This window comes from Xanthomarina sp. F2636L, assembly GCF_026410195.1.
Lineage (GTDB): Bacteria > Bacteroidota > Bacteroidia > Flavobacteriales > Flavobacteriaceae > Xanthomarina.
On sequence record NZ_JAPMLM010000058.1, the window covers coordinates 1 to 57,671 of the forward strand.

A 57,671-nucleotide genomic window follows, 5' to 3' on the forward strand; every position below is an offset into this window, starting at 1 on the left:
AACTACTTTCGTTAGAACAGATATTTGGTGCTGTTCCAGTTTCATTATAAATATAAATAGTTTGTGTGGTTGAAATAACATCTCCAGCGTTTAGCTGTGTTCCGGTTCCGTTAGTTCCAGTAAAATAGGTTCCAACTGTTAATGCTGGAAGTGTATAATCTGTACAAACCGTTTGATTGGCTATCGTGTCCACATCAGGGTTAGTAACAAATAAATGAGTAGCGTCACTTACTAAATCGCAAGTTGCTGAAGTCATTTCGCAATAATATTGGTTATTATCGAAACTAATAGGCACATTGTTTAGGGTCAAGGTGTTGGTGTTGGCGCCAGAATAAATGGCATTGTTCACAACATTTTCCCATACTCCAGAGCTATTAAGTACTTTCCATTGATATGTGTAAGTGCCTGTAGCTATTGATATTGTATAGGAAGCATTACCATTTTCGCAAATATATTGCCAATTAGGTTGTGTAATAATTGGAATAGTAATTGAAATTGGATTAGCAGTATGAGAACCCAAATCTGTACAAGATTCATTGGAGTTAATGAGCCATTCAGAAGTGTTAAATATATTGCTAGGAGCCACTGCATCTGCATTACGTATTACAGTATATCCTCTGTTATTAGGTGCATTTACGACATCTATAAGTGTGCCGTTTTTTAAAAGTTTAATTTCGTCATTATCGTTAATTCCTGCTCCCATATCTGCATCTTCAGTTAAACCACATGCGTTAGGGCTTCCAATTTTAACAAGATAAGTTTGAAGTGGCCCAATAGAATTCGGTAATATAAGCGTTGCAGTTGGTGTAGGATCTCCAATGTCTCGATAACGTTGTAATTCATAAATACCGCCAAACACAATGGTTGAATTTGTTGGATTATATAGTTCTATGAAACCTGGACTTCCTGTTTCAGCATCATAAAGTTCAGAGATATAAATATCTTGATCATTTGTACACGTTGATAAGATAGAAGTAAATTCACTTGAAGAGTTCCCAGTACAACCACCTGAACTCGTAATAGTAATTGTCGAAGTATTGTCCAATCCATGAATTGAATAAGCTGTTATTTCATTGTCGTTAACAATTGTAAAAGAGGTTGAAACTCCATCAAAAGAAACAGTTACAGCATCGTTAAAATTACTTCCGAAAATAGTAACTAACGTATTTACTGGTCCATTTGTAGGAGTAAAGGAGTTTATTATTGGAGAAGGACATTCTGTGTTAACCTTGATTTCGGAAATAAGTTCTTTACTATTATTTGCAAGAATATGGTTGAAGCATAATAAGGTGCATAAAAGAGTAGAAAAAATTAATAGTTGTTTCATTGAAAAATAATTAGCAAGCTAAAATAAGAAATAAAAAAAGAATGGTAAGTTAAGTGATTGTTACCAAAATCAACGCTTTAAAGAAAAGTGGCCTCGATATACTTTTCCATCACTAAAAGAAACTACAAACCAATAATCATCACTTGGTAGCAAGTTTCCATTAAAAGTACCATTCCAACCAGTACCAAAGGCATTTAGCTCTTTCATTAGTTTGCCATAGCGATTAAAAATCTTTGTTTCAACAGAGGTTTCAAAATAATCTATACCTATGGGTTTCCAGAAATCGTTATAACCGTCTCCATTTGGTGTAAAGAATTTAGGAAAGCCTAATACAGAAACGTCTACCGATATGATACCACAACTATTTTTGTCTTGAATATATCCAATATGATAACCTGCAGCTACATTGGTAAATGTATTGCTGTCTTGAAAATATCCATTATCTAAAGCATATTCATAATCACCTTCTCCTGAAACATTAATTGTAATAGAATTATTACTGGAAGCTTCGGTGACTACTATGTCTTCTAGGGTTGCCACATTGGATGGAAGAACCGTAATGATTCTGGAGGTTGTACAATTATCACTATTAGTGACGTTTACAGTGTAAACCCCTGTTTCATTAATTAAAATTTCTTCAGAATTTTGCATTAAATCAACTCCATCTAATAGCCATTGATAATTAAAGTCTGAAGGGACTCCAGAAAGTATACCAGCTTCTAAGGTTATGGTTTGAGGATAAAGATTCAAACAGTAAGTAAACTCTTCATCTGGAGCCAATATAGGAGATGGGTAGACTATTAAATAAATAGAATTGTAAGCATAACAAACGCCATTATCTGTAATTTGAACATATAAGGTGTCAAAATATGAACTATCTGTATTTTCGTATGTTCCAGAAAGCGGGTTCATTTGATTTTCTAAATCGACTTGCGAAGCATAAAATGTTATAACAGACGAATTTGGCACACTACTTTGAGCCAGTACAAAGGTTTCCATGTCTGTCAAGTTAAATGTTGTTATACCATCGTCTGTCTCGTCGTCACAAGCAGGATATAACGGGAGAATCACTGGGTTGTCTGCAAATGTTAAAGTTACTTCCGCTACAGAAATACAGCCATTAGCATTTGAAACTCTTGCATAGACAATTTGATTTAATATGGTGTTTTCAAAACTAGTAGGTGTAGGGATAGGATCTGTATTTGATAATGCATCTGCTTCCGATAAATAGAAGTTTTCTAAAGAGAATCTACTATCATTGTTTGTAACGTCAGCTTCAGCGTCATATAAATTATAAGTTGTATAGCCATCTAAATTATAATCGCAACTAATCAAGTTTGTATTAAAAACTATTGGGTTAGGAGATACTTCTATAGTAACTTTTCCATAAGACAAACAAGTGCCATCAATAATCACTTCCACATTATAAGTACCTGCTTCAGTTACTAAGTAAGTTGGGTCTGTTTCTAGAAGAAGTTCAATACCATTTCTAAACCATTTATAAGTATTTGTTCCAGGTTGACTAGCATCCAGTAATATGGTTTCATCAGTACATAAAGCTGTATTATTCGCAATTAATAAATCTGGACCTAAATTGGTGTTCAATTGGAAACTTCCTGCTTCAAGAAACACAGCCGAATCATATCTGTAATTTATATGGTCTGCTATAACTAGTTTTACATGATAAACTTCATTTGGAATCACGTTTGCGATGGCGGTTAATACCTCTGTTTGCCCGTTGAAATTTATGGGAGCGCTAGAGTCATTCCAGCCTCCAAAATAAGCTTCATTAATAGGATCGCATGCACCTGGAATTCCAGAATGTACGGTTGTTACTTTAACGGGTGTCATTGTGCCAGGAATTACAGCAATGTTTTCATATCTAGTTTCATCTTCTTTTCTAATAAGAAACCCGAATAAATCTGAATATCGACAAGTATTACTATCGCCTTGCTGGTATTCTTCGGAAGCAAAAAGATATCTAAAGCTAATTTGGTCTGCAATAGCTCTAAAATTGAATTCCAAAATGGTAGCATTTGTTGTATTCGATTCGTTTAAGTCATATTCTAAATCGGCGTCTCCAAACCAGTCATCAGCATTATCGTCACTTAAAGTGGTATTTGGGCCTTGAACATTTTCTAATCTTCCAGTACTTAAAACCACCCCATTTTGAAAAGGAAAAGTTGATCCATTACCATCAAAATAACCATAACTTGAATCAGCTCCATTAAAATTACCACTAACTGCATTGGTAACAACCACATCTGTAATGCAATTGCTGTCTATTAAAATGTCTTCAATAAGTTCTTGAGCTGTATATGTTCTACTATCTGTAGTCAGGTTTTGAGAAAACATAACACAGGAAACTAATAAGAATGTGATTAATAAAAAGGGCTTCATTAAGAGTTATTAGTTTGCAAATATAACTAATAATGATTTTTTAAAGGAATAAAGTTTTATCAGTTTTAAGAATAATGAATTGATTAAGTGTTTTGTCTGAATTTATAAATACATTACTTTAAGTTATGAAACACCTTTTGTTATTTTTATTCATTTTCATTAGCTACACCCAATTTTACGGTCAAAACATGAAATGTAAAGTGCTTTTATCATTTTGGAGAACTTTTCTTCGGCTTAGCATTAAATAGCAATTAGTTTTATACGTTTTTTGCTACAGTTATTTTTAATCCAACATGATTCATTAAATATTCAGAGAACCATTTTAAATCGTTAAGAACATATTTTTCATTTTCATCGTCAAATCCAAGAATTTGATGTTTTCTTTCTTCTGTGTCAATTAAATAAAGATTTCCTTCATAGGTTTCTTCAGCGATTTGTTCAGCAAAGTATTCAAAATCTTTTATGTTTCTTGAGTCAAAAATATATTCTCCAAAATCGTTTTTTATTTTAATTACTTTATGCTCAAGTTTTTTTAAGTTATCATTTGATTGTTTTTTTGACCTTATTCTTGAGTAGGAGAAAAATCCCGTTCCAAACAAAAATATAATCCCAGCAATTATTTTTCCACGAAATTCGGCATTATTTATAAGCATAAACAAACAAATTCCGAGAGCAGCTACTATTGGAAGAATGACAAGTCCGATTAAAGTTCCGTAATCAGTTTTTGATTTTCCAATAATTATTTTTCCATTTTCATTTGAATAAGAAATTTTATGCCTTTTTAATTTGGATTCTAAAATTGAAGTATTCATTGCTTTCTGTTTTAATTTTAGCCAACTAAAAGATATCAATTATTATCTATCCAAATTAAATTATAGTAGGATATAAAAATGACACTCTCTATTATCTTTTTAATGCAAAATGTCGTTTTACTTCAAAGGAAATGTCATCTTTTTTAACAAGTGCTACAAACCAATAATCATTAGAAGGCATGTTTTTACCTCTATAGGTTCCATCCCATCCGGGAGAGCTATGGTTTAGTGTTTTAATCAATTTCCCATATCTGTCGTAAATATAAATAATGGTTCCTTCTAGTTGGTTGACTCCGGTAATATGCCAAGTGTCATTATAACCATCGTTATTTGGAGTGAAAAATAAGGGTGCATCAATTATTACAATGTCTTTAATGGCAGAAGCACAACCATTTAAATCGATTATTTCTATAGTATGTGGGCCTAAAGTAACATTATAAAACACATTAGATTCTTGTGGGACGCCATGATCTAAAGTATAGAGATAATTACCAATACCACTAATGGTGACTGTAATATTATTAGGATTGGAGAAATCGACAGTTTCTGTGAATTCTATAGTTGCTTGTTCAGATTCAATCACGTTGAATGTTGATGTGGTTTGACAACCGTTTACAGACGTTACCGTTACAGAATAGGTTCCGATGTTTGTAATTTCAATTTCGGGCGAAGAGGTGCTTGTTGACCATAAATAAGTGTCGTCTGCAAAGCCTGTTTCAGCAGAAACCACTAAAGGTAAATTGTCTAAACACACTGTTTGGTCTGGAATATTAACCTCTGGTTTCCTGTTTACAATGGTATTAAAAGATGTTGTGCTAAAACAACCTGTTGTATTGTTTTCAATTCTTACATAAAGAGTTTGTTGATCGTAAGCGTTGTAATTTAAATCTATTATATGGTTTGTGTTATCCATTGCTTCTTCAGCTAGTTCAAAATAGCTAACCGTAAATTGAGTTGGATCTTGAGTTCCAAGAACAATAGATGTTTGTTGTGCTAAATCGAAAAACAACATGCTATCAAAATCGTCATCACAGGCAATCAAATTTGGAGGTTGATTAGCAATAGGACTTGGATTTACCAATAAATTAAAAGAGGCAACTGCAGCACAGTTTGTGTCTGTATTTAAAGCATTTACAAAAATAGTGTCGTTATTAGTTAGATAGGTGTAATCTGTGTCTAAAGGATTTTGAGTGTTTTGAGCATCTATTAAACTAGCATAAAAAGTCAAGTTTATTGGAGTTTGAGTCCCAATTAAATCTTCTACAGTGTCTAATAAACTGAATGAATTGTCATCGTTATCACAGGTTTCAATAGTTGTAGAATTAATAGTAGGAGGTAAGTTTACAATTAAGTCTAACGGAATGGTTACATAGCAATTTGAAACTGTATTTGTAACTCGAATATAAACTGTTTGAGGGTTTGATGTATTGCTATATGCATTTGGGTTTGGAATGGTTATATTATTATTTTCAACATCTTCAATAGTTTCATGATAGGTAACTAAAATATCATTTTGTCTAATATCTAATACTTCCGATTCTGAAACAGTTAAATCAAAGCTAGCTGAGCCGTCTTGATCAGTATCGCATTGAGTTAAGGCAGAAGCTGAATTTACCAAAGGTACTTGTATCACATTTAAACCAAATTCTGCAATAGCATGACAATAAGTGCCATTTTCCACACGCGCATAAATTTGTTGTGGATTGGTTTGGTTGGTATAATCTAAAGGTAATTGGTTTTCTTCGTTTTCAGCGTCTACTAAATTTTCGTAAAAGGTAATAATTAAAGCTTCAGGACTGTTTTCAGACATTTCAGCAATAATAGCATTTAAGTTGAAAGATTCCTCGCCGTTATTGGACATGTCATCACATAAATAGGTGTCTAAAGGTGCATCGAAAAGAGGAATAGACCCTACTTCAATAATAAAAGAAGAAACTCCATAACAACTTTGATCGCTAAAATTTTCTACACGAACATGAATAGTTTGTGGATTAGATTGATTGGTATAAGCTACCGTTTTATCAATAACATTAGTTCTGTTTATAGCATCTTCAGCAGTTTCAAAATATAAAGCACGTTTTCCAGTTTGACCATTTAAAATTTCTGAATCTTTATCTACAAAGAAAAATTCGGCAGTTTGATTACCATCCGTTTCACAATTTCTAAAGTTACTAATATCTGGAAAAACAGGTTCCGTATTTACTATAACTTCAAAAGAAACAATGGCGTAGCAGGTTGTAATTTCACTTTCAATTCTTACATATACAGTTTGTGTATTGGTGTTGTATGCCGATGTATTTCCTATAGCATTGCTGTCTGCATTAGCATCATTCTCAGAAGTGTGAAATGTGATGTTTAAATTAGCAGTACTTGCAACTATTTCAGAAATTTTAGCATCTAAATCTATAACTGAAAAGGCATCCTGATTGTCGTCGCAAATTACAACATCTGTTGGTTGTGTTACAGTTGGTGCAGGTATAACATTTATAACTAGTGGAGAAATGTCATGACATCCAGTTGAGGAATTAGAAACACGAATATATACAGTTTGTGGATTACTAATATTTGTGTAGAAAGGAGGTAAGCTATTTTCATTATTATCAGCATCTGTTTCATTTAAGAAATATCTAACCAGGGGGTTAGGAATTCCTGTGCTTATATATGTGTCGAAAGAAGCTAATTCTATAGCCGTAAATCCATCGTCGTCTGTGTCGCAATAATCAACAGAGTCTAATGGCTGTATAAGAACAGCGGGATTGATAATTAAATTTATATCTGTAAAATATGTACAATCGAGACTTTCAATTGTAACAAATAATTGGTGAGGACTTGCAGTAACCTCGTAAGGAATACTTTGGTCAATGGGGTTGATTTCGTTAGTTTGATCCTCTTCAGTTTCATAAAATGTTACAGTAACATTTTCTAAATTATTTATAATGGTATTACCAGCGTTTTCTAAATTGAAATTTGCAATTCCATCGTTTGTGGCATCATCACAGATAAAGAAGTTTCTAATATTGGTTCCAGATTCAAGTATATTGGTATGTAAATCTACAGATGAAATAGAAACACAACCTGTAACATCATCCACAACTCTTATATAAACAGTTTGAACGTTTGGGGTTGTATTTTGGAAATTTTCAATGTCTGTAATTGGATTATCACCTGTTTGAGCATCTACATAAGATGTATGAAATGTAGTTGAAACTCCTGTTAAACCATCCAGAATAGTATCGATAACAATTGACAAATCAAAACTATCAAAACCATCTCCATCTTGTTCACAAGCATTTATTGTTTGAGGTTCCATATTAATTACAGGACTATCTAAAACTGTAATTACTATAGAGGTAGTATTTAAACATCCTGTTACAGCATCTGTTACTCTAATAAAAAGTTGTTCGGTTTGGTTGGTGTTTACATAAGGAGATGCAATGGGGTTTGAGCCTGTATCTGCATCAGCTTGAGAATAGTGATAGCTAACAATTAAATTAGGATTGCTGTTAGTAATTTCGTCGTTGGCTTGTGTTAAATCTATTTGTGTAAAACCATCTGCTGTTCCATCATCACAAACTTCCAAAGGTTGCGGATCTGTAATTACTGGCATTGGATTCACCACCAAATTAAAACTAGCATAAGCCATACAGCCATTATTAATATCTAGAATCCTTACAAAAATAATTTGTGGAGTTGTGGAATTCTGAATTGATCCTGTAATAGGATTTAAATTATTTTGAGCATCATTTGAAGAATAATGATAACTGATATTGTAATTTGAAGCAGGAACAGAGGCAAGAACTTCGGCGTCTTTACTGCTTAAATTGAAAGTTTCAATGCCATCGTTGCTGGCATCGTCACAAATTTCATAATCTGAGATAGGTCCAGCAGGTTGTTCAGAATTTAAGGTAACTTCAATGCTGTCTTCAATCACACATGTGGTGTTACTTATAGGGATATTTACAACAATGGTATAGGTTCCTGAAGTTACAGCTGTTAATGTTTCCGAATTTTCGCCAGTCAAAGATTGTCCATCTAAAAACCACTCGTAAGTAGCTAATGGATTTTGAGTATCTGCATTTAAAAGCACATTATCTGCACAAGTGATTACGTCTGGACCTAAATCTACAGATGCATTAAAACTATTTCCTTCTATAAAAACTGCTGAATCGAAATTCTCGTCAGATTGATCTGCAATAACTAATTTAATATGATATTGAACATTTGGTTGAATAGTAGCAGTAGCAGAAAGAACAGTAGTTCTTCCATTAAAATTTGTATCTCCAAGATTGTGACCGTCAAAATATTCTTCGTTTTCTGCCGGACAAAACCCAACTATTTCTTCGTGGACTGTGTTTGTGTTTACAGGAATATTTGTGCCTGGAACTAAAGCTACATTTTGATATGGATCGGTAGAGCCTGTTTGTTTTATTAAAAAAGCAAAACCATCAGAATAATCGCATGGGTAATTAGCATAATATTCTTCGGAAGCTAAAATGTAGTTAAATTGTACTTGGTTTGAAACTGAAATAAAATCAAACTCTATAGAAGTGGCGTTTAAAGTATTGCTAATTCCTAGAGCTGTTTCTAAATCAGAATCTGTTCCCCAAGAGGTTTCACCTTCGTTTAATGGGTTTGCGTTAACCGTATTTCCTGCAGAGGTTGCTGCTCCAGTAGAAAGCATGATCCCATTTTCGAAAGGGAAATTTGAACTTGCTTTTTCGAAATACCCATAACTAGCTAATGAATTGACTGAGCCATTACTATTGGATTGAATATTAGACACCTCTACACAACCTTGAATTAAATATGTTTCTATAAGATTGTTTAAAGGAATACTGTCGTCTATGGAGATTTGTTGGGCGTAGGAACCTTGAGAAAAAGTAATAAAACAAGTAACTAATAAATAGCTAAAAATCTTAAACTTAATAAAGGCATAGTTATTAATTACTTTCAAAGTCGAATAATTTGGGATTAATCAGTCCGCAAAGTAATTAAATAATTAGACAAAATGCAAAATTAATCGATGAAATACATCAATAGTTGTTTATTTATTTAAATAGACCCATCCCGTTAGAACTTTGTAGTTGTGTTCATTGAGATTTAAAACATAAAAATAGGTTCCTGTCGGTACTATTTTATTTGTATTATTAAAGCCTCTGTTTGCTTTTCCCGTCCAAGGATTATTATTATCTCCCTCAAAAATAAGAGTTCCATATCTGTTATAAATAAGGAGTTTATGCTCTTCGAAAATATTGTAAAGCCCTTGAATATTAAACCAATCGTTATAACCATCGTTGTTTGGTGTAAATACTTGTGGTACATGTGGTGGACAGTTTTCTACAACTAAATTGAAATAATATATGTCGTAACAAGGCTCATTTTCAACTTTTAAATAAACAGTTTGTGGAACACTTGTATTTTGGTAATGGCTTGGGTTGATTATTTCGTTGAAATCTGAATCTAAATCGTCTAAAGTTTCAAAAAATGAGAAAGGTTGACCGTTTGAGTCAATTTGATCTAATGATTTAATTAAATCGAAAAAGGCAGTATTATACCCTTCATCACAACTTTTTATAGATTCTAGAGGAAGCGTAGGAATTGTAAGCAGTTGAATGTCTTGCGAAGCGTCATTATTTAATTCATTGAGTTCGGTGACAACACCAAAACCATTACCGGTGTCATCCACAGCAATTGATATGCTTACATAATCTGGTAAGCTTTCAGGAATACTTACGGTTATTTGTCCATTTTCTGATGCTCCAATAGCAAGTTCTGTAAGCGTTAATGTGTTTCCAATAAGTTCGTTATCTGCGTAGATTGCAATTGGGACGTTTGCAGGAAGTACATCTGTACTATTTATGTTAAAGATGGTATAGTCGATAGTAATTTGTCTGTTAGCACATTCGAGATAGATGTTATTAATCTCAGCTGTGGCATCAGGAAGCTGACTATTTAAAACGGTAATTATATTATTAATAATGATTAAATCAGCTTGAAAATTACCATTCGCATCATAGTCGCCTGTTGTTAGTTTTATTTCTACTGAAGTATCGCCAATATCAATATTATCTTGAATGTTGTACACATCTACATCTCCATTATAAAACATGTTGCTGTTTGTAAAGGTGTTTGTTCCATTAAAAGCATTGTTTGCAGGATTTAATGGCGGACTTGAAATAATATTGTTGTTGATTAATAAAGATTCGCCATAATTTAAATTAGCATCCCCTTCCCACGCAAGAAACCCTATTTTAGCACCTTCATTATCTAACACATTGACATTATCTAATAGAATAATTTTTTCAGTTACATTTCTATTGATGATTTCCAAACCTTGAAATAAATTTACTTGATTTAAAGGGAGTAAATCGTCCTCATATATAACGTAGACGCACCACCCTGCAAAATTGGTTCTATTGGCACAATAACCAGGGTTATCTATAAGAGTTTCAGAAATATCTAAATTAGATAAGTTATAAGTGCCATCTCCTGTCGAAGTAATTAAATCTGTAATATTTGCATAGCATGAAAAATAGGAGAGTGTTCCAAAACCAGAATCATTAAAATCTACTGTATAGGTGTTGTCCGCAAGAATAGATGTGTCGTTTAAACTTACCTCTAAGTCGCCTTCCCCTGAGCCAGCCCAAAATAAATAAGCAGCGACAATATTGGTGTTACTTGGCATAAGCAAATCTGCTTGAGACTCAGGTAAAACATCGCAAAAATCACGTACTATATTGTTTTCTGAAGGATTTAAAGTGTTCCCGAAAGCCAAATAATCATAGTGCCCATTAAATTGTTCAAATAATGTGATTTCTTGACTAAAAATTAGATTACTAGTCAAAAGAAGTATTAATAAAGCGTATTTAAAAATTTGATACATTTATTGGTAATTATTGAAATAAATGTACAACTTTTATGTTTATCGTTTTAGAGTGAAGTGACTTTTAAACTCTCTTCCGTCTTGAAGTATTGCAGAAAACCAGTAATCACTAGTAGGTAGTGGTTCTCCATTAAAAGTCCCATCCCAACCAGTTCCAAGAGGATTTATTTGTTTTATCAATTTTCCATATCTATCGTAAATATAAATCATGGTATTTGGTTGAAACACATTGGAAACACCTTTAACGTTCCAAGTGTCGTTATAACCATCTCCATTGGGCGTAAAGAATTTTGGAAAACCAATAATAGAAACATCCTGAGTTACAATCCCGCAATTGTTTTTAATATCTCTTACCGCCACACTATAAATACCTCCATACACATTGTAAAACGAGTTGTCTGTTTGATATGTATAATATAAACCATCTTGATTGTAAAGCGCATATTCATATTCGCCTTCTCCAGAAACAAGAACGGTTATGGTATTGTTTTCTGTAGCATCAACTACAATAATATCGTTAAAAGTAGCAGTATTTGAAGGTTCTACTGTAATAGTTCTGGATTTAGAACACCCAAAAATATTAGTAGCTGTAACAGAATATGTACCGATTTCGTTAATTTGAATGGTTCCAGAGGTTTCCCCGGTAGACCATAAATAGCTGTAATTACTAGTAGAGTCGTTTAGAATTCCTGCATCTAAAGTAATGCTTTGTGGAAAGGTGTTTAAACAATATAAAAGGGTTTCATCCTCTTCAAGTTCTGGTAATTTGTTTATGGTAATATAAACCTCACTAATCCCATAACAGGCATTATTATTTTCTGCCCTAGCGTAAAGCGTTTGATTGTAAGGAATTGTGTTGTTATAAGGAGATGTCAGTTCGTTTTGTTCTAAAAGAGCATCTTCATAGGTTTCGAAAAAAGTAATGGGAAAAGTAATTCCATTTAGAGCCTGCATCTCAGCTTCAAAATCGTTTAAATTAAAGGTGTTAAAACCATCTTCAGAATCTAACTCATCACAAACAGGAGGAGCTTGGTAATCTAGAAGTTGTGTGATGCTTACTTCTAGAGACAGTTCGGCAATATTAAAGCATCCTGTAGTATCGTCAATAACTTGGGCATAAATAATTTGAGGGTTAACTATGTTATTATAATTTGCTGCGTTTAACGGGTTGTTACTGTTTTCAGCATCTGAAAGACTAAAATAAAAAGCAGTCGATAAATTGTCTACACCACCAGTTAGGGTAGAGTTGGCTTCGTTTAAATTAAAAAAGGTTCTCCCATCGTTAACACCATCTTCATCACATTGTAGTAAAGATGTGTTAAAAGGAGTTGGAGCAGGATTTATAATAATATCGAAAGTAGTGGTATCAAAACAATCCATTTTTAAATTATTTTCAATTCTAACAGAAATGGTTTCTGTAAATGGTGTTAGATTGTAATATGGTTCAGAAAGTTCAGCTGTATTATTTTCAGCATCTAATAAGGTTGGATGATAGGTTATGGTGTAAGCAGTTGCATCTTGTTCTCCCAATACTATGGAATCAAAATCATGTAATGAAATTTCTACTTGTCCGTTTGTAAAGTCGCCATCAGAGTCATTATCACAAATTTGTTGAGTGTTAACATTATTAGCAGTTGGAGTATTAAAGATTTCAACAAAAAAGGATGTGGTATCATAACAACTGGGACTACCTGTTAAATCAACTCTAGCAAAGATTTCCTGTGGATTGGATAGATTAGAGTATAACCCAATAATTTCATTCTGATTAGCTTCTGCATCTGCTTGAGAATCAAAGTAATGAATACTATAATGATCAGGGTCTTGGGAACCTAAAATGACTGCATCTTGTGTGGTAAAATCAATTTCCCAAAGTGCGTCATTATTATCGTCACAAATATCCATTTTTGGAGCAGCGTTAGCAACTGGAATAGCGAAATACTCAATGATGGCTTCTCCTTCTAAAAAGTCGCAACCACCATTATTTAGATCTATTAAAACTTCATAAATACCATCTTGATTAATATTTAAAAAATAATCTGTATTTGGTAATGGATTGCCATTAAAAGTCCAGTAATAACTAGCGCCAGGAATATCTTCTGCCGTTAGAGTATAGTTCTCACCTAGACATAAAGGCAAATAGTTTGTTGACAATGGAGTTGCTGTGTTATTAATAATGTCTATTTTTTCTATAAAAAAGGATGAAATAAAAGGAGGTAGCCCTTGAGTGGAATTATTTGTTCCTAGATCTATAGCATTGTTTTGATAGTTGCATGCTGGGCCAATTTCATTTGGATTGTTTATTACGCTTAAATAAGGAAGTCCTCTGTCGTAAGTAGCAGACATAGACCGATAAATTTTTCCATTTGGTCCTAGCTGTAAGGCGCTTCTATAAGAATTTTGTTGGTCTATAACTTGTTGTGACCCTACAATATCTGGATTGGTTAAATCGAATTGCGTTATAACAGAAAAATGATTTGCAGGATTATTATCTCCAGGTCCAAATAAATCGTTGGAAGATGATACATATAACAATTCACTATTTGGAGAGAACTCAATTCCATAAGGTTTGTTATATGGGCTGTTTATATTTAATCTTAGATTGTTGCTAAGAACTCCAGTATCGGTATCAAAATCAAATAAATATAGTTCGTTTGGTCTTACATTAGCACAGGCTAGTTTTTCGCCACTTGGAGATAATTTTAAATACCCTCTTAAGTCTGTCATGGACACATCTGTAAAGGTTGAAGTTACAGCAGTAGTGTTTACTCCAGCAGTTGTGACTTCAAAAGCATGAAATGTATTTAAGGGAGATGTTGAAGATCCGGTTGGGTTGGATAAACTAATAACCCAAATAGCTTGAGATTGGCAATCTTTTAAAACAGCAGTTACTTTTTCTGAACTCTGATTTAATAAATTAATATTCTTTTGGACAATTTGGCCGAAACCTCCATCTCGAGTCATATCTACAACAGAATATTTTAATCCAGTTAGAGTTTGGTTGGAGCCTACTGTAAAAATATAATAAATGTCTGGGTCGTTTGGTTTTGGAACTACAATGGCAGATTGCGAGCTGGATGAATCCCCTAACAGCCCATATCCGTTACTCATAACATTATGTAAACTATTATATACTGTGGTTCCATCTGTGTAAAAAAGAAGGTTGCCATTTTCATCAGAGATAGAAGAACAACCTTCCACTGTATCTAATTGCCCATCGTTTAAAACGGTTACAGAGCCATCGAGAGCAAATTGGATTCCAGCATTTTCACCAAAGTACCAATTGGAAGCCTCCTCTTGTGAAAACACAACAAAACTGCTTAACAAAAAAATATAAAAAAGTAGTTTATTCATTTAACGAGCAATAGCTACCAAAGATATTATAAATCTCGCTTTTTTAATAATCTATAGGATAAAAAGACAAATAAAGCAGTCCAACCTAAAACAATAATAATTTCATACCAATGTACAGCATAATCGTACATTAAATCTCCTTTTTCTGGAAATTTAGTCATCATAACTCTTTGAAAAGGTTGGTCTATAAGGTTATACATAGATTTTAGAGGAAAAAAGTTCTGAATTTTACCTGCAAGATCCATGTTTGCCTGCCAAGAAATAATTCCGAAAATAATCCATTCTAAAATATATAATATAAACAAAAAGGCTAATGCAAATGCCGAGCGTTTTACTAACATTCCAAAGAATAAACATAGACTAAAGAAGCCTAATAGTTTTACAAAATATGCTAGTAAAAAATTGGTTTCTCTTATAATAATAGCTGCTTCAGTATAGCTTGAGTAATAAAGTCCAATAAAAAATGAAGCAATAGCAATTAATACGGTAGCAAGTATAGAAAAGAAAACAATAGTATAAAATTTAGAAAGAATAAACTCCTTCTTACTTAAACCATCAATTAAATTTTGTTTTAGAGTTTTATTGCTGTATTCATTTCCAATCATGCTTACTACTACTATAGCGAAGAAAAATTTAAATTGTGAGGCAAAAAAGGTGGTAATATGCCATATTATAGGGAAATTAAAAATTCCTAATTCGCCTAATTCTAAAGTGAAAAAGCCAAAGAAATTTATTTTAATAGACGAGAGTATTAATACTGTAAATGGCAGTACAAAGGATACAAAGATTAGCACTTTGCTGGTTCTATTTAAAAGCAGCTTTTGCAATTCTAAATTTAAAAGTCTTAGCATGGAATTTGTTTTGATTGATTGATTTAAAGCTTGTCCGTTAATTGTAAAAATTGCTCTTCTAAACTTTCCTTACGTTTTACTAAATGAGATAGTACAATGCCTTTTTCAAACATGAGTTTATTAAAAGTTACAGCATCCATGGGTTCATTTAAAAAAGCAGTAATTAGTTGATTTTCTACCTTCACAGTACCAAAATCTGGGTTTGTTTCTAGATATGTTAAAAGTTCATTTTCATTTTCACATTTTAATTCGAAAAAACCATGACTTGATATCATTTCGTCTACACGTCCAGAATAGAGTTTGACACCTTTGTTTAAAACAACCACATGCGAACAAACTTTTTCAACTTCGTCTAATAAATGCGAAGCTAAAAGTATGGTTGTACCTTGATTGGCAATATCTTTAATTATTTGTCTAATTTGATGAATTCCCTGAGGGTCTAGACCATTTGTCGGTTCGTCTAAAATTAAAATTTCAGGATCGTTCAATAATGCCGAAGCAATGGCCAAGCGCTGTTTCATACCTAAAGAATAGGTGCTAAACTTGTGTTCTTTTCTGTCTAATAAATTAACTATTTCTAGTTTCTCGTCTATTTTGGAGTAGTTTACACCTTTTATTTTGCACACCAATTTCAGGTTTTGGGCAGCTGACATGTATGGATAAAAGTTTGGACGTTCTATAATAGCTCCAACTTTTTTCAAGGCATTATGTGTGGAAACGGTTCCATTAAACCATTTAAAGCTTCCAGAGGTTTTATTTACCACGTTTAAAACAATGCCTAAAGTAGTCGATTTTCCACTTCCGTTTGGACCTAGAATACCATAGACATTTCCTTTGTTAATGGTAAAAGATAAATCGTTAACAGCTGTAAGAAAACCAAACTTTTTGGTGAGATTATTAATTGTAAGAATTGGTTCCAAATTGATAGTTTTTTGATTGCTTCCGAATTCAGATTCGGTTGTAGTTAGTTATTTATATGACGAGCGACTTTTAAAAATGTTACATCCATTAAAATAAAAGCTTAAATTTGAAGAATTCGTTTTTTATGGAAGATTTAAAGATATCAAAAAAAAAGCCATCATATCCCGTTAGTGATAAATTACACCATTATCTCTCTGAGTATAACAGAAATATTAGGTTGCCTATTTTTTACGACGATTTATTGCGCTTTCAGGGGTCTGTTGTAGTTTATGATAAAAATGATGTGGATACCCTTTGGATTCGTGTATACTATAATGAATTTGAACGGCAGGAAATTGATTTAAGTCTTAAAAGAGTGTATACTATTTTACATTCTGATGGAAATGAAAAAACCATTCCTTTTTTAACCGTTGACGCAGTGGATTACTGCACTTTTGGAAATTCGAAGCCTTTTCGAGTAAAAGTTAGAAATATTTTAAACGATAATTACACCTACTTTTATGTAAAAAAAGCAGATGCTTCTAGAGTTTATGGTTTAGAATTAGAACACATGTTATCTCCTTATAACTTAAATTTTTTAGTGCATAAGGACACCTTAATAGAGGAACATATTGCAGGAATTCCAGGAGATGAGTTTATAAAAAACATGTTACCAGATTGTAATCCACTAGAGAAATCTCAAATAGCTAAAGAGTTTGTAAAGTTTAACGAACGTTGTACTATTAGGTTGCTTGGAGATATGAGATCTTATAATTATGTTATTGTACCAACTCACGATTTTGATCATGTGGTTTATAGAATTCGTGCCATAGATTTTGATCAACAATGTTATGAAGGTAAATTTAACATCTATAAACCTCAGTTTTATAAAGAAAACTTTAAAATGGTTGAACTGGTTTCTGAAAAGTTTCAACCAGAATCCATAGATCAATATAAGTTGGAAGAACGTTCTATTATGGCCAAACGTTTAATTAGTTATCATGATAGAATAGATCATTTAATAACCTGTATGATTGATGATACTATTTCTAAACCTGAAAATGTTAAGCAGTTAAGAGAGGAGATTTTTGAATTTGCATCCGATATCAATTTTAAAAAATGCAACACTATGGGAGATATATTAAAATATGCCCTAGATTTTGTAAAACGAAATTATGAGGACGTTAATATGAAAAACTTTTATTGAACCTGAACATAACTTGAATTTGAAAGCGAAGTTAAAAATGCTTGTTAAGCTGAAAATTAAATTAAAATAGAAATCCAATAACACAATTTACTTTTCTCTAAATTCTATTTTCTTAATTAGAAATTAATTCCAGTTTTCGTCAAAATTTAGGTTGTCGTAATCGTCTAGGTCTAAATCGTCTTCAAACTCATTATAATCGTCAAAACTTTCAGCTTCAAAAGATTTTTCTGGAGCTTCATCAGGAATTTGTCCATGAACAAACATCAGGTTTGGATAATCTGTACCTTCAGCTTCTTCAACAATTTCGGCTAATTCCACTAAAAAAGTCCACATACTTAAAAAGTCGTAAATATAAATAAGTCTTGTGCTTTTTTCATGAGTGACATCGTTAAGAGGCGTGTCTATCATTAAACGAACTTGATTAGCAACTTCGCTCATATCAAATAAAGAAATTTCTTCTCCTTGATTCCATTCTTCATCACTTAAATAAAACGAAGCCATTTCGCTACCTTCAAAACCAAAGGCTTGCGTTATGCTATTGTGGAAATCTTCTAAAGAGTCTGTTTCACGAATTTCAATGTCTCTAAAGATATCACCTTCAGAGTCGTGGTCTAGTATAATTCTAAATCTGTAAATCATTTTGCAAAGATAGTTTATTTCGGTTATTTGCTAAAGCGATGCAAGGTAAAAGTCATAGCAGAAAGTAATAAAAATGCCCCTACTTGATGTGCCACTCCTAACCATAGTGGTACCTGATAAATAATAGTTAAAACGCCCAATAAAAATTGTACTCCTACCAAAATAAATAAACTGTCAACAGCTTTGTTTTGGTAATTTGTTAGCGTCATTTTTTTTGCTTGATACCAAATTATTAAAATAAAAACAACCACTACATAAGCAAATGTTCTATGGATAAACTGAATGCCACTTGGGTTTTCAATAAGGTTTTTATAAAATGGTTCTAAAATATAAACCGTATGATGCATAAATTTTCCTTCGTTCATAAAAGGCCAATGATTATGGAGTAAGCCAGCTTTTAGCCCAGCCACAAAAGCACCATAAACAATTTGGAAAATTAATAGGAGATAGCTTACTATTATTAGGTTTCTAAATTTTTTGTCGACTATTTTTTTCTCAGGGAAAATTAAATCTAAAGCAACCCATAAAGTTGCTGCAAAAGTTAAGAAAGCGGTAATTAAATGTGCTGCTAATCTAAAATGACTAACATCTGGCATGTCTACCAGTCCACTTTTTACCATATACCACCCTAAAAATCCTTGAAAACCTCCAAGTACTAATAAAACGAGACATTTTTTAATGGTTTTTTTTGTAAGCTGTTTGGTTGCCAAAAAGTATAAAAATGGAATAATAAATACCAGCCCAATTAATCTGCCGATAACTCGATGTAGCCATTCCCAGAAATAAATACCTTTAAAATCTTCTAAAGTAAAGTGTGAATGTAGCTTTTGGAATTCTGGATATTGTTGATATAATTCGAAGGCTTCCTGCCATTCGGCCTCTCCAATTGGAGGAATGGTTCCGGTAATTAGTTTATAATTTGAAATGGATAAGCCTGAATCTGTCAACCTGGTAATTCCACCAATAATTACCATAATGAACAGTAAAATACAGCCTGTAAAAAGCCAGTAGATTACTTTTTTATTGTCTTTTTGTTTTGTCACAATACACGAATTTATTATTGTTTTTTAAGTCCAAGCTTTTCACCTTCTTTTAACATCAATTGAAAAGCTGCTTCATATTCGTTTGGAATATCGCCTTCCAAAATAGCTTCTTTAATGGTTTCTTTAATGATGCCAATTTCTCTACAAGGTTTTAAGTTGAAAGTCTCCATAATAATTTCACCAGAAACAGGAGGTTGAAAATTTCTAACATGATCTCGTTCTTCAACTTCAACTATTTTCTCACGAACTATTTTAAAATTGTTATGATATTTTTTAAACTTATTAGGGTTTTTAGTGGTAATGTCTGCTTCACAAAGGGTCATTAAATCCTCTACAAAATCTCCAGCATCAAAAACCAAGCGTCTTACGGCCGAATCTGTTGCCATATCTTCTGCCAAAACAATTGGTCGAGAACTCATCATGACCATTTTTTGGACAAATTTCATTTTATCATTTAATGGCATTTTTAAACGTTTGAATAAATGATACACCATTTTAGAACCTTTAAATTCATGCCCGTGGAAAGTCCATCCTAATTTTTTATGAAATTTCTTAGTTGGAGCTTTGCCAATATCGTGCAATAAAGCTGCCCAGCGTAACCAAAGATTTTCTGTGTTTTTGCTTATGTTATCAACGACTTCCAACGTGTGATAAAAATTGTCTTTATGTCTCTGACCTTCAATTTCATCAATGCCTTTTAAAGCTGTTAATTCTGGTAAGATATAGTCTAATAATCCGGTTTTTTCTAATAATAGAAACCCAATGGAAGGTGTGTTACTTTCTAAAATCTTGTTAAGTTCAACAACAATACGCTCGTTTGTAATAATTTCTATTCGAGCTTTATTTTTTGAAATGGCCTGAAGTGATTCTTCTTCAATTTTAAAATCTAATTGAGTTGCAAAACGTATGGCTCTCATCATTCGCAACGGATCGTCGCTATAAGTAATATCTGGATTTAATGGGGTACGAATGATGGCGTCTTTTAAATCTTGAATGCCATTAAACGGATCGAGGATTTCTCCGAAATTTTCTTCAGATAAATCTAATGCTAGAGCGTTTATAGTGAAATCACGACGATTTTGGTCGTCTTCTAAACTGCCGTTTTCAACAATTGGATTTCTACTATCTTCGTTATAGCTTTCTTTTCTAGCACCAACAAATTCAATCTCAATATCCTCAAAACGTAGCATAGCAGTGCCATATGTTTTAAAAACTTGAACTTTTGGTTTGTTCGGTAAATTTTTAGCTACTTGTTGTGCTAACTCAATGCCAGACCCAATAGCTACAATATCGATATCTTTAGCAGAGCCACGTTGTAAGATATAATCGCGAACAAAGCCACCAATAACATAAGCATCAAGATGAAGTTCTTTTGCAGATTGAGAAATAATCTTAAAGATTGGATGGGTTAAAGCTTGTTTGTAATTCATATGTTTCAAATTCCAAAAGTAAAATTCCAAACTCTAAAGTCTATTTTGAATTTTGGATATTAAAATTTGGGATTTATTTTCTTATAATCTGTACTTTTCCATCATGACTCAGTTTAATAATAGACGATGGTTTTGTACCAATTTTTACATCTGGCAAATTTACAACATAGTCCACACCTTTTAAAATGTCTTCATGGATTTCTTTAAAGGATTTTGGGGTTGGTTGTCCACTCGTATTTGCAGAGGTAGAAACAATGGCTCCATTGAATTTTCTAAGAAGTTGAAAACAGAAATCATTATTTGGAATTCTAATAGCAATGGTATTGTCTTTCGCTATTAAATTTTTAGCTAGATTTTGGGGCTCGTCGTAAATAATGGTAATCGGGTTGTCTTCAATATCCATTAAGTCGAAAGCAGCTTCTGGAATTTGTTTCACATATTTCTTTAGCATTCTATCGTCTGCAACTAAACAAATTAAAGCCTTACTATCGTTGCGCTGCTTAAGTTTGAAGATTTTTTCTACAGACTCAGTATTAGTAGCATCGCAACCAATTCCCCAAACGGTATCAGTAGGATAGAGGATGAGACCACCTTGTTTTAAAACGGCAAGACATTCTTGAATTTCTTTGTGAGACATTACAGCATTCAAATTAAAAATGTAAAAATAATATATATAAAAGTTAAATGCAGAAATTAGTGTAATTTTGTAGTATAGATGTGTAATTTAATTATTTGTGATAGAATCTGAAAGTATTAACGTAACCAAAGTTTTTTTGCCTAACCAGGACGAGTATCAAGAGATTTTAAAAAAATCTTGGGATAAAAACTGGATGACCAACAGAGGCGATTTGGTTAAAAAATTGGAAACTAAAATAAAATCCAAATTTCACATTCCTTACATGATTGCTACCACTAATGGCACTTTGCCAATCCAAATTGCTTTAAAAACACTCCGATTAACAGGCGAAATTATTACCACACCATTTAGTTATGTAGCAACAACTTCCAGTATTGTTTGGGAAGGATTAACACCTGTTTTTGTTGATATTGAGGTTGATACATTTACCATTGATCCTAAAAAAATAGAAAAGAAAATTACCGAAAAAACATCAGCTATTTTGGCAACCCATGTATTTGGAAATCCATGCGATGTGGAAGCTATTGAACAGTTAGCCAAAAAATACAATCTAAAGGTTATTTACGACGCAGCACATAGTTTTGGCGTTACTTATAAAGATAAATCCATGTTTAATTATGGAGACCTAAGTACTTGTAGTTTTCATGCAACAAAAATATTTCACACAGCAGAAGGAGGAGCCATTTTTACAAAAAACGAAGACTTATTTAATAAGCTCTATTATCATCATAATTTTGGACATAATGGTCCAGAACATTTTCATGGGATAGGAGTTAATGCCAAAATGAGCGAATTGCAAGCAGCTATGGGATTAACTGTTTGGCCGTATTTAGAAACAATTTTTAGTAGAAGAAAATTACTTTTTGAATTATATCAGGATTTGCTAGCTACACGTATGGTATTTCAATCCATAAGAGAACATACAACTTATAATTATAGCTATATTCCAGTGGTTTTTGAAAGTGAAGAACAACTAATAAAGGTTCAAAAAGTATTAAACGAACATCATATTTTTCCAAGACGTTATTTTTATCCTTCATTAAATAAGTTACCTTATCTTGAATATCAACAAATGCCTATTTCAGAAACAATATCTGAACGGATTTTATGTTTGCCTTTATATTATGATTTGAATGAAACCCAAATTGGAATGATTTGTGATTTAATCAATAAAAATTTAGACTAAAGTGAAAAAAGACATTTTTTTAATAGGTGTCGGGAATTATACCGAAGTGATAATAGAATTGGCCTTAGATTGCGGTTATCATATTAAAGGCTTGTATCATTATAATCACGATCGTGTTGGAGAAACCGTATTGGGTATTCCTATAATTGGTTGTACAGAAGATTTATATTTAAAAGATATTAATGGAATGCAATTTGCAGTAACCATGGGGAATAATGCTATGCGAAATGAGATTGCTTCCAAACTGAGAAATCTTGGAGCTAAGACTCCAAATTTAATTCATCCTCGTGCATTTATTAGCCCTTCGGCCACTTTAGGACAAGGTTGCTTCATCCATTTAAATGCAAAAATAAGTACCAATTGCACATTAGGAAATGACTGTGTAATAGATTTTAATAGCTTGGTTGCACACCATGCTGTTTTAGGAGATGCTTGTTATATGTCTTCTTTGGCCATGGTTGGATCATATTGTAATTTAGGTGAACGTGTTTTGTTGGGAATGAATTCCCTTGTTATTCCATTAAAGCTAACTATAGGAAACGATTGCATTATTGGTGCTAAAGCGAATGTCACAAAATCTTTTCCTGATAATTGCGTTCTTATTGGAAATCCTGCAAGAAAAATTAAAGAAACGAAATAAATGAAGCCCCTATTAAGTATTTGTTGTACTACCTATAATCATGAAAAATATATTAAAGAAACTTTAGATGGGTTTTTGGCTCAACAAACAAGTTTTCCAATAGAAATTATTGTTCATGATGATGCTTCAATAGATAAAACTGCTGAAATAATCAGAGAATATGCTGCAAAAGACAGTCGTATAGTTCCCATTTTACAGACAGTAAATCAATATTCTCAAAATATTAAACCTTGGGCAAATTATGTTTTCCCAAAAGTTCAGGGGAAATATATTGCCTTGTGTGAAGGAGATGATTACTGGACTGATCCATTAAAACTTCAAAAACAAGTAGATTTTTTAGAAAACAATGACGATTTCGAACTGTGTTTTCACAATAGTAAAAAGTACTTTCAAGGAAAAGGAGAATTCGAAATAAATACAGCATCATCACGCATGCCAAGTGTAACAACTGTAATAGATTTGGTGGATTATTGTTTTATTGCCACACCAACAGTTGTTATTAGAAACAACTTTAAACTTCCAGATTGGTTTGATTATTCGCCAGTAGGAGACTGGCCATTATTTTTTATTCAGGTTGGAGACGGGAAAATAAAAAAACTAGACGATTATATGGCGGTATATAGGGTTCATGAAAAAGGTATGTGGACTGGAAAATCTGAAATTGAGAAAATGCAAACAGATCATGATACTATTAAGATGTTAATTGAAAATCGAGTTCTTCCTGAACAAGCTCATAAAAAGCTTAAAAAGAAGTTTAATAAGCTTAAAAAGAAGTTGATAAAAGAACACTTAAAAGAGTTTTTTAACCTGAAAAATTAAAACTTACTAAGTTTAAGAGATACTGTCAATATAAAATAGAACAATTAAAGTGTAAATATTTTTAATATACTTTATTGATAATGCGATTCTTTTTTTTATTTAGTCTATTAGCACTTAGCAATAATAGCTTGCCTTTAAATATTTTTAATTTTTTTGTAGATTCAAAGTAACGTATAGCTTTAGCGATGTTTTTAGGACTTAATACTTTAACAATTTTAAATTTGTATTGTATTTCTTCAAACTTTATATCTAATACTTTTTGAGATCTCGTAGGTTCAACTTGAGCAAAGTTCAATTTTATAATCTCTGAAGCTTTTTGTTTCAACTTCTTATCGGTTTTTTTGTAACCATGTTGAATGGTTTTCATTTGAAGGTGAGTTATGTAAATGGAGGCCATCTCTTTATCATACATATTTGAATTATTTTTATAATATTTTTCAAATATATGTTTGATAATAAGTAAATAATCTTCTAAGTTTTTAAATTTAAAATTGTTCGTTATGGAATCCATATTAGACCAATTATAATAGTAAGTTGGCTTATTGTTAAAAATGATGGCTTTAGCATGATAAAATGTTTCAAAGACCCACAATTCATCTTCATGTAGAATATTTTCTTTAAAAATTAATTGATTATTATCTAAAAACGATTTTTTAAATAACTTATTCCAAGCAACACAAATAATGGGTTGTTCAACAATTAGTTTTATTAATTCTTTGTTTTTATTGGGTATCTTTTTTAGTGGATTTTCATATTTGTCTAAAAAATCTGTAATAGTTCTGTTTTGTCCAACAGTAATTCCACTTTTACCAATAACTATATCTATATTTTCACTTGTTAACTTAATTAACTCGTCTATGGCAGTTATGTCTAAAAGATCATCAGGGTCAAAAAATAGGATATATTCACCTGTAGCATTTTTTAAGCCTGTATTCCTTGCCCCAGAAACCCCTTGATTTTCTTGATGGATATATTTAAAGCGCGAATCCTTTTTTACCCAAATATCAATTTCACCACTAGTATTATCTTTACTGCCATCGTCAACCAAAATGCACTCCCAATTCGTATATGTTTGTAAGAATATACTTTGAAGAGCATTATCTATAAATTTTTCTACATTATAACAAGGAGCGATTATAGATACTAAAGCTTGAGACATAGATATGAATTTGATTAAGTATTAAAATTCAAAAATAATTTATTAAACTCAAATCAATCGTATTAGTTGTATATTTTCTTGCTAAATATCTAATTTCATTAATATAATACACGATTTTAAGTGTATTTTTGACTAAAAAAATAGGCATGTCTATTTATAAAGACCTAAGATTAAAATATAAAATATTTCAGCTAAAACGTAGCTTAACTAAAGCAAACAAAAATTTTGATTTTAGCAAAATAGTCTATTCAAAAAAGAATGTTTTAGTAATTGATTCTATCATCCCAGAATTTGATAAAGATTCAGGTTCTAGGCGCATATATAAAATAATTAATATCCTGTTAAATCACGGATTTGGAGTTTTCTTAGTAGCAGATAAAAAAGAATATAAATACAAAACTGAATATGTTGCACATTATAAACAATTAGGTGTTGTAGTATACGAGCCTGCTATTAGTGAAACAGGGACTTTTATCACCAAAGAATTATTTATAGATGCTATTTTACCTAAAATGAATTATGCTTGGCTGCATAGAGCTGATGTTTTTAAAGATTATGTGGATTTAGTGTCTAAACGTAAAGAGATCAAATTAATCTATGATATGGTCGATTTTCATTATTTAAGATTAATTCGAGAATGGGAAAACACAAAAGATACTAAAACTAAAAACGAAGCTGAGAAATATTTAAAAACAGAAGTTAAAAACTGCCAACAAGCCGATAAAATTATAACCATATCTAATCAGGATAAAGATGCCTTAATAGAATTTTATGCTGAAGAAGAAAAAATGATAACCATTGGGAATGTTCATCAGTTTCTAGATGTACAAAAAGTGCCTTTTAATGAACGAGAAGGCTTGTTTTTTGTGGGTGGTTTTTCTCATAAACCAAATGAAGATGCTATCAATTTCCTATACCATGATATCATGCCTTTAGTTTGGGAAAAAAATAAAGACATTAAAGTTACTATTATAGGAAGTTACCCAACTAAAGAGATGTTAGCCTTAAACTCTAAAAGATTTTCTGTGTTAGGTTTTGTGGAAGATATTTCTACTTATTTTAATTCCTCAAGAGTTTTTGTGGCGCCTTTGCGTTATGGCGCAGGTGTCAAAGGGAAAATTGGACAAAGTTTAGAATACGGTTTGCCAGTAGTAACTACACCAGTTGGAGCTGAAGGTTTCGATTTTGGAGAAATTGGAGAAATATTAATAGCCACTTCAGCTCAAGATTTAGCAGATAATATTCTTAAATTATATGAAGACGAAGCTTTATGGTTAAAAGCAAGTTTGGCTTCAGAGGAAATTTTAGAACCATTTTCTATAAATGCCATTGAAAAACAAGTATTAAATGTTTTAAATTGCAAGAGCGATAATCTAGCTGAATGAAAAATATAACCATCATTGCGCCTCAATCTTTTGGATACTTAGATTTCCTTTTAAAAGAATTAGAATCACGTCCAGAAACTCAGGCTACATATATTAATTATTCAAAATTTCAGTATACCTACAAATCGGTATTTGATAAGTTGCAGAATCTTTTAAGAAAAACATTCTTAAAAAAGAATATTAAAGACAGCTATAAATCCCAAGAGATTTTGAAAGTAGTGCAAGCTCAAGGAAAACAGGACTTCATTATAGTAGTGAGACCAGATAAGCTAGAAAAGGAAACAGTAATTACTTTAAAAAAATATGCAGAAAATTACTATTCATTTTATTTCGACGCTATTTCAAATTTCCCAGAAAAAATTGAATTAATATCTTATTTCGATAAAGTATTCAGTTATGAAAAAGAAGATGTAGAAAAATACAAACTTACATTTTGCACCAATTATATTTACGATTTTGAAGATACTAAACCTGCAAATTCTAAATGTAAAATTTTTAATATTTCTTCTTATGATGAACGTTTTGAAAGTATAGAGAAGTTGGCAGCCTATTTTAAAAGCAAACATATAGATTACTCTATTATTGTAAGAAAAGAGAAAGAAGAATCTTCAGATTTTGTGACTTTTACTCAAGAATATATGCCACTTAACAAAGTTAAAGAGCATCTTTTAGAAGCAGATGTGCTTTTGGATGTTCAAAAAGAAAATCAACATGGCTTGAGTTTTAGAGTATTCGAATCTTTAGGCTATGAGAAAAAATTAATAACCACGAACAAAGATGTTGTTCATTACGACTTTTATAACCCAAATAACATGATAGTTGTGGATGTTAATAATATCCAAATTCCGGAAGCATTTTTCAAAACACCTTATCAAACAGTTTCAAGTGATATTTTATATAAATATACTCTTGATGGTTGGATAGAAAATGTGTTCCATATAAAACCTAATTAAGTACTTCCTGTAGTTCTTTCAACATTTTAGTTGCTATAATTTCTTTTGTGAAATTGTCTAATAAATGTTTTTCGCCATTTATTACAAGTTGCTCTCTTAAGTTTTTGTCTTCAATTATTTTTAAAGCTGCTTCTGCAAATGCTACTGGATTTTCTTTTTCGCATAAAATACCAGTTTTGTTATTTTCAACAACTTCGGGAATGCCACCATAATTGGTTGCTACTATAGGAACATGACAATTATAGGCTTCCAATAAAACGCCTCCCGTTGGTTCTAATTTAGAGGTAAACATAAAAACATCAAATTCCGGAAAAATCTCAGGAATGTCTTTTCTAAACCCTGTGAAAATAAAGTCGTTTTCAAGACCTAATTCTTTCACATAGGCTTTTATTTCATCTTCCATTTCTCCTTTTCCTACAAGAACAAATTTTACTTTTGAGTTTTTAGACTTTATAATTTTTGCTGCATTTACAAAGGTGTAATGGTCTTTAAAAGGAACGAAAGCCGAAATATTTCCTATTAAAATAGTGTCTGTAGGGAGGTTAAATTCATTAAGCAAAAGACCTGTTGCTTTCTTTTTTGGAAACTCGCTAATATCAGTTGCACTTCCAACAATACTCAATCTAGAATGATCTTTTATGGCAGGTTTTAAAACATCGACAACTGCTTGAGAAACGCAAACCAGTTTTTTTAGATGCTTATAATTATATTTCCATTTTCTTAGAGCGTTGGTGTCTATTTTCTTAATTAAAGTTCTAAAAAACACCATGGGAACCTTGGAACGATACAATAACGAGTACATTATACAAAGTGTGTGCGCTTTACTGTTATGAATAAGTATAATATCTATGTTGTGTTCTTTTACAATTTTATTTATGGTACTAATCCAAAGTTTTTTAGATTTTGAATAGTCAGGTAAACCATAAAATGTGTAGTTTTTTTCTTTGGCAATTTCGGCTAAGCGTGTATCTGTAGGACAAAGCAATACTTGATGCTCAATTTTAGAATCGAATTCATCGTAATAATAGACTATTTGTTGTTCGTGTCCCCTCCAAACATTCGATGCTGTAATTTGTAAAAGCCTCATAAATCAATTAATTTTTCTATACATTAACCAAAGCTGAATATAACGTTTAAATACCGAAAAAGCATTTATGTAGGCTAAGATAAAACCTTCTTTACCATCTAAAATACCCAATCTTAAAAAATATTGGTGCATAAATCTGTACCAAGGTCTAAAAAGAAAATGATACATATTAGGTCGCACATTATTTGCGAATAATTGCTCTGCTTGTAATTTGCTATAATGACTTAATTTCTGATTATAATTATCAAAACCTTTATAGGTGTCATGATCTGATGTGTTTTTTAAAAGGCCTATTTTTTCTGAAGTTTCAATGGTTTCATGAACCGAATTTCCATTGTATTTACAGAAGTTTTTATTGAATAGCCTAATAACTTCATCTGTTTGAAAACCACTATATTTTAATCGCTTGCCCATAAAAATAAAGTTGCGCTTTACTTTATAAGCTTTTAATGGGTTTTTAGAATTTACTGTGGAAACGATTTCTTTTGCAAGAGGTTCTGAGATCTTTTCATCTAAATCAAAAAATACAATCCAATCGTGTTTAGCTAATGAAATGGCATAGTTTTTTTGGTTTGAAAAATTATCAAATGGGCGTTCAACTACTGTGGCCTGATGCTTTTTTGCTAGTGGAACAGTATTATCTGTACTCAAAGAATCTACAATAATTATTTCATCAGCAAAAGACAAACTTTCTATGTAGCTTTCAATATTAGATTCTTCGTTGTAGGTTATAGCTAAAGCGCTTATCATCTATAAAATTTCAGATTTATCAAATATATTCCTAATGCCTTTATATATTTGTCTCAAAAGTAATCAATTTATATAGAATTTTTTCAATAATAACAAGCAATGCCAAAACTTCCTATTTTAATGTATCATAGTGTGAGCTCTAATCTCGAAGAGAGTAAGGACTTAACTATTGCTGTTTCTAAATTGGAAGAACAATTTGCTTACTTAAAGGAAAACGGTTATCAGTCTCTTCATTTTAAAGATATACAGACTATAAAAGGAGCGTCAGGTTTTCCAAAGAAAGCAGTTATTATTACCTTTGACGATGTGTACGTCAATCAGTTAGAACTAGCTTATCCGCTGCTTAATAAGTATAAATTTAAAGCCTGTTTTTATGTGCCTTTTAAATATGTAAACGGAACAGACTCTTGGAATACAGATGATGAAAATATTATGTCTGTAGCACAATTAAAATCTTTAGACCCTGAAGTTATCGAGCTTGGTATGCATAGTTTTTCGCATAAAAAATATCATGAGATGTCTGTTGAGGAGATTCAGTCCGATTTCGATTTATGCAAAGAATTTATAGTTGAAAATAAATTAGAAGTACACAATACTTTGGCTTACCCTTATGGGAAATATCCTAGAAAAGGAGTCGAGAAAGAACAGTTTTTTGATTTGTTGCAAAAAAATCAAATTGCTTATGGCTTGCGAATTGGAAATAGAGTAAATAGATTTCCTTTAAAAAACAACTACGAAATTCAGCGTTTAGATATAAAAGGAGAAGATAGTTTGGCTACCTTTAAGCGTAAATTAAAATTTGGAAAAATGTTATTCTAAAAACCCTTACCTGATTCCTTTTTGTAAGAGCATGAGTTTTACATAACGTGAAAAAACACCATAAGCATTGATGCTGGCAACTGCCAAGCCAGGAATACCATCAAGAAAACCACCTCGTAAAATATAACTGCTAAAAAAACGGTAAAACGGTTTAAAAGCTAAATGAAAATAAGTGGCTTTTTTACCTTTGTTTAAAAGCTGTTCGGCTTGAAACCACGCATAACTATCTTTTTTGCTTATATAATGCATCAAGCCTTTATAGGTAAAATGCAACACTGGATTTTTAAGTTTTCCAATACTGCCTTCTACAATCAGTTTTTCATGAACCGAACCTTCAAACCGACAATTTTCTCTACGAACCAATCTGGTGACATTGTCGCTGTGGTGATACAAAAACCGATTCATATAAAAATGTGGAAAGTTCAGTTTGTATCCAGCATGTTTTCCAGAATCCATAGCTTCAAGAATTTCCTGCTTTAGTTTGTTGGTAATCCGTTCGTCTCCATCTATAAATAAAACCCATTCTCCAGTAGCATATTGGAGTGCATGGTTTTTTTGATTAGAAAAATTATCAAATTTCCTGCTTAAAACTGTGCAGCCAAAAGCTTCGGCTATTTCTACTGTTTTATCTGTGCTCAAAGAGTCTATCACAATTATTTCATCTGCAAACGATACCGAAAGAAGCGCATTTCTTAAATAGGCTTCCTCGTTATAAGTTGGAATGACGACAGATAGTTTTTTCATAGTATATTAAGCCTCAAAAGTACGATTTTAAAAGAACTTAGAGATTGACTTGGCTTTTACTTTATTGATTTTATTTAATCTTTTTAATGTTTTGATTATTTAACTTTATCTGATCTTCTATATATTTTTTATAAGCTTCTTTGTTTTCAGATTGAGAAGCAAATTAAAGTTGGTCAATTAAGTATTTACCATAAGACTCAAGACCTTTTTTTTGGAATTCATTAAACTTTTGTTTTAAATTCCATTTTTCGTTTTCAGTTACCTGTTCCATTAGATTATTATTTTAAATGTATATTATATTTTTTTCTTGGTTGCTAGTTTACCACCAAGCCAAGCCATAGGGATATAAGCGCCTACAATATCAAGAATGGAGAACCAGGTTGGAGAAGGTAGCATGATAATATTTGCAATACCACCTATTAAGAAAAAGACACCAATGAACATTGCAAATGTTGTTTTACGACTTGCGGCAATCTTAGCCGCTAATAAGGCTCCGACGAAGGTGCCTAAAGCATGAGCTAAAAAAGGAAAGATAAAGTGTTTGGGTTGAAACAAATGCATGGATTCTTTTAACCCTTCCATAGTTGTATTGTCGACACCCTCAGGAAGTGGAATTATGGAACCACTTATGGTAATTAGCCCCATGTTTACAATGCTTCCAATGACTAAGCCCAATACAATTGCTAAGATATTTTTTACTAAAGAATTCATGAATGATTATGTTTTACTTAAAATCCTGAGGACTAAGATAAGTAAAAGTGACGAGGCAAAAGTTTAGCTATATTGATTTTTTAATGTTAAAAGGGTTCTTTTATTATATGAGATTCTTTAATTCCTAATGCATTGAATTGATTTAAAACAGCATCCATCATTGGAGGTGGTCCACATAGATAAAAATAACTGTTGTTGTTTTCAATGTGTTTTTTAATTAATTCTTTGGTGATATAACCATATTCACAACCTTCCTTTTTTTCTTCAGATAATATATTCATGATGTTTTTTCCTAGCAAGCTCTCTAAAAAATCCCGTTCAATAATATCATTATAGGTTTTGTTGGCGAAAATTAGTTTGTTGTTGCCTAATTTGTTTTTTGCTTTGAGGTCTTTAAAAATGGTTATAAAGGGCGTGATTCCAGCTCCTCCTGCAATAAAAACACCTTCATTTTTATATTGAATATTTCCAAAAACTTCACCCAACAAAAGAGAGTCATTTTTATTTAATTTTCCAATTTGTTCAGTGACACCCTAATGTTCAGGATACACTTTTATAAAAAATTCTAAATGGTTGTCTGTTGGTAAAGATGTAAAGGTAAAGGGTCTCAACTCGTTTTCCCAAGAAGGTTTTTTTATGGCTACATCTACAGCTTGTCCAGGTAAAAATTCTAAATTTTGAGGTTTTTCAGTCGTAATATGTGCTACATTATGGGTTGTATTTTCAATTGATATTATTTTAACTTGTTTCATGATATTGTTGTTTTAAATATTTTTCATGACATTTTCTGTAATTCTATCGCATCTACTAAATCCAAATTCAAAAATATTTTTATCTATTGATAAATTATAAAGTGTGTCTTTTAGCATGGTTTTGGCTCTATGAAACCGAATTTTAACATTAGCAATGCTTAAGTTTAAAGCCAAAGCAATTTCTTTCGTGCTCATTTCTTCTATCTCTTTCATGATATAGACTGTCTTGTATTTTATGTCTAATTGATCGATGGCATTTTCCACTAATAGTATTGCTTCTTTACGTATCATTTTTTGTTGAGGATTTAGTTGTTTGTCATCTGGAATTTCTAAAATGCTGTTTGTCTTAAAATTGTCTGATGTCTCGTTTAAATGATAAAGCTTTCCTTTCTCTCTTATTCGAGCCAAAGACTCATTTATGGCAATTCGAATGAGCCAAGTTGAAAAAGAGGACTCTAATTTAAATTGATATAGTTTGGTAAACCCTTTAATGTAAATGTTTTGCATAAGATCTTCAATTTCAGCTTCATCTTTTATATAGCTTCTAATAACACGATATAATTTTTGATTGTTCCTTCTTACCAAAATCTCATAAAGTTCTTTCTCTCCAGCCAGTATCCGTTGTATGACTTCTGGTTCTTTTATTTTATGATTATTAAAATCGTTGATATTTATAGCTTCCATGCTTGTGTCTTTTGTTATTGGATGAAGAAAGTTTAAAAAAGATACAAAATTTTGTATCCTTTTTGAAATTCAGTTATCAAAAGACTGTAACAATTAAAAATAAATATTATGGATACAAATGTGCGATTAGTAAAAAACGTATTAAAATACACTTTTGGTTTGGTGCCAATTGTTGCTGGATTAGATAAGTTTACCAATGTTTTAACAAACTGGAGCCAGTATGTTTCTGAAGGTTTTGCAGGAATGCTTCCTTTTGACCCTACAACGTTTATGATGGTAGTTGGTGTTATAGAAATAGTGGCAGGTATATTAGTGCTTACAAAAACCAAAATAGGCGCTTATGTTGTTTCGGCATGGTTAACTTGTATTGCATTAACGTTATTATTTAGCTGGACGTATGTAGATGTGGCTGTTAGAGATTTGGTTATGGCTATTGGAGCTTTTTCTTTAGCTAAATTATCTGAAGAAAACGAAAAATAAAGTCAACTAATAATGTGATTAATTTTAATGGAAACAGTTTTTTATCAAGAAAAGAATTAAATAATCAGCATCAGTATGTAAAGATGAAAAAATCTTTATGTGTTGATGTTGTTGGTTTTTTTAATTTACTCACAACACAGGAATTAAATAGAATTATCTTTATACTCCCAAACTTAGCAAATTCATTCCAAAATCAGTCTCTATTGAACCCACAAAATAAATACTTGAAATATGTTATCTTTGCCTTGAATAAAAAAATGATTAATGAGTGAGATCTCCATTTCTGTAATAATTAGTACGTATAATTCTCCTGAATGGCTAGCAAAGGTGTTACATGGATATAATAATCAAACCTATCAAAATTTTGAGGTTGTTATTGCAGACGATGGTTCTAAACAAGAAACCATAGACCTGATTGAAACTTTTAAAAAAGAAGTATTTTATCCCATTACACATGTTTGGCATGAAGATAACGGTTTCCAAAAATCCCAGATTTTAAATAAAGCTATACTACAATGTCAAGCAGATTATATTTTAATGTCTGATGGAGATTGTATTCCAAGGGAAGATTTTGTTGAAATTCATTTTAGAGAAAGAGAAATAGGTTATTTTTTGTCTGGAGGTTACTTTATGTTGCCCATGGATATTTCAAAGGCCATTACCAAAGAGTCTATTTTAAATGGAAATTGTTTTAATTTAAAATGGTTAAAATCTCAAGGTTTAAAGTCTTCTTTTAAAAACAATAAATTAACTGCTAAAGGTTTTAAATCTTGGTTTTTAAACACCATAACACCTACCAATGCTAGTTGGAACGGACATAATGCCTCTGGTTGGAAAAAAGACATTGTTGCTATAAATGGATTTGATGAGCGTATGCAATATGGTGGACAAGATAGAGAATTGGGTGAGCGTTTAATGAATCTTGGCATCAAAGGAAAACAGATTAGATATAGTGCTGTTTGTATTCATTTAGACCATCCAAGAGGTTATAAAAATCAGGAGTCTATTAATAAAAATCTCGCTATTAGAAAAACCACTAAAACTGAACAAAAGACTTGGACTGATTTTGGGATTGTTAAAAAATAACAGCTTTTTTAATTTTTCAGGTGAATATCTAAAAATGCTTTTAGCTTTGGAATTATAAGTCCTGGTGTTAATTGCTTGTACATAAAGCTTGGATCTGCTTCAATTTTTCGTCTGTTTTCTACACTGTTTTCATTATATAACTTTGGTTTTTCTTCCAGTAAATGGATAGATGCATGTTTTTTGCCATCTTCAAAACTTGCCCAATGGTCTTTCATAACATATGGAGAGAAAATAGTAAATGTAGGTTTGTTTAAGGCTTTCGAGATATGTACAACGCCACCTTCGTTTCCAACTAAAAGTTCGCATTTATTCATGAGTTTAATGAATCCTCTTATGCTATCTTCATAAATATCGATAACAATGCTGTCTTTGTTTTTACAGGATTCATATATTTCAAGAGCATCCTTTTTTTGATGTGGTGCATAATTAAAAAGCACATTTACTTGATAATTTTCTGTAATGAAATCTATCAGTTCAACTATATATTCATATGGCATGGATTTTTGAGGTGTACTCCCTAAAATACCAAGCATGATAAAAGGTTTGTTGTATGAGTCTAGTTTGTTGTATTGTTTTTCTTCTTCGGTTAAAATAATTTTTGGTTCGTAGTCGATTTGGTTTTCTGGTAAAGTAAAAACGGAAGTCACCATATTTATTCTGTCTTCAATAGCTTTGCCACAAATTTTGGTTTTCTCTTCTAAAAACGGAACATTATGTGTGTAGAATTTTAAAGGTGGATTTTTACCTCTTTTTTGAAAGCCAATTCTAATTGGAGCTTTGGAAAAATAGCATACAAGTCTACTTTGAAGTTTGGAATAAGGATCGAAAATAATATCGTATTCTCTCTTTCTAACCGTTTGAATAAGTTGCTTTAAATTGCCAAGTTTTTTTAATTCCTTGTCGTTAACTTCAATAATTTGGTCAATTGCTGGATTGTTTTCAATTACGCCAACCGTATAATCGTACACCAAAAAATCTATCTGACTTTCTGGAAAGATTTTTTTTACGTTTTGAGCAATAACCGAAGCAATTAGTACGTCTCCAATCCGTTTGTTTTGTATTACAAGTATTTTTTCCATAGCAGTTCCCACGAAAGTGGAAATCTTATTATTTAAAGATTATTCAACTTAAAACTATATTAACTGCAAAGTATTATATTTTCTACTTTTATTAAAATATCAATTAACATATCTTTGAGAAATCTCAAAATGCAAATATAATCATACATCTACATTCTAAATATCAACATTTAAACGAAGAGATACAGTCTATTATTGCCGATTTTGAATTTTCTGGGGAAGCTGTAACTATTGGTCAGCGAAATGTAATCAAACAATTTGAAGTACATGGTGAAGCTATTAATGTAAAATCATTTAAAATACCTAATGCCTTTAATCGTTTTGTGTATAAATATATCAGGAAATCTAAAGCCAAGCGTTCTTTTGAATATGCCAAGAAACTGATTGCTTGTAATATTTTAACACCTTACCCCATTGCATATATTGAAAACACAAATGCTTTTGGACTAACAACTAGTTATTATATAAGTAAGCATGTTACATACGATTTCGATTTTAGGGATTTAATCCATAAACCTTTATTTCCAAATAGAAACGAGATATTACAGCAGTTTACTTCTTTTACGTTTAAATTACATGAAAACAACATAAATTTTTTAGATCATTCGCCTGGAAATACCCTAATTGTTGAAAAACCTGAAAAGCAATATCTTTTTTATTTAATAGATTTAAACAGAATGCGTTTTGAAACTATGGATTTCAATAAACGTATGCATAACTTTAGACGTTTGTGGTTATCTAAATCTATGGTGAAGATTATGTCTAAAACCTATTCAGAATTATATTACACATCTTATCATGAAACTTATAGTCTCATGCTGAAATACAGCCGAGCCTTTCAAAAGAAAGTAGATAGCAAAAAGTTAAGGCGCTCAGGAAGAAAAATGAAATTTAAATCTTAAAAAAATTCCAAAATCAACATAATTTATATCGGTTTTGGAATCTTTAGTTATTAAATAGTGTCATATGTGAGTAAAACAAGCCTATACAGCCACATCATATTCACGTAAAGCATCATTTAAAGACGTCTTTTTATTTGTACTTTCTTTACGTTTTCCAATAATTAATGCACATGGTACTTGAAATTCTCCAGCAGGAAATTTTTTAGTATAACTTCCAGGAATTACCACAGAACGTGCAGGAATTACACCCTTAGTTTCTACTGGCTTGTCTCCTGTAACATCTATAATTTTTGTACTCATGGTTAAAACAACATTGGCTCCTAAAACAGCTTCTTTTTCTATACGTATCCCTTCAACAACAATACAACGTGAGCCAATAAAAGCACCATCTTCAATTATTACTGGAGCCGCTTGTAATGGTTCTAAAACACCACCAATTCCAACACCTCCAGAAAGATGCACATTTTTTCCAATTTGAGCACAGCTTCCAACGGTTGCCCATGTGTCTACCATGGTGCCTTCATCTACATAAGCTCCAATATTTACATAACTAGGCATCATAATCACACCTTTTGAAATATAAGCTCCATGTCTAGCAACTGCATGAGGTACCACACGAATGCCTTTATCTGCATAACCTGTTTTTAAAGGAATTTTATCGTGATATTCAAAAATACCAACTTCAAAAGTTTCCATTTTTTGAATTGGAAAATACAAGACTACAGCTTTTTTAACCCATTCGTTAACTTGCCAGCCTTTATTGGTTGGTTCAGCAACTCGTAAAGTGCCTTCGTCAAGTAAGTCTATAACACTTCTAATGCTGTCTATGGTTATATTGTCAGTTAATAAGCTTCGGTCGTTCCAAGCATTTTCTATAATTTGCTGTAGTTGTTTCATATTAATTTGAAAGTATTTTCGCAAAGATAACTCTATAATTGAAACCTTTAAAGTCTAATCCTTCAAAATATATGTCTTTATATTGATTTCTAAAAATGAAAAATCTCAGAGTTGCTCCATCTTTTCTTTTTAAATGTTAACTTTGCTATATGGGAAGAATTTTGGCTATAGACTTTGGAAAAGTAAGAACAGGGCTTGCAGTAACAGATGAGCTGCAACTTATTGCATCTGGACTTGAAACCGTTGCTACTTCAGAATTAATAGCTTTTTTAAAAACCTATATAATTAAAGAACATGTGGTATTGTTTGTAGTTGGAGAACCCAAACAAATGAACAATGAACCTTCTGAAAGCGAAGCGCTGATTCTTCCATTTATAGAAAAATTAAAAAAAGTCTTTCCAAAAATTCCAATTGAAAGAGTTGATGAGAGGTTTACTTCCAAAATGGCATTTCAAACCATGATAGATAGTGGGCTGTCTAAAAAGAAACGTAAAAATAAAGCCTTAGTTGATGAGATTAGTGCGACATTAATTCTTCAAAGTTACCTATATTCTAAGTAGGTTAAAGCTGAAAAACTAATTTAAAACATGTATTTTATCGGTGTTTTTTGTAAATATTGTTAATTCAACGTTTATACATCTCAGCATATCTAAATTTTTTTATACGGATTTTTCACAAGTATATATTTGCTTTATTACTAACCCAAACTTATACTTATGAAAAATTACTACTTATTAGTATTGTCTGTTGTGGCAATATTTTCTTTTAATCATTCGTCTTACTCACAATCTTGTCCTCCAACAGGCTTTACAAACGGTTCGTCTTTATATTTCTTTTATGATGCTGGTGGGATGGTTTGTGGAGATAGGCCAAATACTGTTTCAGTTGGACCTAGTGAATTTACATTATCAGTTTGCGAAAGTGGTTATTCAATTTACAATTTGACTTCTGGGGATGTACTCTCAGATCTCAATCCGTTTACTGCTGATTTTGGATTTGGCACATGCGAATACACCAATGGAAACTTATCAGCCGAAACTCTTTCAATAGAACAGGTAAATCAAGTAATTAGCGCCACAAGAGTTTTTCCTAATCCGATGACTACAGGAAATAACTTTCATCTTGTTTTTAATTCTTATGTTTATGGAACTGCAAGTATGTTCGATATTACAGGAAAAAAGGTTCTTAATATTCAAATTGATAACCTTAATAGAAAACAATTAGATGTATCTTCTTTGGCAAACGGTGTTTATTTACTTAAAATTGAAGCTGGTTCTTCTAGTACAACTAAAAAAGTGGTTATTATGAAATAACAGTTTTTAGTATATAATATAAGTAAAACTCCTTTTTATCTTAAAAGGAGTTTTTTTTATGTATAAATGTATCAACGTGACTAAATTGGTAATACACTAAAGCTTTAGTAAACATTAGATTATGAAACTTAAAAATGCTTGTATTTTTGAGTAATTATATAAGAACTATTTGAGCACTAAGTTATAATATCGATAAAAAACCAATTGTTAAGGTTCATGGGTAGTACGTTTATCGATGAAATACATGTCTTTATCTTGTCAACGATTATACGTTGGCTTTCAACAAGTTTATTCTTTTAATACCGTTTGTCGAACATATATTTGCCCTGTCACAATTAAACAATAAGACATGAAACCATTTTTGATTTTAATTTTTGTAGCCCTTTTTAGTACTTTAAATGCCACTGCGCAAGCTCCAATAGAAACACTTCCAGAATTAACTGAAGTAGTTTTAAATGTAGATACTTTAAGTATGGATTCAACAAATGAAGTTGTTGCTAAAAAGAGAGACATCTTAAATGCAAAAATTAATTCAAAATTAAAAGGCGAAGTAGATTTATTCTTTGTTGCCGATAAAAGTAAAATGTGCTAATAATCTTTTTATATATTTAAACTAAAAACTCCTTTTTAATAAAAGGAGTTTTTTTATGTATCTTAATTAAAGATTGTATTTTTGCAGAGAATTTATCAAAAATAATAAAATGATATTACCTATTGTAGCTTATGGCGATCCTGTTTTAAAGAAATTATGCAAAGAGATTCCTAAAGACTATCCAAATCTAAAGGAACTTATTGATAATATGTATGAGACCATGGATGGCGCTTCTGGTGTTGGATTAGCTGCTCCTCAAATTGGATTACCAATAAGAATGTTTATTGTGGACACTTCTCCTTTTTCTGAAGATGAAGAATTGTCTCCTGAACAGCAAGAAGAGTTAAAAGGTTTTAAACGCACCTTTATCAATGCTAAAATAACAAATGAAGAAGGTGATGAATGGGCTTTTAACGAAGGCTGTTTAAGTATTCCGGATATAAGGGAAGACGTGTTTAGAAAGCCTATTATTACGATAGAATATCTAGATGAAAATTTTGAAAAACATATAGAAACGTTTAGTGGTTTAATTGCACGTGTTATTCAACATGAGTACGATCATATTGAAGGTGTTTTATTTACAGACAAGCTTTCAGCATTAAAAAAACGTTTAATAAAAGGGAAACTAGTAAACATTTCCAAAGGGAAAATAAGTATAGATTATAGAATGCGTTTTCCTAATCAAAAAAAGAAACGATAATATTTGTTTTAGTATAACAAACGTAGCATATTTGCGCTCCTTAAAAAGTAATTATGAGTTTAGAAAAAGTTTTAGCCATTTCTGGAAAACCAGGATTATATAAATTAATTACCCAAACACGTGGTGGTTTTATTGCAGAATCTTTATTAGATAATAAAAGATTGTCAGTAAACATTCATCAAAATGTTAGTGTATTAAGCGAAATAGCAATTTATACTTTAACAGAAGAAGTGCCTTTACGTGAGGTGCTTGGTAAAATTAAAGAAAAAGAAAATAGCAAAGAAACACCTGTTAGTCATAAAGACAGTAAAGATAAATTAGAAGAATATTTCTTTGAGATTTTACCAGATTACGACGAAGATCGCGTATATGTTAGTGATATTAAGAAAGTAATTCAATGGTACAACTTACTTCAAAAACACAACATGTTAGATTTTGACGTAGCAACAAATGTTTCAGACGAAGAAGAATAACATTGATTTTCAATAAAAACAAACAAAAAAATCTAGCATAATCGCTGGATTTTTTTGTTTTAGAAACTGAGTCAATTGTATTAAAATTGTAATTTTATAAAAAATACAACAAATGAATTCTAGAGAAAATCAACTAAAAGCTTTCGACCGTTTATTAACTATTATGGACGAGTTAAGAGAGCAATGTCCTTGGGATAGAAAGCAGACCATGGAAAGCTTAAGACATCTTACCATTGAAGAAATATACGAGTTAGGCGATGCTATTTTGGATAACAATTTAGAAGAGGTAAAAAAAGAATTAGGAGATGTATTATTGCATATAGTATTTTATTCTAAAATTGGAAGTGAAACCAAGCATTTTGATATTGCCGATGTATGTAACAGCATTTGTGATAAGTTAGTTTCAAGACATCCACATATTTATAGTGATGTTGTTGTTGAAGATGAAGAAGACGTCAAGCGAAATTGGGAGAAATTAAAACTAAAAGAAGGAAAAACAAGTGTCTTGGAAGGTGTTCCAAAAAGTTTGCCTGCGTTGGTAAAAGCTAGTAGAATTCAAGATAAGGTAGCTGGAGTTGGTTTTGATTGGGAAGAACCAAGCCAAGTTTGGGAAAAAGTAGAGGAGGAGTTGAATGAATTTAAAGAAGAAGTAATAAAAGGAAATAAAGAAGCTATGGAAGACGAATTTGGAGATGTTATGTTTTCTTTAGTGAATTATGCTAGGTTTTTAAAAATTAATCCTGAAAATGCCTTAGAAAGAACCAATAAGAAGTTTTCTAACCGATTTCAATACTTAGAGTCCAAAGCTAAATCTTTAAATAAGGAGTTAAAAGACATGACACTTTCTGAAATGGATGTGTTTTGGGAAGAAGCGAAACATTCACAAAACATGTAATTAGAAAATCTGTGATTTTCAATTACTTCAATTTTTGGGAAGAAGCGAAACATTCACAAAACATGTAATTGCTTTAATTTTTGGGAAAAAGATGTTAAATAAGACGATTTTTTTAGGTTTTGAAATCCAAATGAAATTTCTATGCGTATATATAGTAATTGAATGACATTTTTATATTTCATAAGTAGTAGATTAATAGCTTAAATTCTTACCTTTTATAAAGTCATTCAAAAAAAAGTAGGTTATTTTTTTGTTGGGAAAAAAATAACTGTTTAGTTAGTTTAGTTAGATTAAATCCTATTTGTCGAATAAGTTTTACTTATTTCATGCAAATAGGATTTAATGCTTTAGGTAACTTATGGTTTTAATATAACTTCTTAATCTTGCTTAACTTTGTTTTCCAAAGAGCTAAGTTGTCCTTATGCTTTTGAATGTTGTCTATAACATCTTTTACTAAGGGATTACTTTCATCTACATTAGTGAAAAACTGTAAATTATTCTCCAACTGATTGATTTCGCTTTTTACTTCATTTATTTTTTTACTTATAAAAGTACGTTCGTTATCTAAGTGTCTAGAATCTTCAGCGTTGTTTAACACTTCCAGTTTGTTATCAAATTTAATAAGTTCAGCTTCTGTTTTGTTTAATTTTAAACTTTTAAAGCTAGCATCAAGCGTTTTATTTAACTTCCCTTCAATAAATCTTTTGTTTGAAGGCACATTGCCAAGAGCTTTCCACTTATCTATGTGACTTTTTATAGTTTCTAAATCGGTTTCTTTATTGCCAGAAAATTCTAAATTTTTAATGTCTTCAAGTAGCTTTACTTTTAGCTCATAAGCTTTTAGCTCTTCTTTATTAGCTTCGTTCTTGGCTGCATGTAATTTATCGAAATAATGGTTGCAGGCAGCTTTAAACTGATTCCAAATTTTGTCGCTATTTTTTCTAGGAACATGACCAATATTCTTCCAATCGCTTTGAATTTTTTTCATCAAAGACGTTGTAGTTTCAAAGTCGTCACTGTCCTTATTCTCTTCCGCAATTTTAATCAAGTCCAGTTTTTTCTGAAGATTATCATACTGATCCTTTTTTAAATCTTTATAAAAGGTATTTTTCTTTTTATTAAAGCTTCTAACAGCAGTTTTAAAGGCAGCCCAAGTAGCTTCATTTACTTTAATTGGTACTTTTCCAGCTTCAAAGAAATTGTTTCTTAGCGTTTCAATTTCTTTAATTTTTTTCTGCCATTCATTATGAGTTTTTGACCCTTTTTCTCCTAAATCTTTTATTTGATCAATAATTGCTTGCTTGGTCTCAAGGTTTTTTTCGTATTCTTTATCAAGTTGTTCAAAATATACCTGACGTTTGTCGTGAATTTTCTTTGTAGCCGCTTTAAAGCGCTTCCAAATTTCTTCTCTATATACTTTATCAACTGGTCCAAGTTCTTCTTTCCACATTTTGTGTAACACCTGCAGTTCTCTAAATGCACGATTTAAATCGTTGTCTTGTGCCAACTCTTCTGCACGTTCAATAATTTTTACTTTTTGCTCCAGATTGTGCTTAAAATCTAAATCTCTTAAGTCGCGATTTAAATGAAGAAAATCGTAAAAAATCTCTACATGATGATGGTAGCTATTCCAGGCGTTATTGTATTTGTCTCTTGGAATTGGTCCAGCATTTCGCCATCTTTCCTGTAATTCCTTAAAGTATTTGTATGTGGTATTTATGTTTTCTTCAACATTAATTAAGCCTTTTATCTCTTCAATAATTTCAAGTCTTTCGGCTAAGTTGTCTTTCAAACTTTTTTCTAAACTTTTATAATGAGCGTTTAGTTTGGTTCTATATTCCTTGATGGCATCTTTATAACGTGTTTGAATAGGGTTGGAGTAGAAAAAATCTATTTCGTTGCCACCTTCATTTAAGAATTCTTCCTTCTTTTCGTCTAAAAGTGAGCTAAATTTTGATTTAAATTCGCTTCTAATCTCTTCAACATGAGATTTTATAGCTTGTACTTTTTTATTATTTACCAGATATTCTAATTCCTCAGCAAGTTCACCTATAGACATTTTTTCATAGTCTTTTTTTGCGATACTATGTCTGTCTATATTTCCTTCGTCTTCAGCATCTTCAGCGTTAGATTCCTCTATTTCAGAAATTACTTTATCGTCTGTTTCTGTATCTTCAATTTCTTCTATAACGTCTTGTTTTGTTGTAGTTGAATCCTCTATGATTTCTGTTGAAACTGTTACTTCTTTCTTTCCGTCTGCTTCTTGCAGGTTATCTTGCTCTGACATTTTTGTAAAATGTTATGGTTCGTAATTATATACTTTAGCGTTAAAGATAATAACAACTGCAGTATTAACAAAGGCTTCGTTTGTTTTTATATTTAAAACTAAGAACTCCAAATTCTCCAAGCTTTGTCTGCTTGATAAATTAGCATTTGATATCCATTGATGGTGGTTGCATTTTTTGCTTTTCCAAACCGAAGAAATTTGGTTTCTTCTGGATTATAAATTAAGTCGAAGAGAATGTGTTTGTCTGTTATTGCTTGATATGGAATTTCTGGGCAATCATCCATATGAGGATGTGTGCCTAAAGGTGTGCAGTTAATAATTATTTGATAATTCCTTATGTCGTTTTCTGTTAATAATGTATAGCTAAAATTTGTTTGTTTTGAAGGAGTTCTTGAAACAAAAGCGATTTCAATATTTAATTTTTTTAAAGCATAAGCTATGGCTTTGCTAGCTCCACCTGTTCCTAAAATAAGAGCTTTTTTATGATGAGATTTAAGATGAGGTTCTAACGATTTTTTAAACCCAAAATAATCTGTATTATAGCCAGTAAGTTTCCCTTTCTTTGAAATTTTAATGGTATTGACTGCTCTAATTTTTTTTGCTTTTTTATTTAATTTATCTAAATATGGAATGACTGATTCTTTATAAGGAATGGTGACATTTAAACCTTTTAAAGTGGGGTTTTTATTTATAACTTCTGGAAATTCATTAATGTTTTGAAGATCAAAATTTTCGTATGAAGTATTCATTATATCTTCATCTTTAAATTTCTTTTTAAAGTATTCCCTAGAAAAAGAATAGGAAATGTTTTTGCCAATAAGTCCAAATTTATTCATTTATTTTCCTAGTTTTTTTTCCATAGCTTTCCAAAGCTAAAACAATAACTATTCCCAGAATAATATAACCAATAGCTAAATACGTGTCAATATGAAGTTCAGGAATGTAACGTGTATAGTTTTCTATAATTTTATTTCCAGTAGAATCTAAAATAAATTGCCCATCCGCTTGAGTTTTAAAAAGAGTTTTTTTCCAAGGCCAAACCACTCCAAGAGATCCTATAATAAAGCCAATAATTGTAGAAATAGTAATGCTCTTATAATGTTTTAAAATATAATTTAAAATATGTGAAAAAGTAACCAGCCCAACGACAGAGCCTATTGTAAACACAGCTAGAACCTTTAGCATTCTAATGCGTTTTAAATTGTTTACAAAACTAAAATCACCTGTTATTATTTCAGCAAATGTATCATAAAGCGCATTTACGGAATCGACCAAGAGCAAAACATAATTGCCTAAAAGAATTAAAATAAATGAACCAGAAAAACCAGGTAATGTCATTCCTGAAACACTTATTATACCACAAAAGAACACAAACAATAGATTGTCGTTTTCTGTGGCTGGATCTAAAAAACTAATGCCTAGACCTAGAATAATTCCTATAATTAAAGATAGATATGTTTTGTAGTTCCAGTCTTTAAAATCTTTACTTATATAATAGATGGAACCGATTATCATTCCAAAAAACACACTCCAAATATATAGCTCGTAGTGTTTAATTAAATAATCTAATATTTTTGATATGCTAAAATAGCTTACAATCATTCCTAAGAATAATAAGCTTAAAAAGCGACCATTTATGTATTGAAAAAAGCTTTTAAAACGACCGTTTATAAAAAGTTTAAATGCTTTTCCATTAACCTTCTGTAAGGAATAAATAAACTCTTCATAAAAACCTGCAACAAAAGCGACAACACCTCCAGACACACCAGGAACTTTATTAGCAGCTCCCATGCCAAGTCCTTTTAAGACTAAAAACAGTTTATCTTTAAATGTTCTGGTACTTTGCATTATGCTTTCTTACTGCCTACTTTTTCAAGAATAAAAATAGTTAAAAAACCAACAATAATAAGTACAATTGCTAAGTTTAATTGTGAATTAACACCATTGTTTATAGTGGAATAAACAAAAGGCCAAACACTTTCTTCTGTTACAATTTTATAGGATTCGAAATCGTTAATTTGTTGTTGGTAAACTGAAAGCGTTCCTAAGTTTGAGATTTCAGAAAAAGTTACAGCCTGTCCTGTGGTATCATTTAAAACTGTAATCGATTGTTTCCATGGCCAAATTTTATTTAACGAGCCAATAATAAACCCTGTTAATAAAGCCAAAGTTGTATTGTAATAATGCTTAAAAAGCCATTTTAATACGCGACTAAAACTTAATAAACCAACTATGGCTCCCAAGCCAAAAATGGCTATGCGTTTAAAATCCCAATCGTGTATGGCGTCGCTTAAGGTTTTATAGGCTCCGAGAATTACTAGAATAAATGAACCTGATATTCCTGGTAAAATCATAGCACAAATAGCTATGGATCCAGCAATAAATAAAAACAATGGATTGCTGTTGCTTGCCATGGAAGGTAAGGTTGTTACGTAATAGGCTATAAAAGCACCAACAATTAAAGCAACAAAAGTAGATATGCTCCACTTGTTAATTTGTTTTCCAACAAAGAAAATACTGGCAATGATGAGTCCAAAAAAGAAGGACCAGATTAAAATGGGATGTTGTTCAATTAAATATTTTGCTAACCTCATAAAAGAGGCGAAGCTGGTTAAAATACCAATTAAAAGCGCTAGAATAAAATTACCATTTAGTGCTTTCCAAAAGGGTTTTAAACCTTCCTTCCGAAGTATTTTTAAAAGAGAAATATTTACATTGCTTATAGTAGAAATAAGCTCCTCATAAATACCAGAGATAAGTGCGATAGTTCCTCCAGAAACTCCAGGGACAGCATCTGCTGCACCCATGGCAACGCCTTTTAGTGTTATAAGGAAATAGTCTTTAAAACGTCTTTGCATGCTTGATTTATTATATAGAAGCCAAAGGTATATAAATTAAATTACACGTTTTACTATTGTTTAGTTTTAAGCAAGGTTTTAATTTGACGTTTTTTATAGACTTTAGGAAAAAGCTCTTCTAGAATAAAAGCATATTCAATATTAAATCGCAAACCATTTTTCAAGTGATATTCTCCTTTTTCAGTTTCGTTTAATGTAAAGTATAAGCCAGCTAAGCGATATTCAATTTCAGCATTTTCTGGATAAAACTCTGAGGCTTGAAGTAAATTGAATACTGCTGCTTCTGGTTCACCAAGCTTTAGTAAAATATCTCCTCTTACCAGCCAGGTTTCTAATTCGTAGTTGCCTAATTCTAGAGCTTTTTTGTAACCTCTTTCGGCTTCTTCTAGAAAGTTTAATCTAAAATTTAATTGTGCATATAGCTTCCAGTAAATGGCATTTTCAGAATCGATATTGATAGCTTTATTTATATAATAAAGAGATTTTTTAAAATCCCCTTTTTTATTAAAAAACTTAGTAATAGCAGTCCAGCCTTTGTCTAATAAAGGATCTTCTTTTATGGTTTTAGTGTAATATTGAATAGCTAATTCGTCTTGACCCAATTTTTCATAACAATGCCCAATCCTTAATAGGGCAAATGATGTAGCATCATCTAATTTTAGGGTTAATGAAAAAGCTTCTAGGGCATCTTCATAACGTTTTAGTTTTTCTAAAACCTTTCCTTTTTCAAGGTATGCACCTATGAAGGTGTCGTCTGAAATAATTGCAAAATCGAAAGCAGTTAATGCTTTTTCATATTCTTTTAGGGCGTAATATTGTTTCCCCAATTGATGCCAGGCAACTTCAGAATATGGGTTTTTATTTAAAAACGTATTTAAATATTCTATGGCTTCATCATATTGATTTAAAAACTCGAAACAGTATATCATGTTATATAAGGCAGAATAATCGTCTAGATTTTCTTCCATACATTTCATGAAATAATATTTGGCCTCCTCAAACTTATCTAGAAACAAATACTCCATACCTATTAATGAATAAATATCTTGATTGTCTTCTGTTAGTTCCAATGCCTTTTTTAAAACATGAATGGCTTTTTTGTGATTATCCTTTTTAGAAAAAATATTGGCTTTTTGAATATAGATTTCTTCATTGTGAGGCTCTAATTCGTATAATTCATTAAGTAATGTGTCTGCCTCATTAAGCTTGTCTTCAAAAACATAAATTTCAATTCTAAAAAGTTTTAAATTAGTAGAGTCTGGATGTTGTTGTAGTCCTAATTTGATTGCTTTTTTGGCAAGCGAAATCTTACCTAAGGTTAGGTAATGATGAATAATATTCTCAAATTCTTCCGAGTCGAAAAACAACACATGATTTGTTTTCAGCATAGACTCAAACTTTGTAAGAGGTAAATTATTATTGTTGTTGGGACTAAACTCCATAAGCACATTTATATGGTTAACAGTACTAAATGTAACGTACTATTTGATTTTTATGATAAAACTGGTCAAATCTTTTTAACAAAGTAATCAACATCTTAGACGAAATTGGTGTTTTCTAGTTGATTATCAGAGGTTTGATTGGCTGTGTTTTTCTTGAATGTTATCTAAAACTTTTAGGATTATTTTGCAGCCTTCTATGATTTCTTCTTTAGAAATGGTCAATGGAGGTGTTATTCTAATGGCTTTAGGTTCAAAAAGCAACCAAAACAGGATGAGTCCTTCGTCTTGACAGCCTAGAATAATTTCATTTGTAATCTCAGCCGAAGGTGTTATAATTGCGAGCATGAGCCCTTTTCCTCGAATGCCTAAAATTAAAGGATGAACCAAATGCTTTTTAAAAAGTTGTTCTTTTTCAAGAGTTTCAGCTATTAAATTGCTTTTAGTAACTTCTTTTAAAGTAGCTAAGGCTGCAGCAGCAATTACTGGATGTCCACCAAAAGTTGTAATGTGTCCTAACTTAGGATTGTCTTGTAAAAGATCCATTAATTTTGCTGAAGCTGTAAAAGCTCCTATTGGCAAACCTCCACCTAAACCTTTTCCAGTAACTAGAATATCTGGTACACAATTATAGTGTTCAAAACCGAATAATTTTCCAGTTCTACCAATTCCTGGTTGAATTTCATCTAAAACTAATAGCGCTCCAACTTTATCGCAGCGTTCTCTTACTTTTTCTAAATAATGATCTTTAGGCTCTATGAATCCGGCTCCACCTTGTATGGTTTCTAAGATCACACAGGCTGTTTTCTTAGTGATTTTTCTTAAATCATCTTCGTTATTAAATTCAATAAACGACACGTCGGGTAACAAAGGTCTAAAAGCCCTTTTACGCTCTTCGAAACCCATAACGCTCATCGAGCCCATAGTATTTCCATGATAGGCGTTTTTGGCTGAAATAATACCACTTCTGCCAGTAGCACGCTTTGCTAATTTTAAAGCGCCTTCAATAGCTTCGGTACCTGAATTGGTTAAATAAGTTTTTTCTAGATTATTAGGTAAATGTTTGGCTAATAATTTTGTGAGTTCTACTGCAGGTTCTTGAATATATTCGCCGTAAACCATAACATGTAAATACTTGTCTAATTGGTCTTTGATGGCTGAAACTACTTTTGGGTGACCATGACCTAAAGTACATGCTGAAACCCCTGCAACAAAATCTAGATATGCTTTATTGTCTATATCATAAATATAAGAACCTTTGGCATGAGAGACTTTCATTGCCAATGGATGAGGAGAAGTTTGTGCCTGATATTTTAAGAAATCTACAGCCATTTTAGTTACCAGATTCTTTAATCATGGGTTTTTTGTTATCTTTTTTAAGTTGCATACTATCCATAATTGCTTGAGGAACATGTCTAGCAGCTTTCGATCGCTTTTTCTTAGTGTTGTCTACGCCCTTTTTTACATCTTTGTTTGGTTTGGGTTCTTCAGATTTTTCTGCTTTTTCAATACGCCCAATCATACTTTCATCAAAAAACTCTTCTTGAGGCACATAATCATCTAGGCCTTTAATTTTTGGTAAATTTAAAGGTGGATCGTCGCTAAATAAGTCTTCTACACTTTTTGGTCTTTCTTCATCTCGCCAATCGAAACCTCTTAATTTTCTAGCATTCTTTGGGAAATCATCTTCAGGATAGGTTTTCGCATCAACTTGATTATAACGGTTGTATTGTTCAATTTGGCCATCGGCAAAAAAGATGGAAATACTTCCGGATTTAGCTTTGTCTATACCAATAAGTTCTTGTTCTTCGTTTCTGGCATAGAAGATGGATTCAGCATTTTTTATGATATCGACTTGATTTAAATTGTTTTCATCGTCAAACAAACCAATAAGTCTTTTTCCTAAAATTTGATTATAGCCATCTTCACTAATCGTGTCTTTGCTTATTAGAAAGGCATCATAAAAAACAATTAATGAATCCAGTTTTTCGGTTTTAGGATTTGATTGAATATGAATGGTGTCTCCTGTTATTTGATTTTCTAAATTCCAAATTATAGGTCTTCTTTTAACAGCAAAAGCATCTTTTGGCGCCAATCTAGAAAGGTTGATAAGTTGCGTTAAGCCTGTTTGATGATTAATATGAATGGAATCTGCTTTCCCACTCATATCAGATTTATACATTTTGGTATTTCTGAAGGCTCTAGTAATTCTATTATCTGGTTTCCCTGTAACCATTAAGGTGTCTGCATGTATATAAACAGAATCTCTTTCTTGAACTGAAATAGCCAGAGCTCTTTTAGTTATAAAAACAGAATCTTTCTCTTTGTAAACTTCGGCATAATGCCCTTTAATAATACTTTTATTAATGGTATCTGTAACTGTTATATTGTTGGTTGCCGAAGCAAAACTTCTTGTGTTATCAAAGTACATGCTATCACCTTCAAACACACGATTGTCGTATTCAATCTTAGTTTTTTTAATGCCATAACCTGTTTTGTTTTCAGTATCGTAAAAACCTTTTTCGCAATAGGTTTTACTCTCATCGGTTACTATAGTTGAAGGACCATATAAATAAGCATAGCCGCTCTCTGAATAAAAATCTAAATGATTGGTATTGATTTTATAATCAGGATGTGTTAAAACCACATTATTTACAAACTGGTATTTTTTTGCATCCATATAGTAACGTCCAATTCTACTTGTAATAGTTCCTGAAGAATCACGAACTACTTGACCACCACTTTTATAGTAAGACTGTTGTTTAGCCCGATCAAAATATAAGGTGTCTGTGGTTAAGGTCGAATTTGGTTCAGTAAGAATAACATTTCCACTGGCAAAAGCTAATTTGGTTTTACCGCTGTATTCTAAATATTTGGCAGTCATATTAATAGTGTCTCCCTGAATCATTTTTACGTTTCCATAAGCTTCAATAAAATCCTCGTTGCTATAAAGTAACGCTTGATCGCAATACATATTTACACCTTCATGAAGGACATGAATTTGTTGCGAATCGTCTCTGGTCATGACTTTTAATCCAGGTGCCTCTTCCTCTTTAAACTCGAGAAATCCAGAGTATTTAATTTCTATACGTTTTTGTTCTTGGGCAAAAGAAAGCCCTAAGAATAAAAGGCAAAAGAAAAAGCTAAGTAAGTTCTGACTTGGTTGTTGCAACATTTTAAATTTTGTACAAAAATAATGATTAATATGTACTGTTGTATTGCATTAGGATATTTTTAATAGAAAAGACCTTTCAGATTAAATAACATGAAAGGTCTAATGATATAATTTTGTAGAGTAGTTACCTAAAAATAGTCTGTTTTCTATCTGGCCCAACCGAAACCACATGGATAGGGATTTCTAATTCTTTTTCAAGGAACGCTATGTAGTCGTTTAATTCTTTCGGGAATTGAGACGTTTCTGTCATTTTAGTTAAATCCTCTTTCCAACCTTTAAATTCTGTGTAAATAGGTTTTAGATTTTCGGGTTCAATATTATAAGGTAGATGAGTAATAGTTTCACCTTTATAGTTATAAGCTGTACATACTTTTAACGACTTGAATCCTGAAAGCACATCGCCTTTCATCATCATTAATTTAGTCACACCGTTTACCTGACAAGCATACTTTAAAGCAATTAAGTCTAGCCAACCACAACGTCTCCCACGACCGGTAACTGCTCCAAATTCATTACCAATTTTAGCCATTTTCTCTCCAACTTCGTCAAATAATTCGGTAGGGAAAGGTCCGGAACCAACACGAGTTGTGTAGGCTTTAAAAATGCCATATACTTCGCCAATTTGATTTGGGGCTACACCTAAGCCTGTACAAGCTCCAGCCGCTGTTGTGTTGCTTGAAGTAACAAAAGGGTATGTTCCAAAATCAATATCTAATAAAGAGCCTTGAGCGCCTTCAGCTAAGATAGATTTTCCAGATTTTTGAGCTTGATATAAATATTCTTCAGAATCTATAAATTTTAAAGATTTTAAAACTTTCACTGCTTCAAAAAATTCAGTTTCCATTTCGTCCAAATTGTATTGGACATCAACATTGTAGAATTTTATCATAGCTTCATGCTTGTCTGCAAGCGCACGATATTTATCTTTCCAGTCTGATAATTCTAAATCGCCAACTCGAATACCATTTCTACCAGTTTTATCCATATAAGTTGGTCCAATACCTTTTAAAGTAGAACCAATTTTAGCTTTTCCTTTTGAAGCTTCGCTGGCCGCATCTAACAGTCTATGAGTTGGAAGAATAACGTGTGCTTTTCTGGAAATAATTAGTTTGGTTTTATAATCGATATCAAATTGGTTTAGACCTTCTAATTCTTTAGCAAAAACCACAGGATCTATAACCACTCCATTACCAATAACATTGGTTGATTCTTTATGGAAAATTCCTGAAGGAATAGTTCTTAAAACATGTTTTATGCCATCAAATTCAAGCGTATGCCCAGCATTTGGTCCACCTTGAAAACGTGCAATAATATTGTAGTTGGAGGTAAGAACATCAACAATTTTTCCTTTGCCTTCGTCTCCCCATTGTAGTCCTAGTAGTAAATCTACTGCCATTTTAAATAAGTTATTTGGTTGTTTTTTTGTTGCCGTAAAAGTAGAGTGAATGGTTTGTGATTTCTATATCAAAAACTTCTTCGATTGTTTTTTTAATGCTTTGGATTCTTGGATCGCAAAACTCGATAACTTCACCTGTATCTGTTAAAATTACATGATCGTGTTGTTTATCGAAATATGATTTTTCGTAATGCGCTTGATTTTTACCAAATTGGTGTTTTCTAACCAAACCACATTCCAATAGTAATTCTATGGTATTATAAAGCGTAGCACGAGATACACGATACTTTTTGTTTTTCATACTAAGGTATAAAGACTCAATATCGAAATGTTCTTCGCTATTATAAATTTCTTGTAAAATGGCGTAACGCTCTGGTGTTTTACGATGACTTTTTTGTTCTAAAAAGGTTGTAAATACGTTTTTTACAATTTCCTGATTTTTTATATCTGTTTTTAAACTCATAATTCAATTGCAAATTTACATTAAATTTTAAACTCTAGAGACTTTATCGATACCATTAATTTTTTTCAGGTTATCCATAAGCTTTTTAAGCAAGGTGCTGTTTTTTACAACCACATTAATTTTTCCTGAAAATATGCCGTCGTCACTTTGAAAACTTAAGCTTTTCATGTTTACATGCATGTTGGAGGATATTACTTTGGTAATATCATTTACTAGTCCTAAATTATCGATTCCTGATAGAATAATTTGTGTTGCAAATTCTTGTTGAGAAGAATCAATCCATTTAGCAGTCATGATTCTGTAAGCATAATTTGATTGTAAGCTCACAGCATTTGGACAGTTTTTTTTATGAATTTTTAGACCATCATTGATAGTTAGAAACCCGAAAACTGGGTCGCCAGGAATAGGGTTACAACAATTGGCAAATTTGTAATCTAATTTTTCTTCCTCCTTCCCAAAAACCAACAGATCATATTTGGAAGTTATTTCATCCTTATCTAGTTCTTCTTTTGTAAGAGTAGGTTTTCTAGAGATTTTATTTTTAATATAGCTCATAAAAGCATTGCTTCTAGATGAAGCAAACTCTTTAAGCATGGTGTTATCTATAGTTCCAATACCTATTCTGTAAAATAAATCTAAACTTGTTTTTAATTTAAAATAACTTACTAATTCGTTAACGGACTTTTCATTTAAAACAATCTTTAACTGTTTTAATTTTCTGCGAAGAATTTCTTTCCCGTCTTCTGCAATTATTTTTTTATCTTCTTTTAAAGCAGATTTTATTTTACTTCTTGCTTTTGCTGTAGTAGCATAATCTAACCAGTTGGAATTAGGTTTTGCTGTTTCAGATGTTAAAATATCAACGCGATCTCCACTTTTCAAGACATGACTAAGAGGTACTAATTTTCCATTTACTTTAGCGCCACGGGTTTTCATACCTACTTCGGTATGAATACTAAAAGAAAAGTCTAAAGGTGTAGCGCCTTTAGGTAAGGATTTCAACTCTCCTTTTGGCGTAAAAACAAATATTTCTTTAGAGTATAAATTAAGTTTAAATTGCTCTACAAAATCTACAGCATTAGTTTCATGATTTTCCAAAGCTTCTTGTAATCTAGAAATCCAAACATCTAGACTGTCATCTTTTTCGCTTCCTTCTTTGTATTTATAATGTGCAGCAAACCCTTTTTCGGCTACTTCGTTCATGCGTTCGCTTCTAATTTGAACTTCTACCCAACGGCCTTTTGGGCCAACTACCGTAATGTGCAACGCTTCATATCCAGTAGATTTAGGTGAGGAAATCCAATCTCTAAGCCTTGTAGGATTAGGTCTAAAATGATCTGTTACAATTGAATAAATTTTCCAGGCAAGAAATTTTTCATTATCAGGCTCACTTTTATAAATGATTCTTACGGCAAACTTGTCGTAAACTTCATCGAAAGACACACCTTGATTCTGCATTTTTCTGCGAATAGAGAAAATGGATTTAGGTCTGCCTTTAATTTCATATTCTAATTTTTCTTTATCTAAAGTTGTTTTTATAACTCCAGTAAACTCATTGATATAAGCATCTTGCTCTTCTTTGCTATCTTTTATTTTGGTTAAAATATCGTGATATACTTCTGGTTCAGTATATTTTAAGCCTAAATCTTCCAGCTCGGTTTTAATATTATAAAGTCCGATTCTATGTGCTAGTGGTGCATAGATATAAAGAGTTTCGGAAGCAATTTTAATTTGCTTATCAGAACGCATGGATTCCATGGTCTGCATGTTGTGAAGTCTGTCTGCAATTTTTATGATAATTACCCTCACATCATCGTTAAGGGTTAAGAGCATACGTCTAAAATTTTCAGCTTGAAGAGACACATCCATTTCTGTATCTAAAGATGAAATCTTGGTTAAACCATCTACAATTTTAGCAACAGTTTCACCAAATAATTGCTCGATATCTGCAATGGAATAATTTTCGTTGTCTTCAACTACGTCATGAAGCAAAGCAGCAGCAATAGAAGTGGCGTCCATACCAATTTCTTGAGCTACAATTTTGGCCACAGCAATGGGATGGAAAATATATGCTTCCCCAGATTTTCTTCGTTGTTCCTTATGTGCATCTACAGCCACATCGAAGGCCTTTCTAATAAGTTTTTTATCGTCGTTTGTAAGCGTTCTATAACTTACGCGAAGTAATTCCTTATAAGCCTTGGCGATAGCAACATTTTCTTTTTCTAGCTCTAGTTCTGTCATAAATTTAAAAATAGTATAAACGAAACAAATTTACAACACTTTTCTACTTAAAATAAGTGATGCCACGACGTTTTAAAATGGGTGTATTTTTATATAAATATAAGATGTTTCGCGACTTTATGATGTTTAAAACAGGAAATATTTTATTAAAATATTGGAAGACTTATAATTTTAAATTTTTGATTCTTTCTAATAAGGTTGGATGTGAATAGTGCATAAATACATATGCCTTATGCGGTGTTAAATTGCTCAAACTATTTTTTGATAACTTTTTAAGAGATGTAATTAAAGGTTCTGCTTTATACGTGGTTTTGGCATAATTATCCGCCTGATATTCGAAGGCTCTAGAAAACCAATTCATAATTAGACTGGTTACTTCGGATATAGGCGCATAAAGTAATCCAAAGGCAATTAAGCCTATATGAAAACTTGCAATGTTTACACCCAAAGCATTTGAAAGCAGAGGGTTTGATATAAAAATTGACAAGATATAAAGTGTTAATCCCGTAAGTAAAACGGAAGCAAATAGATTAAATATGATGTGCTTTTTCTTATAGTGGCCAACTTCGTGAGCAAGAACTGCTACTATTTCTTCATCTTCTAAATCGTTAATCAGGGTATCGTAAAGTGTGACACGTTTTTCACTTCCAAATCCAGAAAAATAAGCATTGGCTTTGGTGCTTCGTTTAGACCCATCGATTACAAATATTTTATCTAATTTAAAACCGACAGTCTTAGCATAATTAGAAATCTTATTGCGTAATTCTCCTTCTTCTAAGGGTGTTTGTTTGTTGAATAAAGGCACAATTAATTTGGCGTAAAACATGTTCATAACTATTGTGAAAGCTGTAACTAATGCCCAGGCGTACAACCAGAAATCATCTCCAGAAAACTGATAAAACCAGATAATAAGTGCCAAAAGACCACCGCCTACTACAGCCAACATGAGCCAGCCTTTTATTTTGTCTAATATAAAAGTCTTTTTTGTGGTTTTATTAAACCCAAATTTTTCCTCAATAACAAAGGTTTTATAGTAGGAGAATGGTGTTGAAAGAATATCGCTACCAATCATAATAATTCCAAAGAAAATTAATGCAATAATAATAGGGTTTTCTGAATAGTTTCTGGCAATATTGTCAACAAATTCAAAACCGTCAAAAATTAAAAAAACAAGAGTTAAAATAATTGAAAAGCTAGACGTAAGTAATCCAAATTTATAATTTGTTTTTTTGTAGGCTTGAGATTTTTTGTAATCCGTGTCATCATAAACATCTTGAAGCTCTTGCGGAACTTCATCATTAAAATGTTTTGCATTTAAAGCATCAAGGATTTTATCAATAATAAAATTGATAATGATTATAGCAATAATGATATAGAATAGGGTAGTGGCCGTCATGAAAGAATAAGTTCAATGTTTTAAATTTAAGATTTAAAATCTCAATGTTTTTGATATTAGTTTAATATAAAATTTTTAAAGAAAATTTCTTTGTCTTTTGGCTTCAAAAATAAGAATTCCAGCTGCAACAGAGACATTCATAGAATCTATTTCACCTTGCATAGGAATAATGATATTTTGTGTAGAATTATTTAACCATTCATCACTAAGTCCTGTCGCTTCAGTGCCAACAACCAGAGCTGTTGCTTTGGTGTAATCTTGGGTATGATAATCCTTACTTGCTTGTAAGGCAGCACAATAGATAAAAAAGTTGTTTTCTTTTAAAAACTGAATAATTTCTTTGGTACTTCCGGTTGCAATTTGATTTGTAAACACACAACCTACGCTAGAACGAATAATGTTCGGGTTATATAAATCGGTTTTTGGATTAGCAATTATAACAGCATCTACATTTGCAGCATCTGCAGTACGTAATAAGGCTCCAATATTTCCTGGTTTTTCAGGAGCTTCGGCAACTAAAATTAAGGGGTTTTTAGTTTTAAATTCCAGGTTTTTTAATACAAATTCTTTGGTTTTAGTTACTGCAATAACACCTTCTGTTGTTTCTCTATGAGCTAGTTTTTGATAGACGTCTTTAGATATTTCTATGATATTAGTTTGGGAATTAGTCAACTCCTTTGTTTGAGTTTCTGATAATAATTCAGGGTAAAATAAAAGGGTATCAATAAAATAATTTCCTTTTATTGCTAAACTAATTTCCCGAATTCCTTCAATTAAAAATAAACCAGAGGCTTTTCGCTCTCTTGATTTTTCCTTTAATTTTAACAGTG

Annotated in this window: 50 protein-coding genes (1 of these 50 running past the window's edge); 16 read left to right on the forward strand and 34 right to left on the reverse strand. The window is 31.6% G+C overall.

Annotated elements, in window-relative coordinates:
* From OS191_RS03770 to OS191_RS03805, 8 genes are all read right to left on the reverse strand, one after another.
* The coding region (locus OS191_RS03770; protein ID WP_267154382.1) for an IPT/TIG domain-containing protein at positions 1-1,327 on the reverse strand (1,327 nt) is incomplete at its 3' end.
* A 69-nt stretch (positions 1,328-1,396) separates the two neighbouring features.
* Positions 1,397-3,727 (reverse strand): T9SS type B sorting domain-containing protein, encoded by a 2,331-nt coding sequence (locus tag OS191_RS03775; protein ID WP_267154383.1) that lies wholly within the window; start codon positions 3,725-3,727, stop codon positions 1,397-1,399.
* Between the two features lie 257 nt (positions 3,728-3,984).
* Complete coding sequence (locus OS191_RS03780; protein WP_267154384.1) at positions 3,985-4,539, reverse strand: hypothetical protein; 555 nt, start codon at positions 4,537-4,539, stop codon at positions 3,985-3,987.
* 91 nt (positions 4,540-4,630) lie between these two features.
* A complete protein-coding gene (locus OS191_RS03785; protein ID WP_267154385.1) occupies positions 4,631-9,493 on the reverse strand; it encodes a T9SS type B sorting domain-containing protein in 4,863 nt (1,620 codons plus the stop codon).
* A gap of 90 nt (positions 9,494-9,583) precedes the next feature.
* Positions 9,584-11,422 carry a T9SS type B sorting domain-containing protein gene (locus OS191_RS03790; protein WP_267154386.1) on the reverse strand — a complete coding sequence of 613 codons (1,839 nt, stop codon included), beginning with the start codon at positions 11,420-11,422 and terminating at the stop codon, positions 9,584-9,586.
* Positions 11,423-11,461: 39 nt separating this feature from the next.
* Positions 11,462-14,773: a T9SS type B sorting domain-containing protein gene (locus tag OS191_RS03795; RefSeq protein ID WP_267154387.1), complete on the reverse strand. Its 3,312-nt coding sequence runs from the start codon at positions 14,771-14,773 to the stop codon at positions 11,462-11,464.
* A 26-nt stretch (positions 14,774-14,799) separates the two neighbouring features.
* On the reverse strand, positions 14,800-15,624 hold the full coding sequence (locus OS191_RS03800) for an ABC transporter permease (protein ID WP_267154388.1): 825 nt from the start codon (positions 15,622-15,624) through the stop codon (positions 14,800-14,802).
* Between the two features lie 23 nt (positions 15,625-15,647).
* Positions 15,648-16,544 carry an ABC transporter ATP-binding protein gene (locus OS191_RS03805; protein WP_267154389.1) on the reverse strand — a complete coding sequence of 299 codons (897 nt, stop codon included), beginning with the start codon at positions 16,542-16,544 and terminating at the stop codon, positions 15,648-15,650.
* A gap of 125 nt (positions 16,545-16,669) precedes the next feature.
* On the opposite strand from OS191_RS03805, the gene OS191_RS03810 reads away from it, so the two are divergent.
* Positions 16,670-17,731 carry a hypothetical protein gene (locus tag OS191_RS03810; protein WP_267154673.1) on the forward strand — a complete coding sequence of 354 codons (1,062 nt, stop codon included), beginning with the start codon at positions 16,670-16,672 and terminating at the stop codon, positions 17,729-17,731.
* A 123-nt stretch (positions 17,732-17,854) separates the two neighbouring features.
* Here the strand turns inward: OS191_RS03810 and OS191_RS03815 are convergent, their stop codons facing one another.
* The 4 genes from OS191_RS03815 to OS191_RS03830 form a co-directional block, all read right to left on the reverse strand.
* The gene (locus tag OS191_RS03815; protein ID WP_267154390.1) at positions 17,855-18,370 is read right to left on the reverse strand and encodes an IS1096 element passenger TnpR family protein; all 516 of its coding nucleotides are present in this window, start codon (positions 18,368-18,370) and stop codon (positions 17,855-17,857) included.
* Positions 18,371-18,393: 23 nt separating this feature from the next.
* Positions 18,394-19,413 carry a COX15/CtaA family protein gene (locus tag OS191_RS03820; protein ID WP_267154391.1) on the reverse strand — a complete coding sequence of 340 codons (1,020 nt, stop codon included), beginning with the start codon at positions 19,411-19,413 and terminating at the stop codon, positions 18,394-18,396.
* 14 nt (positions 19,414-19,427) lie between these two features.
* Positions 19,428-20,843 carry a CCA tRNA nucleotidyltransferase gene (locus OS191_RS03825; RefSeq protein ID WP_267154392.1) on the reverse strand — a complete coding sequence of 472 codons (1,416 nt, stop codon included), beginning with the start codon at positions 20,841-20,843 and terminating at the stop codon, positions 19,428-19,430.
* A 73-nt stretch (positions 20,844-20,916) separates the two neighbouring features.
* On the reverse strand, positions 20,917-21,480 hold the full coding sequence (locus OS191_RS03830) for an L-threonylcarbamoyladenylate synthase (RefSeq protein ID WP_267154393.1): 564 nt from the start codon (positions 21,478-21,480) through the stop codon (positions 20,917-20,919).
* Between the two features lie 136 nt (positions 21,481-21,616).
* Here OS191_RS03830 and OS191_RS03835 point away from each other — a divergent pair, with 136 nt between their 5' ends.
* Genes OS191_RS03835 through OS191_RS03845 form a run of 3 tightly spaced genes read left to right on the forward strand, consistent with a single transcriptional unit; the run spans position 21,617 to position 24,125 of the window.
* Complete coding sequence (locus OS191_RS03835) at positions 21,617-22,666, forward strand: DegT/DnrJ/EryC1/StrS family aminotransferase (protein ID WP_267154394.1); 1,050 nt, start codon at positions 21,617-21,619, stop codon at positions 22,664-22,666.
* Position 22,667: 1 nt separating this feature from the next.
* Positions 22,668-23,306, forward strand: coding sequence for a NeuD/PglB/VioB family sugar acetyltransferase (locus OS191_RS03840; RefSeq protein WP_267154395.1), 639 nt, complete (start codon positions 22,668-22,670; stop codon positions 23,304-23,306).
* Positions 23,307-24,125: a glycosyltransferase family 2 protein gene (locus OS191_RS03845; protein ID WP_267154396.1), complete on the forward strand. Its 819-nt coding sequence runs from the start codon at positions 23,307-23,309 to the stop codon at positions 24,123-24,125.
* Between the two features lie 61 nt (positions 24,126-24,186).
* On the opposite strand, the gene OS191_RS03850 is transcribed toward OS191_RS03845, so the two are convergent.
* A complete protein-coding gene (locus OS191_RS03850; RefSeq protein WP_267154397.1) occupies positions 24,187-25,284 on the reverse strand; it encodes a glycosyltransferase family 2 protein in 1,098 nt (365 codons plus the stop codon).
* A gap of 128 nt (positions 25,285-25,412) precedes the next feature.
* On the opposite strand from OS191_RS03850, the gene OS191_RS03855 reads away from it, so the two are divergent.
* Together OS191_RS03855 and OS191_RS03860 are read left to right on the forward strand one after the other, a co-directional pair.
* Positions 25,413-26,669: a glycosyltransferase gene (locus OS191_RS03855; RefSeq protein ID WP_267154398.1), complete on the forward strand. Its 1,257-nt coding sequence runs from the start codon at positions 25,413-25,415 to the stop codon at positions 26,667-26,669.
* Positions 26,666-27,622, forward strand: coding sequence for a WaaS/CpsH family glycosyltransferase (locus OS191_RS03860; RefSeq protein ID WP_267154399.1), 957 nt, complete (start codon positions 26,666-26,668; stop codon positions 27,620-27,622). The genes OS191_RS03855 and OS191_RS03860 overlap by 4 nt, the downstream gene beginning before the upstream one ends.
* On the opposite strand, the gene OS191_RS03865 is transcribed toward OS191_RS03860, so the two are convergent.
* Together OS191_RS03865 and OS191_RS03870 are read right to left on the reverse strand one after the other, a co-directional pair.
* Positions 27,615-28,709: a glycosyltransferase family 4 protein gene (locus OS191_RS03865; RefSeq protein ID WP_267154400.1), complete on the reverse strand. Its 1,095-nt coding sequence runs from the start codon at positions 28,707-28,709 to the stop codon at positions 27,615-27,617. The genes OS191_RS03860 and OS191_RS03865 overlap by 8 nt on opposite strands.
* A gap of 3 nt (positions 28,710-28,712) precedes the next feature.
* On the reverse strand, positions 28,713-29,459 hold the full coding sequence (locus tag OS191_RS03870) for a glycosyltransferase family 2 protein (protein WP_267154401.1): 747 nt from the start codon (positions 29,457-29,459) through the stop codon (positions 28,713-28,715).
* Between the two features lie 99 nt (positions 29,460-29,558).
* Here OS191_RS03870 and OS191_RS03875 point away from each other — a divergent pair, with 99 nt between their 5' ends.
* Positions 29,559-30,278 carry a polysaccharide deacetylase family protein gene (locus tag OS191_RS03875; protein WP_267154402.1) on the forward strand — a complete coding sequence of 240 codons (720 nt, stop codon included), beginning with the start codon at positions 29,559-29,561 and terminating at the stop codon, positions 30,276-30,278.
* 6 nt (positions 30,279-30,284) lie between these two features.
* Here OS191_RS03875 and OS191_RS03880 read toward each other — a convergent pair whose 3' ends face one another.
* From OS191_RS03880 to OS191_RS03900, 5 genes are all read right to left on the reverse strand, one after another.
* Positions 30,285-31,022 (reverse strand): glycosyltransferase family 2 protein, encoded by a 738-nt coding sequence (locus OS191_RS03880; protein WP_267154403.1) that lies wholly within the window; start codon positions 31,020-31,022, stop codon positions 30,285-30,287.
* A gap of 294 nt (positions 31,023-31,316) precedes the next feature.
* Complete coding sequence (locus OS191_RS03885; protein ID WP_267154404.1) at positions 31,317-31,733, reverse strand: hypothetical protein; 417 nt, start codon at positions 31,731-31,733, stop codon at positions 31,317-31,319.
* Positions 31,734-31,819: 86 nt separating this feature from the next.
* Positions 31,820-32,221 carry a ferredoxin reductase domain-containing protein gene (locus OS191_RS03890; protein WP_267154405.1) on the reverse strand — a complete coding sequence of 134 codons (402 nt, stop codon included), beginning with the start codon at positions 32,219-32,221 and terminating at the stop codon, positions 31,820-31,822.
* Between the two features lie 45 nt (positions 32,222-32,266).
* Positions 32,267-32,485, reverse strand: a complete 219-nt coding sequence (locus OS191_RS03895) for an FAD-binding oxidoreductase (protein WP_267154406.1) — start codon at positions 32,483-32,485, stop codon at positions 32,267-32,269.
* Between the two features lie 12 nt (positions 32,486-32,497).
* Positions 32,498-33,169, reverse strand: a complete 672-nt coding sequence (locus OS191_RS03900) for an RNA polymerase sigma factor (protein ID WP_267154407.1) — start codon at positions 33,167-33,169, stop codon at positions 32,498-32,500.
* Positions 33,170-33,277: 108 nt separating this feature from the next.
* Between OS191_RS03900 and OS191_RS03905 the strand changes: the two genes are divergently transcribed.
* Both OS191_RS03905 and OS191_RS03910 read left to right on the forward strand, forming a co-directional pair.
* Positions 33,278-33,649 (forward strand): DoxX family membrane protein, encoded by a 372-nt coding sequence (locus OS191_RS03905; RefSeq protein ID WP_267154408.1) that lies wholly within the window; start codon positions 33,278-33,280, stop codon positions 33,647-33,649.
* Positions 33,650-33,913: 264 nt separating this feature from the next.
* Positions 33,914-34,735 carry a glycosyltransferase family 2 protein gene (locus OS191_RS03910; protein ID WP_267154409.1) on the forward strand — a complete coding sequence of 274 codons (822 nt, stop codon included), beginning with the start codon at positions 33,914-33,916 and terminating at the stop codon, positions 34,733-34,735.
* 8 nt (positions 34,736-34,743) lie between these two features.
* Here OS191_RS03910 and OS191_RS03915 read toward each other — a convergent pair whose 3' ends face one another.
* A complete protein-coding gene (locus OS191_RS03915) occupies positions 34,744-35,814 on the reverse strand; it encodes a glycosyltransferase family 9 protein (RefSeq protein ID WP_267154410.1) in 1,071 nt (356 codons plus the stop codon).
* Between the two features lie 323 nt (positions 35,815-36,137).
* Between OS191_RS03915 and OS191_RS03920 the strand changes: the two genes are divergently transcribed.
* Positions 36,138-36,716, forward strand: a complete 579-nt coding sequence (locus OS191_RS03920) for a lipopolysaccharide kinase InaA family protein (RefSeq protein ID WP_267154411.1) — start codon at positions 36,138-36,140, stop codon at positions 36,714-36,716.
* An 81-nt stretch (positions 36,717-36,797) separates the two neighbouring features.
* Here the strand turns inward: OS191_RS03920 and OS191_RS03925 are convergent, their stop codons facing one another.
* Positions 36,798-37,613, reverse strand: coding sequence for a 2,3,4,5-tetrahydropyridine-2,6-dicarboxylate N-succinyltransferase (locus tag OS191_RS03925; protein ID WP_267154412.1), 816 nt, complete (start codon positions 37,611-37,613; stop codon positions 36,798-36,800).
* Positions 37,614-37,762: 149 nt separating this feature from the next.
* Here OS191_RS03925 and ruvX point away from each other — a divergent pair, with 149 nt between their 5' ends.
* From ruvX to mazG, 6 genes are all read left to right on the forward strand, one after another.
* Positions 37,763-38,173 carry a Holliday junction resolvase RuvX gene (gene ruvX, locus OS191_RS03930; protein ID WP_267154413.1) on the forward strand — a complete coding sequence of 137 codons (411 nt, stop codon included), beginning with the start codon at positions 37,763-37,765 and terminating at the stop codon, positions 38,171-38,173.
* A gap of 156 nt (positions 38,174-38,329) precedes the next feature.
* Positions 38,330-38,926 (forward strand): T9SS type A sorting domain-containing protein, encoded by a 597-nt coding sequence (locus OS191_RS03935; protein ID WP_267154414.1) that lies wholly within the window; start codon positions 38,330-38,332, stop codon positions 38,924-38,926.
* 349 nt (positions 38,927-39,275) lie between these two features.
* Positions 39,276-39,518 carry a hypothetical protein gene (locus OS191_RS03940; RefSeq protein WP_267154415.1) on the forward strand — a complete coding sequence of 81 codons (243 nt, stop codon included), beginning with the start codon at positions 39,276-39,278 and terminating at the stop codon, positions 39,516-39,518.
* A 109-nt stretch (positions 39,519-39,627) separates the two neighbouring features.
* Positions 39,628-40,218, forward strand: a complete 591-nt coding sequence (gene def / locus OS191_RS03945; protein WP_267154416.1) for a peptide deformylase — start codon at positions 39,628-39,630, stop codon at positions 40,216-40,218.
* A gap of 53 nt (positions 40,219-40,271) precedes the next feature.
* Positions 40,272-40,691 carry a DUF5606 family protein gene (locus OS191_RS03950; RefSeq protein WP_267154417.1) on the forward strand — a complete coding sequence of 140 codons (420 nt, stop codon included), beginning with the start codon at positions 40,272-40,274 and terminating at the stop codon, positions 40,689-40,691.
* Between the two features lie 112 nt (positions 40,692-40,803).
* Positions 40,804-41,586 (forward strand): nucleoside triphosphate pyrophosphohydrolase, encoded by a 783-nt coding sequence (gene mazG / locus OS191_RS03955; protein ID WP_267154418.1) that lies wholly within the window; start codon positions 40,804-40,806, stop codon positions 41,584-41,586.
* A gap of 364 nt (positions 41,587-41,950) precedes the next feature.
* Here the strand turns inward: mazG and OS191_RS03960 are convergent, their stop codons facing one another.
* The 12 genes from OS191_RS03960 to OS191_RS04015 form a co-directional block, all read right to left on the reverse strand.
* Entirely contained in the window at positions 41,951-43,873 is a 1,923-nt protein-coding gene (locus OS191_RS03960; RefSeq protein WP_267154419.1) for a DUF349 domain-containing protein, read from the reverse strand.
* Positions 43,874-43,971: 98 nt separating this feature from the next.
* The gene (locus tag OS191_RS03965) at positions 43,972-44,709 is read right to left on the reverse strand and encodes a shikimate dehydrogenase family protein (RefSeq protein WP_267154420.1); all 738 of its coding nucleotides are present in this window, start codon (positions 44,707-44,709) and stop codon (positions 43,972-43,974) included.
* A complete protein-coding gene (locus tag OS191_RS03970) occupies positions 44,702-45,721 on the reverse strand; it encodes a DUF368 domain-containing protein (protein WP_267154421.1) in 1,020 nt (339 codons plus the stop codon). Before OS191_RS03970 ends, OS191_RS03965 begins: the two co-directional genes overlap by 8 nt.
* Positions 45,721-46,731, reverse strand: a complete 1,011-nt coding sequence (locus OS191_RS03975; protein WP_267154422.1) for a DUF368 domain-containing protein — start codon at positions 46,729-46,731, stop codon at positions 45,721-45,723. The genes OS191_RS03970 and OS191_RS03975 overlap by 1 nt, the downstream gene beginning before the upstream one ends.
* Positions 46,732-46,784: 53 nt before the next feature.
* A complete protein-coding gene (locus OS191_RS03980) occupies positions 46,785-48,173 on the reverse strand; it encodes a tetratricopeptide repeat protein (protein WP_267154423.1) in 1,389 nt (462 codons plus the stop codon).
* A gap of 126 nt (positions 48,174-48,299) precedes the next feature.
* Positions 48,300-49,502, reverse strand: a complete 1,203-nt coding sequence (locus OS191_RS03985) for an aspartate aminotransferase family protein (protein WP_267154424.1) — start codon at positions 49,500-49,502, stop codon at positions 48,300-48,302.
* A 1-nt stretch (position 49,503) separates the two neighbouring features.
* A complete protein-coding gene (locus OS191_RS03990; RefSeq protein WP_267154425.1) occupies positions 49,504-51,345 on the reverse strand; it encodes an OstA-like protein in 1,842 nt (613 codons plus the stop codon).
* A 124-nt stretch (positions 51,346-51,469) separates the two neighbouring features.
* A complete protein-coding gene (locus OS191_RS03995) occupies positions 51,470-52,741 on the reverse strand; it encodes an adenylosuccinate synthase (RefSeq protein WP_267154426.1) in 1,272 nt (423 codons plus the stop codon).
* Positions 52,742-52,751: 10 nt separating this feature from the next.
* Complete coding sequence (locus OS191_RS04000; protein ID WP_267154427.1) at positions 52,752-53,204, reverse strand: Fur family transcriptional regulator; 453 nt, start codon at positions 53,202-53,204, stop codon at positions 52,752-52,754.
* A gap of 27 nt (positions 53,205-53,231) precedes the next feature.
* The gene (locus OS191_RS04005) at positions 53,232-55,445 is read right to left on the reverse strand and encodes a RelA/SpoT family protein (protein WP_267154428.1); all 2,214 of its coding nucleotides are present in this window, start codon (positions 55,443-55,445) and stop codon (positions 53,232-53,234) included.
* A 163-nt stretch (positions 55,446-55,608) separates the two neighbouring features.
* Positions 55,609-56,841, reverse strand: coding sequence for a M48 family metallopeptidase (locus tag OS191_RS04010; RefSeq protein ID WP_267154429.1), 1,233 nt, complete (start codon positions 56,839-56,841; stop codon positions 55,609-55,611).
* A 75-nt stretch (positions 56,842-56,916) separates the two neighbouring features.
* Positions 56,917-57,671, reverse strand: the 3' portion of a protein-coding gene (locus OS191_RS04015) for a TrmH family RNA methyltransferase (protein ID WP_267154430.1). 43 nt of this gene lie beyond the right edge of the window; only the last 755 of its 798 coding nucleotides appear in the window; the start codon falls outside the window, past its right edge; the stop codon is at positions 56,917-56,919.

Bases quoted from the DNA above. Each gene is read 5' to 3' on its own strand.
- OS191_RS03860 (WP_267154399.1), top strand. From the start codon at position 26,666: ATGAAAAATATAACCATCATTGCGCCTCAATCTTTTGGATACTTAGAT.
- OS191_RS04000 (WP_267154427.1), bottom strand. From the start codon at position 53,204: ATGAGTTTAAAAACAGATATAAAAAATCAGGAAATTGTAAAAAACGTA.
- OS191_RS03875 (WP_267154402.1), top strand. From the start codon at position 29,559: ATGCCAAAACTTCCTATTTTAATGTATCATAGTGTGAGCTCTAATCTC.
- OS191_RS03800 (WP_267154388.1), bottom strand. From the start codon at position 15,624: ATGCTAAGACTTTTAAATTTAGAATTGCAAAAGCTGCTTTTAAATAGA.
- OS191_RS03880 (WP_267154403.1), bottom strand. From the start codon at position 31,022: ATGAAAAAACTATCTGTCGTCATTCCAACTTATAACGAGGAAGCCTAT.
- OS191_RS03780 (WP_267154384.1), bottom strand. From the start codon at position 4,539: ATGAATACTTCAATTTTAGAATCCAAATTAAAAAGGCATAAAATTTCT.
- def (WP_267154416.1), top strand. From the start codon at position 39,628: ATGATATTACCTATTGTAGCTTATGGCGATCCTGTTTTAAAGAAATTA.
- OS191_RS03850 (WP_267154397.1), bottom strand. From the start codon at position 25,284: ATGTCTCAAGCTTTAGTATCTATAATCGCTCCTTGTTATAATGTAGAA.
- OS191_RS03830 (WP_267154393.1), bottom strand. From the start codon at position 21,480: ATGTCTCACAAAGAAATTCAAGAATGTCTTGCCGTTTTAAAACAAGGT.
- OS191_RS03870 (WP_267154401.1), bottom strand. From the start codon at position 29,459: ATGATAAGCGCTTTAGCTATAACCTACAACGAAGAATCTAATATTGAA.
- OS191_RS03905 (WP_267154408.1), top strand. From the start codon at position 33,278: ATGGATACAAATGTGCGATTAGTAAAAAACGTATTAAAATACACTTTT.
- OS191_RS03790 (WP_267154386.1), bottom strand. From the start codon at position 11,422: ATGTATCAAATTTTTAAATACGCTTTATTAATACTTCTTTTGACTAGT.
- OS191_RS03950 (WP_267154417.1), top strand. From the start codon at position 40,272: ATGAGTTTAGAAAAAGTTTTAGCCATTTCTGGAAAACCAGGATTATAT.
- OS191_RS03845 (WP_267154396.1), top strand. From the start codon at position 23,307: ATGAAGCCCCTATTAAGTATTTGTTGTACTACCTATAATCATGAAAAA.
- OS191_RS03925 (WP_267154412.1), bottom strand. From the start codon at position 37,613: ATGAAACAACTACAGCAAATTATAGAAAATGCTTGGAACGACCGAAGC.
- OS191_RS03970 (WP_267154421.1), bottom strand. From the start codon at position 45,721: ATGCAAAGTACCAGAACATTTAAAGATAAACTGTTTTTAGTCTTAAAA.
- OS191_RS03985 (WP_267154424.1), bottom strand. From the start codon at position 49,502: ATGGCTGTAGATTTCTTAAAATATCAGGCACAAACTTCTCCTCATCCA.
- mazG (WP_267154418.1), top strand. From the start codon at position 40,804: ATGAATTCTAGAGAAAATCAACTAAAAGCTTTCGACCGTTTATTAACT.
- OS191_RS03915 (WP_267154410.1), bottom strand. From the start codon at position 35,814: ATGGAAAAAATACTTGTAATACAAAACAAACGGATTGGAGACGTACTA.
- OS191_RS03910 (WP_267154409.1), top strand. From the start codon at position 33,914: ATGAGTGAGATCTCCATTTCTGTAATAATTAGTACGTATAATTCTCCT.
- OS191_RS03935 (WP_267154414.1), top strand. From the start codon at position 38,330: ATGAAAAATTACTACTTATTAGTATTGTCTGTTGTGGCAATATTTTCT.
- OS191_RS03865 (WP_267154400.1), bottom strand. From the start codon at position 28,709: ATGAGGCTTTTACAAATTACAGCATCGAATGTTTGGAGGGGACACGAA.
- OS191_RS03895 (WP_267154406.1), bottom strand. From the start codon at position 32,485: ATGAAACAAGTTAAAATAATATCAATTGAAAATACAACCCATAATGTA.
- OS191_RS03815 (WP_267154390.1), bottom strand. From the start codon at position 18,370: ATGATTTACAGATTTAGAATTATACTAGACCACGACTCTGAAGGTGAT.
- OS191_RS04005 (WP_267154428.1), bottom strand. From the start codon at position 55,445: ATGACAGAACTAGAGCTAGAAAAAGAAAATGTTGCTATCGCCAAGGCT.
- OS191_RS03995 (WP_267154426.1), bottom strand. From the start codon at position 52,741: ATGGCAGTAGATTTACTACTAGGACTACAATGGGGAGACGAAGGCAAA.
- OS191_RS03825 (WP_267154392.1), bottom strand. From the start codon at position 20,843: ATGAATTACAAACAAGCTTTAACCCATCCAATCTTTAAGATTATTTCT.
- OS191_RS03980 (WP_267154423.1), bottom strand. From the start codon at position 48,173: ATGGAGTTTAGTCCCAACAACAATAATAATTTACCTCTTACAAAGTTT.
- OS191_RS03965 (WP_267154420.1), bottom strand. From the start codon at position 44,709: ATGAATAAATTTGGACTTATTGGCAAAAACATTTCCTATTCTTTTTCT.
- OS191_RS03990 (WP_267154425.1), bottom strand. From the start codon at position 51,345: ATGTTGCAACAACCAAGTCAGAACTTACTTAGCTTTTTCTTTTGCCTT.
- OS191_RS04010 (WP_267154429.1), bottom strand. From the start codon at position 56,841: ATGACGGCCACTACCCTATTCTATATCATTATTGCTATAATCATTATC.
- OS191_RS03960 (WP_267154419.1), bottom strand. From the start codon at position 43,873: ATGTCAGAGCAAGATAACCTGCAAGAAGCAGACGGAAAGAAAGAAGTA.
- OS191_RS03885 (WP_267154404.1), bottom strand. From the start codon at position 31,733: ATGAATTCTTTAGTAAAAAATATCTTAGCAATTGTATTGGGCTTAGTC.
- OS191_RS03900 (WP_267154407.1), bottom strand. From the start codon at position 33,169: ATGGAAGCTATAAATATCAACGATTTTAATAATCATAAAATAAAAGAA.
- ruvX (WP_267154413.1), top strand. From the start codon at position 37,763: ATGGGAAGAATTTTGGCTATAGACTTTGGAAAAGTAAGAACAGGGCTT.
- OS191_RS03775 (WP_267154383.1), bottom strand. From the start codon at position 3,727: ATGAAGCCCTTTTTATTAATCACATTCTTATTAGTTTCCTGTGTTATG.
- OS191_RS03940 (WP_267154415.1), top strand. From the start codon at position 39,276: ATGAAACCATTTTTGATTTTAATTTTTGTAGCCCTTTTTAGTACTTTA.
- OS191_RS03975 (WP_267154422.1), bottom strand. From the start codon at position 46,731: ATGCAAAGACGTTTTAAAGACTATTTCCTTATAACACTAAAAGGCGTT.
- OS191_RS03795 (WP_267154387.1), bottom strand. From the start codon at position 14,773: ATGAATAAACTACTTTTTTATATTTTTTTGTTAAGCAGTTTTGTTGTG.
- OS191_RS03810 (WP_267154673.1), top strand. From the start codon at position 16,670: ATGGAAGATTTAAAGATATCAAAAAAAAAGCCATCATATCCCGTTAGT.